The organism is Chitinophagaceae bacterium, from assembly GCA_016717285.1.
In the GTDB taxonomy this organism is placed as follows: Bacteria; Bacteroidota; Bacteroidia; order Chitinophagales; family UBA10324; genus JACCZZ01.
This window is the reverse complement of the sequence record JADKFU010000005.1, coordinates 751,543-809,213: the sequence shown is the minus strand read 5'-3', so window position 1 is coordinate 809,213 and position 57,671 is coordinate 751,543. Positions and strand designations below refer to the sequence as shown.

Here is a 57,671-nt window from a genome sequence, read left to right as displayed (position 1 = left end):
CTTGAAGGTGCCGATAAAAACGCGACCATAGAGGCTTCAGATGCCACCGGCGCTTACTTCAATTATTATTATGCGCCTGTTAAAACAAACCGTATCGAACGGGTGAAGGCATTCAATACCATCACTTATCACAATATTTATCCGGGTATTGATCTCATATTCACCGCTCCAAACGATGAAAAAGATACACCACTTCATTACGATTTTGTGCTACAGCCAGGGGCAGATCCAAATATGATTGACCTGAAATACAGTGGCAATCATGCATTAACCATCAATGATAAAGGTGCCGTTCAGCTTAATACAGCCATAGGTTATGTAGAAGAGGGTAAGCCTGTTTCCTTTTTAAAAACCGGGGGGAAAGAAGTTTATTCTGCGTATGCAATCGAAAAAAATCATGTGAAATACACGATTGGCGAATATGATAAAACTCAAACGCTGATCATTGATCCGACTCTGATGTGGGGAACTTATTATGGAGGTGAAAAAATTGAAGATGCCGCTAAAGTTGTGCTGGATAAAAAGAAGTCGCCCATCATCAGTGGTAATACTACCAGTATTTCCAATATCGCATCGGCAGGCGCGTTTCAAACGGTTTATGGTGGAGACCCTTCTGATCTTTTCGTAGCCAAATTTAAAACCAATGGCAAATTGGAGTGGGCATCTTACTTCGGTGGCAATTCAAAGGATTTAGGATATGGAGCTTGCACGGATAAATCTAATAATGTCATTTTATATGGAAAAGCAGTAAGCGATGGACTCGCTACTATAGGGCAAATGGACAGCAAAGGTTCTGGCGACGGGATTATAGCGAAGTTTACTTCGGCAGGTATCTTTCTTTGGAGCACCTACAAAGGATCTGCGAATGACGACCACTACCGGAATGTTATTACCGACAACAAAGGGAATTTGTATTGCGCTGGTTATACAGAAAGCAAAGTGGGTATTGCAACACCTGGAGCTTACCAGGAAGTATTCGGAGGCTCGGGGGATTGTCTTTTTTCCAAATTTACGCCAGACGGAGTTGAACTCTGGACAACTTATTTCGGAGCGCTGGGTTCTGACCGTTTTCATGCTATCAATTTCGATATCTATAACCGCGTTTTGTTAGAGGGTACTACAGGGAGCACTACAGATATGACAACAACCGGTGTTCACCAAACCACTTTTGGAGGAGGAGATGAGGATGTATTGCTTGCAGTATTTGATACAAGTGGTCAGCGCATCTGGAGCACCTATTTCGGTGGAGAATATTCTGATCGTGGCAGAGGTGTGGAATCAGATATTGAGGGTAATATTTATATCACCGGGCTTACAGAAAGTACAATGGGTATTGCAACACCGGGTGCTCACCAGGAGACCTGGACACCCGCTTATGATGGCACCACCAGATTAGAAGATGGATACTTAGCCAAATTCACAACAACAGGCCAGCGAGTATGGGGAACTTATTACGGTGGAAGTGATTACGATCGCATCTGGGGAATGACTCTTGACAGAAATGCTCATGCTATTTATGTAGCGGGCGGAACAAAAAGTCTTGATTCTATTGCCTCGCCTAATGCCTGGCAACAGAACAAGGTATCGGGTGCAGATGGTTTTTTTGCGCGTTGGGATTATAACGGGAAACTGATTTGGGGCAGTTACATTGGCAGTAACTCCGAAGAGCATATTCAGGATATAGAGCAGGATGCAGATGGCTTTATTTATTTACTTGGAGTTACAAGTAATAACCGGATGCCGGTTACGACGGGTGTTTATCAAACCGAAAGCAATGGTAATGATGAGGTCATTCTATACCGATTTTATGCAGGACTCGATTGTTACGATTACAATGAACCCAATAATACATTTTCCACCGCAAAACAAGTCCAGGGCTGGCTTCCTGCTGATACCATTTTTTATGGTTTCACCGGAGGCATTGTAAATGGAGTTGATCAGGATTTTTTTAAAACAAAACCAAAAGATTTAGGATCGAATTTTATGTTTATACTTTCTGATAAGCCAGCCAGTTACAATCTGAAACTTTACAACTCACAGCAGGTATTGCTGCAAAGTTCCAATAATCCTGTTGGCGTTAATGATACCATTGTTTACAATAATGCCCCAGGTAGCTTTTGCTATATTAAAATCGGTCATAATAATTCGACGTTTGACTCACTCAATTGCTACCGGCTTAAGATTTATCAAAGCACGAATATGTTTCCAAAGCTCTCAGGAAACTACTTTGAAACCGACAAGCCGGAACTGTTAACACTCACCGTTTTTCCTAATCCTGCTGATGCGCAACTTTCATTCAGTTTGACCTCACCTTCTTCCGGAAACAGTACGCTAATCATTTATGACCTGCTTGGACGTATAATGAGTACAAAAGAAATTGCACTCACAGAAGGCTACCAATCACTTCAAATTCCTTTAGCCGGTCTGCCCAAAGGAAGTTACAAATTGCTTCTTAAATCAAATGAAAAAAATTGGGTTGCAGGTTTCATAAAACAATAAAAGCAATCGCCTCATAGCCTGTATTTAATAAACTAACAATAATGTATGGTAGCGGCCTGCCAGTAGCTATCATTGATTTTTAATGATGAGGGCGTAAATACGAAAGGTTTACCCTATCATTATTTAAATGTCAGGTACAATTGCAAAAGAGGAAGAGCTATAAGCCAACAATTTCGATCCATTAATAAGTGTAATTTTAGCGTAATATCTTGTAGGGATATTTCAAAAAGCAAGATTTTAATACAGAAAAAACTACTGCAATGACAAAAACAACTGCACTAATTTTCATTTTCATTTTCAGCTATCTTGGAGTAACAGCCCAGGAAACATGGCTGGCATCCACTCAACAACTGTTGAATTTTGTAGAGAATAAAGGTCAGGTAGTAGATCAAAAAGGAAATTCCAACAGCAGTGTCCGGTTTATTTTTGCCGACAGGTACTTTAATCTCCAGCTTAAAGAAAGTGGATTCAGCTACGAGCTCTTCGAAGAAAAATTGCCGCAAAACCTGACAGAATCAGGTTTAAAAAATACATTGCCGATGGAGTCAGAGGACTTTGAACAAAAAGAAGGCAACCTGCAATCAAACCGCATCGACGTAAAAGTTGTTGGAGCAAATGCTCACCCTCAAATCCTCGGAGAGTCATCAACAGGAACAGTGCTTAATTTTTACACTTCGAACTGTACTTCTGAAGGAATAACCGGAGTTCAAAGTTTTGAGAAAGTAAGATATAAAAACATCTATCCTGGGGTCGACCTCGTTTTTTCTGCCCCGGACAAAAGCACAGGCACAACTTTGAAATATGAATGGATCGTTAGTCCGGGTGCGGATGCCTCGAAAATCAGCTTGCTATATGAAGGTGCTACTGCAATGATTCCGGTTCCCGGAGAGGGTTTTAAGTTATTAACCCGATCCGGCATAATTGAAGAAAGCAAAGTAATTGCTTTCACTGCTGCAAATGAATTACCGGTGCCTGCTGCATACCATTTCGATAAAAATAAAATAAGCTATAAAATAGAGCGCGATTACACCAATACGATCGTAATTGATCCCAATATTTTATGGACTTCTTATTTTGGAGGCAACCTTTCAGAAGACATTAACAATGGAGAACTCGCAGTAGATAAGCAATCAAAAGTGATTGTTGCGGGCAGTACGCTCAGCACGCTTCAGGTTGCAAGCACTGGCGCTTACCAGACCACTTATGGTGGAGGCTATCACGATGCTTTTGTTGCCAAATTCACTACCGTGGGCAAATTATCATGGGCAACTTATTACGGTTCGTCAGGTAAAGATGAAGGGCATGCAGTAGCTACTGATGCGGATAACAATATTTACCTCGGCGGACTAACAACCAGCCAAAATGGTATCAGTACGCCTGGTACTTACCAGGCTTCATTAGCCGGAGGACAGGATGCTTTTTTGGTAAAATTTAATGATTCCGGTATCAGGCAATGGGCCACCTACTTTGGTGGTTCTATCCAGGATGAAATACTTGATTTGGATTGCGATAAAAAGGGCAATATTTATTTTTCAGGATACACGGTAAGTCCGGATAAAATCGCAACTCCGGGTGCACACCAGGCAGCAATGAATAATCCGGGTGGAAACAATGGAGATGCTTTTTTAGGAAAGTTTACATCTGCAGGTGTCCTAAAATGGGCTTCTTATTTCAGCGGGCCTGCGCAGGACCGTGCACATGGAATTTGCGTTGGAAAAAATGGTGATTTATATATAGAAGGAACCTGCGAAAGTGAAACAGAATTTGCAACTGCCGGCGTTCATCAATCCGTGTATGGTGGTGGTGGAACTGATGTTTTTATTGCAAAGTGGGATACCTCCGGAAATTTTTATTGGTGCAGTTATCTGGGTGGAATAAATGAAGACCATGGACGTGGTGTTAAAACAGATAATGCCGGTAATGCCTATATAATCGGATGGTCGGCAAGCCCGTCAGGAATGGCTTCAACGGGTGCTTTGCAGGAACATTGGTATGAGGCTTATGATAATGACGGTGCCCTGAAGTATGATGGATTTCTTGCAAAATTTCACCCTGATGGCAGCAGAGAGTGGGGAACTTATTACGGAGGAAATGGAAAAGACCAGTTATTTACACTGGCAGTAGATGATGATAATGATTTCGTTTATTGCGGTGGTTTAACTTCAAGCCTTAATAATATCAGCACAACCGGCTCCTATCAGCCAGCTTATGGTGGCACCACAGATGGCTTTATAGGAAAATTTTCATTTACCGGTGCCAGAATCTGGGGCAGCTATTTTGGAGTAGAAGACAATGAAGAATTGCATGGAATGGGACTTGATAAAAATGGATTCCTTGACCTTTTATTATCTACCACAGGAAATAATTTTTCTGCGACCCCGGGTGTTTATCAGACAACAAACAATGGCGCTAACGAAACGATTGTGACCCGTTTGAATGTTGCTGATGCATGCTATGATAAGTATGAACCAAATAACACTAATGCAACTGCGATGCTGATCAAGACATTTGATGATGCAAATCTTTGGGGTTATACCGCCGCTATTTCATCCGCTGCAGATTTCGATTGGTATAAATTAAAGCTGTCATCACCTACCAATTTAAAATTGGTGCTTACCGACCTAATGGCTGACTACGATCTGAAATTATATAAGTCGAATGGCCAGTTACTTTTTTCATCAGTGAATGCCGGAACGGTGGATGAAACAATAATTTATAACAGCGCGCCTAAAGGAAATTATGTTTTGGAAATTTCTCATACTGCTGCATCATTCGATGCGAATAACTGCTATAGAATTCTTCCCATAACCAACGCTTCACCGTGGTTTATGAAAGAAGGTCAGGAATTATTGCAAGCGCCGGTTTCGCTGCAGGCAATGGTTTATCCAAATCCTGCAGCCGGTCAAATTTCTCTTAAGCTCTCCACCGTAACACCAACAGAAGTAAAAATTACTGTTTACAATTTATTACATCAGCCGGTTTATTCCACTCAATTGGAGGTAAATGAAACTACACAGCCATTACAAATTCCTGCAGAGCACTTTGTTCCTGGGTTGTATTTGGTGGAAATTCTGGAGGGTGATTCGAAAACAATGCTGAAGGTGATGCTTCAATAGGGGTTGTTGTTGCTGCATTAATTAATTTATATTCCTATCGCAGGAGGAAATCCTTAATTGAGTGGATACAAACGATTGTGCCTGTTTAGATAATAACGCATCGAAGGACCAGCGATAAGTATCGTTACAAAGGTCATCACGACCAAACCAACAAACACCTTTTCATTTATGATTCCTGCCTGAAGTGCAAGGATTCCGAGCACAATTTCCATTGAGCCCCGGGCATTCATTGCGAAGCCTACCGCAATCGCTTTATTTGTTTTGAACCCGCTTAAGCGTGCTCCGATAAACCCGCCAATCAACTTACCCAAACATGCAATCGACAGCACAAAAATGCAAATGAAAACATCGAAATCTTTAATGAAATTAACGCGCAATCCAATGGAAACAAAAAACAGCGGGGCTAAAAGATTAGAAACAAATTCATGTAACATATCTTTTGCTTTACGACTGAAATTCCGGGAATCACCCACTGCTACACCAGTTAAAAAAGCGCCGAATATTGCATGAATTCCTACCCATTCTGTAAAGATGGCACCGAGCAGGCATAACATAATGGCTAAAGCCAATGAAGCCCCGGGACCTTTAAGTTCTCGTGAAGCAAATTCAAAAAGTTTGTCAATTGCCCTTCGTCCTTCTGTTAATAGAATAATGGTAAAAATCATCACCAATAAAATGGTCTGCCATAAGCCCATGCCTTCCTCTTGTAAATCACCCAGGCTTATTACTACCGTGAATAACATCCAACCTGCAAAATCATTGATCATGGCAGCCGTTAACAAGAGACTTCCGAATCGTGACCTTCCTAACTCAAGATCAAACAGAATTTTTGCCAGCACAGATAAAGCTGTTATTGATAACGCAGTTCCCATAAACATAGCAGGCACCAACTTGTCAGCATGACCATTACTTAAAAAATGATCAAAGAAAATCCAGGTGCCTGCAAATCCGGCAGCAAAGGGAAATACAATGCTTGATAAGCTGATCTTAGCTGCTGCTTTCCCTCTTTTCAATACATCATGTAAGTGCACTTCCATTCCCGCAACAAAAAGAAACAAAATGATAGCGATACGGGAAATGCCATCAAATGCAAATTGTGCATTTGCAGATGAAAAAAATAGCTCATGAAAAAAGGAAGGAAACAAATTACCTAAGACGGAGGGACCCACTAATAAACCTGCAATCAATTCCCCCATTACAGCCGGTTGTTTCCATTTCCTGAATAACTCACCAAATCCTCTGCCGAGTAATAATAAAGTGGTGATAATAATAAGATAGGATAAAAAATCATGCGTTGAATTGGAAGCCATAACCTGAATCTTAAAATTTCAGCGGGGAGTGAAGCGATCCATTAAAAGGTAAACGGCGGACAAGGTAATTTTCTTTCTTAGAATTGTAATCTGAACTCATGATTCTTCGATGATTTTTCAGCTTAGAAATTCCTTTAGGTCGAATAACGAAAGCCATTTTTTTGTCCCTGAAAAAGAAAAGGTGGCATTGCGCCACCTTTTCAGACTTAAAATAATGAATTTGTTATTTCACTACAATCATCTTCTTAGTTGAAAATTGCTTTTCATTGTTTGCAATCACCACTTCATAAATGCCCGGAATGAGGGAAAGATTTTTTACAATCACCTGTTGTGAGGCAACACTCAATTCTTTTGCATAAACCTGTTTGCCCAGCAGATCAAAAATCTTTAAAGTGGCATCTTCGGAAATCCGGTAAGTCATAGAAAAACTGCCCTGGTTAGGATTCGGATAAATTTCCATGCCATTGCTTGCCTGGGGTTCGTTTGCCGAAACTTCCACTCCTACCTGTATCTTAAGCAAAAAACCATCGTCAAACCCACCAAATATTTCCTGTGCAACACCAGGTGTGCTGATACCTTCACTTTCTGCTGTTCCAACCAAAAACATGTTTACATCTTCATTGTCCACAGCAAGGGCAAGGGTACTTTCTCTTTCCGGACCGCCGTAATAGCTGCCCCAGATCCGGTTACCCGCAGAATCAAACTTTTCTATAAACATATCATCTTTACCGCCATACGTAGGTTGAAAACCATCTGGTGTTCCTACAATGGTAGGAGAATTTGTAGTACCTGCGAGATAAGGATCATTTCCGATCATGGTAACGGCACGGCCGCGGTCTTCAGCACCATCGCCCACATATGTTGACCAGACCGGATAACCATTCGTACTCCATTTCATTATTACTGCGTCATGAGAAGGCTCGCCTTGTCCATCATATCCCTGGCTCCATTCAGGTTGAAAAGTACCCGGTGTGGAAACACCGGTGTCACTCGCGCTATATCCAATAAAATAGACAAACTCACCTAATGGATCAACTCTCACGCCCCTTCCACGATCTTCAAATTCACCGCCCCAATAAGAGCACCATTTTAATCCACCGGTTGGGCTGTATTTAGCCAATAAATAATCCTGTCCCCCAGAATTATGATCGCGATACGCATTTTTCTTTATACCAAACTTGCTTCCTGTGCTTCCATTGATGTATATATTACCACTTGGATCAGCATCCACACTTCTGCCATGATCTTCGCTCTCGCCACCTAAAAATGTTCCCCATAACAATTGGCCGTCAAATGTCCATTTACTCAAACACAAATCGGAATTGCCATTATTTAAGGGCTGCCATGCATCAATTGTAGCAATACCACTATCACTGTTTGAATAACCCACCATAATAATATTTCCATCATGGTCCATCTTCAGTCTCCGGATAATATCCTCGTCCTCTCCCCCATAATAAGTAGCCCAAACCCTGTGTCCCGAAGGATCAAAATAGGCGAGAAGACCATCTTCCACACCTGCAAAAATTTCCTGGTGCATGCCATTTCCAAGTGTCACAATTCCATCAGGACTTGTAGTATGCGCGCCTAAATAAATATACTCCTCGTCATTTACAATACATGCTCTTGCCCTGTCGAGGCCTGAACCTCCATAGTAAGTTCCCCAGATACGCACTCCATTCGGATCATATTTTTCAATGTAAATATCAATATCCCCGATTTTTTCTGTTTGATAAGCTCCAGTAGTTGCAATATTATCAGAGCTATAGGTACGGCCTGTAATGATTACATGATCCTCACTGTCAACTGCCAAACCGCGGGCTTCATCGCTTTCCAACCCTCCGGCATAAGTAGCCCATACAAGCGTAGGGTCAATTACAAGGGACTGCTTCACATCATAATGCGGGACATTAAAGCTGATAAAATCATTTTCCTTTTTAAAAGACACACTTACCGGTAATACTTTCATACCCTGTGCATTTTGAAGGTAAGATTCCGGAATCATTTCAAAAATACGTCCCCGTTCATTGGAGGTTTCCAATGTGCCGTTGTCGTATATTTCCTGATTGTTTGCACCTTGATAACGGTAGCGGATTTCATTTACATTTCCGCCCGGATGCACCACAAAGTCATAGGCAAGCGCCCGAACAGGATATTGATCCGGGCTTGCAATCATTACCAGGTCAATGTTGTCATAAAGATTTTTATAAGTGATTTTATTGTATTGCTTTACATCTGTCAAGCCACTTTGTGGTGTATAAGACAGATAGTAATTAAGATAGTCAGGCAACATTTCTTCGGCAACAATTTCAGGATGCTCATTGGCTCCGGAAAATTGCAGATCTATTCTGCTGCTTTTGTAATGAAAATCAGGAAGCGGTGCATCTTCAGGATCAAGATTATGTGATGCAGCATAACCCTGAGCTTCAGATATGCTCTGTGGGTCAGCTTCAATGGTAAATAAGTCGAAGCTGATGGTATTCGGCTTCAACTGCACCTTGATGCCCGGACGGATATACATATACAGCAGGTCTTCTCTTTCTTTGCCATTTTGATCATGAAACTGTCCTTTGTTTTCAATAAATCCCAGCGTTCCATTTAACGGAGTCTTTTGTGGTGTTTGCGCGGCTACGACATTTAATCCGAGAAAGAAAACTATCAGAATGTGGAGCGTAACGTACTGTTTTTGTATTCCCTTTTTCATTGGTAAAAATGATTTTGAATTAAGAAAAAATAAAAATTTAATGATTTGGAACAGGAAATTTCTCTTTGATCAACAATTATTTGATAACTATGAAATTTCTGCTCGCAAGTTCCTTGCCATTCACAGTTATCCTGCAAGTATAAATTCCCGGCACAGCGTTAATATCTGTAACCGCTATTTTTTCATCTGCAACATTTAACGGTTTTGAGTAAATCATAGCCCCCTTGATATTATAGATGCTGAGAGTGCCTTGTTCCGTCAAATGATATTTCATTGAGAAAGATCCATTATTCGGATCAGGGTAAATATTTAAAGCTGTTTCACTTGCAGGTGTTGTCAGACCAGTGACTGTGTCAACTTGTATTTTAACGAGATACGCGTCTTCGTAACCGCCATACACCACTTGCGCGACTCCGGGTGTTGCAATATCAATACTGGACGTTGTTCCCACCTGATAAATATGTGTATGAGATTTATCCACCGCCAATGCAAGTGTACTCTCACTGCCTTCTTCCCCAATATAGGAACCCCAGACTCTGTTACCATTCGGATCAAAGTGTTCAATAAACATATCATCATTTCCACCGAAAACAGGTTGAAAACCATTTGGAGTTGACATTACCGTAGCATTCGAAGTAGTACCCGCAATATAAACTTCATGTCCAATCATGGTAATGGCACGTCCGCGGTCATCCTTGGGTCCTCCAATGAAGGTTGACCAGATCGGATAACCATTCGTACTCCATTTCATTAATACCGCATCATGGAAAGGTTCACCTGTATTATCATATCCCTCACTCCAATCCGGTTGAAACGCACCCGGTAAGGTTACTCCATCAGCGCTGGCGCTGTATCCGGTAAAATATACGAATTCACCATCCTTGTCAACATATACTCCTCTGCCACGGTCTTCCACTTCACCACCCCAATACGTGCTCCATTTACAGTTACCATCTTTAGTAAATTTGGCCAGCAGATAATCCTGACCACCTGCACTGGAATCCTTGAATGCGTTTTTCTTAATACCAAATTTACTTCCGGTGCTTCCGTTAACATAAATATTATCTGCATCATCAGAAGCAACACTTCTTCCATGATCTTCGTTTTCGCCACCGAGATAAGTGCCCCAGATACGGTGCCCTGTAGTGTCCCATTTAATAAGTATCAGATCAGAGTTCCCGTGCCAATCCGGCTGATAGACACCTGAAGTTGTAATGCCGGAATCACTTTCTGAATAACCAACGAGGATGATATTTCCATCAATATCGAATTTCAGACGTCGTACTACTTCTGTTCCGGTACCACCAAAATACGTAGCCCACTTTCTAAATCCATCTTTAGTAAAGTAACCAAGCACACCATCATCACCATCGCCGCCTGCAAACTGATCTCTGAAAATATAATTCCCATTGTCAGGATCGCCTGCTGCAATACCGTCCGGACTGTCTGTATGACTTCCAAAATAGAGATTATCGTATTTGTCTGCAATTACACCGCGGATATGGTCTGTTTTTGAACCGCCCCAATAAGTGCCCCACAACCGAACGCAATCAGTGGTATATTTTTCGATCTGCATATCTACATCCCCCAGCAATTCTGTTTGAAATGCACCATCAGTGGAAATGCCATCTGAACTATAAGTACGACCTACCAGGATCACATTATCCTCACTATCAACACATACTCCTCGTCCTTCCTCACTATATAAACCGCCCGAATAGGTTCCCCAAATAACGACAGGATCTATCACAAGAGATTGCTTTTTATCATAAGCGCCTACTTCAAAAGAGATTATGTCTTTATGCTTTGCAAATGAAACTTCAACCGGCATCAATTTGATACCGTTTTTATTCTGCAAAAATGATTCAGGTATCATCTCAAACATGCGGCCTGTCGCATTAGCGGTAGCCATCGTACCATTATCATAAAATACACGATCATCAGCACCCTGGTAACGATAGCGGATATCTTTTACATTGCCGCCCGGATGAACAACAAAATCGTATGCCAGCGCCTGGTCAGGGTACTGATCAGGACTGGCAATCATCACCAGGTCAATGTTATTGTATAAATTTTTATAAGTAACCTTGTTATAAAGTTTAACATCCTTTATGCCTTCTTTCGGTGTAAATGCCAGGTAGTAATTGAGATAATCTGATTTCATCTCTTCAGCCACCACCTGCGGGTTTGGATTAGCGCCGATGAATTCAACATCAATACGATTGCTTTTATACCGGATGTTTGGAATGGGGCGATCTTCGGGATCCAGTGAATGATCCAGCGTATATGCATCAGATTCCTTTACACTTTGAGGATCTTCCTCCATCGTGTACATTTCAAAACTGATGGAAGAAGGAAGTAGTTGCACCTTCATGCCTTTGTTAATATACATGTAAAGCAAATCCTCGCGAACCTTACCATCCTGGTTGCGGAATTGTCCTTTGTTTTCAATAAATCCAATGGCACCTTTAAGCGGCAAACGTTCTGCCTTTTGTGCGCTGATATTTAAGGCAGCCAATAAAAGAAATACAACAGCAATAACTGATTTAGTGAGTGTAGTTACACGTATTTTCATACCTACTTTTTATTGGTTTAAGTTTGCGAAGTTATTGTATTCAGCTAAATTGATTATTTAAAGTTTCTTAACAAGCTGTTAATAAACGACGCAAAAGTAAGCCATTTGTTGTAGAGAACAATACACGTATATAACAGGTAAAATGGAATATTTTGAAGTGTTATTTTACTTTAGAAATTAAATGATAAATAAATGTGCGTTATCCATATAATGAAGGAAAGTTAATTTTGCGGCTGCAAGATAAATTTCACGGAGGTGTTGTTACTCAACTCAACTTACATTTAACTGAATTGAAAAGCTTGGTGTATTTTCGTAGCCATTTCAGCGTATTCAATAACAAAACAAGGCCACTTTAAAAAAATCAGCAAATGAAGTTTTTGTTCAATAAAATTCATAGCCGGGGTATGTTTTTACCCGTGTCATTCATCTTCGCGATTTCTATTTTCCTGGTAAATATTTGCAGGGCACAGGCACCTGATATCACCTGGTCTAAAACATTTGGCGGTCCGGGCAATGATGTAATGCAGGATATTTATCCCACTTCCGATGGAAATTTTATCATGTTGGGTCTGACTGATTCAACCGGCGGTGACGTAACCTGCACTATCAAAGGAAAGCATGACTCCTGGGTGATCAAGATGGCACCTGACAGCACCATCATCTGGCAAAAATGTTTTGGCGGATCATTAGAAGAAGGGAATCCCAATTCAAAAATTATTCAGACCAGTGATGGCGGTTATCTTTTTCAGACAGAAAGCTGGTCTGATGATTTTGATGTGACAGGACACCATAACGACAGCGATGCCTGGACCGTAAAACTTGATGAAAACGGCAACAAAGTCTGGGCTCATTCCTTTGGCGGTACCGATTTCGACACGCCGCGTTTTATGCTCGAACTTCCGGGGCACAAATACCTGCTCATGTCGCGTACCACTTCACACAATGGAGATGTTCCGGCTAATAGCTATCCTGATTTTTTCAACTCATGGGTATTTGTGGTGGATAAAGATGGCAACATCATACGAAACAACATCTATGGCGGCTCAGGCGATGATGATTTATATAAGGCCATACTCCGGCCCGATGGCACACTGGCGATGTTCGGCCTTACCAGCTCCACGGATGGAGATCTTGCAGGCCTGAATACACAAGGTATTGACGGTTGGATGCTGACAACTGATACGATGGGCAATGTGATTTCAAGCAAAGTTTACGGCCATCAAAATGAAGAAGATATTCTGGATGTTTTTCCAACTGCTGATGGAGGCTTCATTACATTTGGTGATACAGAAGATCCTACTGTTGCGGTAGAAAATGGTTTTTGGCATGGTGACTTTGATTATTGGGCCATGAAGCTGGACGGCAGCGGCAATGTTCAGTGGCAAGGCATTTATGGTGGATTGAAAAGAGAACAATTGCATAGGGGTGCGATATCATCTTACGATGGCGGCTATTTTCTGAGCGGATCAACCCTTTCTACAGATGGTGACATTTTGAATGAAGATAATAAGGCCAGGGAATATTGCCTGATGCGAATCAGTGCTGAAGGCGCCTTTTTATGGAGTGTGGCCATTGGCGGAAGTCAGCCTGAATATTGCTATTCAATGCTCGATGGTGGCATTGTGGTAGGTGGAGCGTATTCAAATGACGGCGATGTTACCGGCCTTCAGGGCGATGCTGATGGATGGGTTGTAAAATTCGATATTCAGACCGTAATAGATGAAATGGAATCACCAAAAGGACTTACCATTTTTCCAAACCCTTCCGGCAACTTTATTCATGTTGATTTATCTGCCATTGCCAATCCGTCAACCATCGAAATAAAAAATAATTTTGGACAAACTGTTTATTCGGTGAATGCAGTCCGTCAGGAATTGGATATAGATGTACACAACTGGAATTCCGGTAACTATTATGTGGTGATTACCACTTCCTCAGGAAAAATCCGCCAATATGTAAAGTCATTTGAAGTGGCTAAATAATTAGCGGACAAACGACTTTGCAATACTTGATTATAAATGCCTGCAGTCAGAAAATAATATTGCGATATACTAATTGCAGGTATAAAACATTTTAAGGCTAAATAAATTAACTCCTGTATGAAAAAGGTAATTATTTCTGTTTTAATTATAGTTGTATTAGTGGTAATTGCCGCTTTCACGATTCCCATTTTATTTAAAGACAAGATTATAGCAAAGGTTAAAAGCACGATTAACAAACAGATCAATGCAAAAGTCAATTTCGGAACTTTTAATGTTTCTATTCTTTCCGGGTTTCCCAACCTGACGCTGTGCTTAAATGACCTCACAATTATTGGCATCAATGAATTTGAAGGCGACACACTCACTTCCATAAAAGAACTGAAATTGAACCTCGATCTGATGAGTGCCATTAAAGGCGAAGAATTAAGAATCAAGTCGGTTACTGTCAACAATGCACTCCTCAATTTATTGGTATTGAAAGACGGAAAAGCAAATTGGGACATTTCAAAACCGGCCCCCACAACTGCAGCAAATGCTTCGTCTGATTATAAAATTGAATTGAAATCCTATCAACTGCTTCACTCAGAAGTGCGGTATAACGATCAGTCAGCAGGAATGAAATTATTGCTGAAGGATGTAAATCACTCCGGAAGCGGTGACTTCACGCAGGATCTTTTTACTCTTTCTACCAAAACAAATATTGCAAGTGTATTTGCCATTTACGGAGGTGTTAGTTATTTGAACGGAGTTAAAACCGACCTGAAAGCTGATCTTGAAATGGACATGAAAAACAGCAAATACACTTTCAGGGAAAATGAATTGGCTCTCAACGATCTTACAATTGGCTTTGATGGATTTGTAGCAATGCCAACAGATGATATTAAAATGGATATAAAGTTTACAACTAAAAAGGCGGCCTTCGGTTCCTTTGTTTCGTTAATTCCTGCCATCTATACAAACGATTTTAAAAATCTCAAATCATCAGGCACACTTACTTTCGATGGTTTTGTGAAAGGAACTTACAGTGGTAAATCGCTTCCTGCTTATGGAATCACGCTCGCCATTCAAGATGGAATGTTTCAATATCCTTCATTGCCAACCGCTGTAAAAAATGTGCAGGTTGATCTGAAAGTGAATAATCCCGATGGTGTAACAGATCATACCATCATTAACCTGAAACGATTGCATGTTGAAATGGGAAGTGATCCTTTTGATGCGCGCATGTATGTTAGCACACCTGTTTCTGATCCCAACATTGATGCAACAGTAAAAGGTAAAATCAATCTCGGAAATATTAAAAATATAGTGCCGCTGGAAAAAGGTACCAACCTATCGGGAATGCTGATAGCTGATGTAACAGCAAAAGGAAGAATGTCATCCATTGAAAATAAGCAGTATGAAAATTTTGACGCGCACGGTAATGTTTCAGTAACGGGCATGAATTATAAAAGTGAAACGTATCCGGAAGGAATTGCCGTCAACCAATTTATGCTCACCTTCAATCCAAAAAATGTGACGCTGAATAATTGCGATCTGAAAATGGGCAACAGCGACCTGAAAGCGAATGGCGCTTTCGACAATTTCCTCTCCTATTATTTTAAAAATGAAACGCTGAAAGGATCACTCAACATCCATTCAAATTTGATTGATCTGAATCAACTCGTGGCTTCTTCCGCATCAACCACCACTGCAACAGTTCCTGACACGGCTGCGATGACCGTGATTGAAATTCCTTCCAACATTGATTTCAGTTTGAATACCTCTGTTGCAAGAATGCTTTACGAGGATATTATAATACAAAACCTGAAAGGAAATGTGGCGATGAAAAATGCTACGCTGGATATGAATGGTATAACATTCAATACATTGGATGGACTGGTGCAGATGAGTGGAAATTATAGTACCGCAGATATCAAACAACCGGCTATCAATTTGAATCTTGCAGTTACTGATTTGGATATTCCTAAAACTGCCAAAGCATTTATTACCGTTCAAAAAATGGCGCCGATTGCTGAAAGATGTACCGGTAAAGTATCCTCTTCATTCAATGTAGTGGGTAAACTCGATCAGCACATGCAACCGCAACTCAATTCACTCACCGGTAGCGGAACATTAAAAACCGGAAATGTGGTTCTTTCCAATTATGAACCATTGAGCAAAATGGCCGATGCATTGAAGATGCCGCAGTATAAGCAGCTCGCACTCGACAATGTGAACCTTTCCTTCAAATTCAAAAATGGAAGAGTAAATGTGGAGCCTTTTGAAACAAATCTTGCCGGAACCAAAGCAACGATTGAAGGTTCCAATGGCTTTGATCAGACCATTGATTACAATGTAAATCTTGCCATACCAAAAGCGAAACTGGGAACACAGGCAACAGGTGTAATGGACAACCTGCTGGCAAGTGCGAATAAATCCGTGGGCACTAATTATTCGATGCCTGATCCCATAAATGTGAAAGTAAATATTGGTGGAACGGTAACTCATCCTGTAATCAAAACAGGATTGAAAGATGCAGCCATGTCGCTTACTGAATCAGTAGAAGAAGAAGTGAAAGCTGTGGTGGCAGAAAAAATAGACGAAGGAAAGGCAGCAGCAAAAGAACAGGCCGACAAGCTGATCAAAGACGCTGAAATCAAAGCAAAAGAATTACATGATGCCGCAGTGATTACCTCAGACAAGGCTAAAAAAGAAGGCTATGCCCAGGCGGATAAGCTGGTGGCACAAGCCAAAGATCCAATCTCCAAAGCCGCTGCTAAAGTGGCCGCCGACCAATTGAAAAAAGAAACCGATGCCCAATCGGCAAAAATCATCAAAGCTGCAGATGAGGAAGGCAGGAAGCTGATTGAGGAAGCGAAGAAGCAAGCGGATGCTTTGTTGAAATAAAAGCCGGTTACCTATCTCCTGATATTATCATTTGGATAAAATATTTATCCGGAAATACATTTGCGCTTCCTGGGCTCGATTGTCATCATGTATTTTATCTACAATAATGTCGCCCCTGTTTTTTTTTTTTTTTCCCCTCCTTCCCCCCCCCCCCCCCGGGGTTTCTTTTTTTTTTTTTTTTTTCCCCTTCCTCCCCCCCCTCTTTTTTTTTTTTTTTTTTTTTTTTTTTTTTTTTTCCCTTTTTTTTTTTTTTTTTTTCTTTTTTTCTTTCGCAAAAAAAAAAACCAAAACGAAGGGAAAAAAAAAAACCCAAGGAAACCCAGGAGGGGGCGGCCGCGGGGAAAAAAAAAAACACAACCACGCGAGCCCAACCCCCCGCCGGGGGGAGGCCATTATTTTAAAAAAAAAAAAAAAAAATTATTGATTATAAAAAAAAAATCAGATTAAGAGAAATTGTTGCTCCTTAAAAAATCACAACCATTTTTTTTCAAAAATTTTACTCAATACACGTCCAGTTTGCTGTTTATCCACAAAATATTTCACTTTTTTCCACATTTTATTATGATTTCATAACCACACTTCATTTTTTTTCAAATAAATTAAAAACCCACTTACATTTGCCGGTAAATCCTCCCACATGTCAAATCTTCGCTTAAAATCCATTGATCGTGTATCGGAACCCAGGCACATCGATAACAGAAATCAGGGTAAAAAAATCTCCGACTACTTTGCTGAAAACGTCTTCACCGAATCGGTAATGAAGAGTTACCTCAGCGAAGATGCTTACCTGAGCGTAATGAGCGCCACCAAAAGCGGTAACAAAATCGACCGCAAAATAGCGGACCAGGTAGCCTCCGCCATGAAATCGTGGGCCATCTCTAAAGGTGCCACCCATTACACGCATTGGTTTCAACCGCTCACCGGTGCCACTGCGGAAAAGCACGATTCGTTTTTCCAGATCAACAGTTCCGGAAAGGGAATGGAGGTTTTTGACAGCAATGCGTTAGTACAGCAAGAGCCGGATGCCAGCAGCTTTCCAAGCGGAGGATTGAGAAATACTTTCGAAGCACGCGGCTATTCCGCCTGGGATCCTTCTTCGCCTGCCTTCATCATGGAGATTGGCAATGGAAAAACATTGTGCATTCCCACGATTTTTGTTTCGTACAATGGAGAAGCACTTGATTACAAAGCACCATTGCTGAAATCGTTGAATGCTTTGGAAAATGCAGCCGTTGAGGTTTGTCATTACTTTGATAAAAATGTTACCAAGGTCGTTCCCACACTCGGCTGGGAACAGGAATATTTTGTGATTGATGAAGCGTTGTTCGAAGCGCGGCCTGATCTTGTTTTTAGCGGACGTACCTTATTTGGTCATGCACCGGCAAAAGGTCAGCAGCTGGAAGATCATTACTTCGGATCTATTCCTGAAAGAGTATATGCATTCATGCTCGACTTTGAATCGGAATCTTTCAAATTAGGGATTCCATTAAAAACAAGGCACAATGAAGTAGCGCCAGCGCAATTTGAAGTAGCACCTATTTTTGAAGAAGTGAATGTGGCTGTGGACCACAATCAATTATTGATGGATGTGATGCAACGGGTTGCCCGCCGTCATAAGCTGCGCGTGATTTTGCATGAAAAACCATTTGCCGGCATCAACGGCAGTGGGAAACATAACAACTGGAGCATGGCAACCGACACCGGAAAAAATCTTTTATCTCCGGGACGCACGCCAAAAACAAACCTGCAGTTCCTTACCTTTTTCATCAATGTAATTAAAGCAGTAAGTGAAGGTGATGATCTGTTACGCGCCTCTATCGCTTCCGCCGCCAATGATTTTCGTCTGGGTGCTAACGAAGCGCCTCCGGCCATCATCAGCGTGTTCATCGGTTCGTATATGACGGACATCCTGAATGAGATTGAATCGAAAGTAGAAAGTGGAAAATTTACAGAAGAGCGCGAGCAGGAGCTCAGGCTTGAAATCCACAACAAGATTCCATCGCTGATGCAGGACAATACAGATCGTAACCGTACTTCACCATTTGCCTTCACCGGAAATAAATTTGAGGTGCGCGCCGTGGGTTCCTCACAAAATTGTTCGTCAACCATGACAGTGTTGAATACGATAGTTGCTGACCAGTTGATCAACTTTAAAAACGAAGTGGATGGTTTGATTTCCAAAGGCAAGAATCGCGAAGTGGCGCTGATGGAAGTACTGAAGCGATACATTACCGAAAGCAAAAAAATTTGTTTTGAAGGAAACAATTATTCAAAAGAATGGGAAGAAGAAGCAGCGCGTCGTGGTTTAAGCAATGTAAAGAATACGCCGCGTGCTTTGGATTTCATGATCACAAAAAAAGGTATCGATCTTTTTGTACGCAACCAGGTTTTTACCAAAGAAGAAATTCATGCACGCCATGAAATTGAGCTGGAGAAATACATTAAGATTGTGCAGATTGATGGCCGGATGATTGGAGAGCTGGCTGTAAATCAAATCATCCCTGCAGCCATTCAATATCAAAACGAGCTGATCAATAACATCAAAGGATTTAAAGAAATTGGTTTAGATACAAAACATACCGAAGCACAGAAAAACCTGGTGACTGAAATCAGTGAACATGTAAATGCTATTCTGAAAATGGTGAATGAGATGACGGAAGCGCGAAAGTCAGCCAACAACACAGAAGACATTCGTGATCGTGCTATTGCGTATTGCGATAAGGTTAAACCATTCTTTGATGAAATACGCTACCGCACCGACAAGCTGGAACTCATTGTTGATGATAAATTGTGGCCATTGCCTAAATACCGCGAACTCCTGTTTATGAGGTAATAAATTTATTGCCGTTTAGTTAATTGTTTTTTTTAAAGAAAAGCCGCACCGGCATATCAGGTGCGGCTTTTTATTTCCCGAACTATGCGTTAAATAAGAGTTGCAAAAAAATAAACGTCCTTTTCGAAAAGGCTTTCAATACTTCTCAAATTTTTTTGTCACCGTCCCTTCATCAAAAATAAATTTCAGGAAATAACTTCCTGATGAAAATTGCCGGATCGGAATGGTTAAAAGACTTCCTGCAGCATAAGCAGGCGGATTTTCCGTATAGATTCTCTTACCCACTACATCATATATTTCAATCATCCTGCACCCTTCAGTCTGCAAGCGATAACCCAATGCATCATTTGCAGGATTTGGAAATATACTTACCGAATTGTTCAATGGCAGTTCAGCAACACCAACCATCCAAAAAGAAAAAATTCCGGCAGTGTCTACACAATTAGTGTTGTCAGTAATCTCCACAGTATAAATTCCGCTTGCAGTTGGTGTGTATTGTTGCGAAGTGGCTCCTGTAATTGGAGCTAACGATGTAACAGTAATTCCATACAACCATTGATAGGAAACATTACTCACACTACAATTTAAAGAAACTCCATTTGAAGAAATTTCAGGATGTTCAGGGCTCACCGTAACTGTAATGCTGTTAGAAAGATGTGCCATCGCACCGTTGTAACTCTCTTCCAATTGATAAACTCCGGAGGTGGTAACAACAATCGAAGTAGCGGTTGCACCTTCAATGGATTGGTTGTTCTTTTTCCATTGATAGGTATGACAATCATAGTTTGTGTTTCCTGATAAGGTAACCTGACCGCCGTTACAAAAGCTGGTAGCGCCGGTTGCATTCACCACCGGCGATTGTGTAATAGCACTCACACGTGCCCACACAGAATAACTTCTCGCAGGAAGATCAATGTACATTTGATTGCTTCCACTCACGATTGCAAACGGATACGATGAACGGCCAAGCACATCAATCAATGTATCGCCCGCATGAAGGTGATAAGGATTTCCGGTATTCAATCCAACGTCCACTTTCAAAGGTGACCCTGAAAAATTAATGGCAACAACAACATCTCTGTCGGGAAGACAGGTATTCGTCATGTTCGACAATTGATAGACGAGTGTGGTAGATGCACCTCCACTGATATAATTTACTGCATACGGAGTGTTGAAACGCGTGAGGTAATCAACATCCGATGCACTCTGAATAAACTTCAGATTGGTGCTGATTAACTTATTGATATCGCTCGTATAAGCAGGATGATCGGCATCATAATAATCAGCCCAATACACGCAAGGAATTCCTGCTGAAGGATTGGTGAGTATATAGGCATAGGCAAGTATAGGATCACTGTCTGTTGATTGTGGCTCTTCCCTGAAATCGTGATTGTTGACAAACGTTACAATGTTCTTTCGATAGATCTGCTGATTGCCATGCATGCCGCTGTTAAAAATATTTCTGACATCATAGCCAAATGCATCACAGGCATCCCGGAGACTTGCCTGCAGATTAAAATCAAACAAGCTGAAATACATGGCTTCTTTTGTATCCTGATCCATGTAACTGTACACATCATCCAGCCTTGTTTTTAGTGTGGCAGCATCATAATCATAACTTTCGCCCACAATAATTTCAGGATCATCGCCCTTATCATGTAAATAATCCAACAGATCTCCGGTAAACTCAGGTGTAAAATTCTTGATTGCATCAATGCGCAGTCCTTTCACGCCAACATCTTCCATCATCCATTTTGTCCAGACCTGCAAAGTATCCTTTGTAGCAGGATAATACTGATCAAGATCGTTGTAAAAAAGCATGGCATCCCAATCGCCGCAAAGACAGGTTGGATTTCCATTGGGTTTAAAATTCAGGTAATTCATATCACCCCGCTGGCTCGGTGTAGCAGTGAAGTTGGTGTACGTTTGATAACGGAGCTGGCTTTGCACGTCCATAGCATCTGCAGCATCCCAAATGCCGTAGATAAACTGATCAGCATAGTTTCCATCATCGTTAGTGACAGAAATAAAAAGGGTATCGCTCGCATGAAAATAATCACCACCTGCAAGTGTCAGTTCAAATTCATCTGTTCCACATCCTCCTGCATCCACTTTCGCTTTCATATTTCTTCCCAAAGAAATGTTATCATTCAACTGGCCGCAATCACCACCTCCGTTGTTTAATGTTTCCGCCAGGTCAGGCAGATTGGCCCATCCTTTTTTCTTGGTATAAACATAAACTGTATAAGGCTTGTTGTAATAATCAGGACTGGTGGAAGCAGAATGTACTTTGAGATAATAAATGCCTGAATCCAAACCGGTGGTTCCTCCTATCGGAAGAATACATTTGAAACGATCTGACGGATAACAACTTTCGCCGTTATTGTGCTTCGTAAGATTATAGTTTTCGATCCAGCCTTCTACCGCATCATTGTTTTGAAGCTTGCCATTAGCACGATGATTATAAATCATGTCGGCTATGGGAGTTACATTATAGAGTGCGAAAGAATCCATCATCTTATCAACTCTTATCCGGTTTCCGAAAGCTGTATTTGCACCATAGGTTCCACCAAGGTTAAACAAATCATAAATATCATAACCGTTGCTGTAAGAACCATTTCCGGCCAGACTCATCGGTGGAATCCAAATGGAATTGTATCCGGCTTCAGACAGCTTCTGTACCCGTTGCGCAATCGTATCCACCCACCATTTTCCCTGACCGGTTTTGGGATAATCCCAATACCAACCCTGCAGCATGATGTCTTGCGCGTGGACATTCATCATGCAACCAGAGAAAAGTAATACAGTGAGTAATTTTTTTTTCATAACTCAATAAGAGAAGTTTGAAATGTCTGAAATGTTCAGAGTTGTTTAGATTGTTGTTGGTGCAGTTACATTTCGGCTTCGCCGCAACCATTTAGCAATTTAGCAATCATCGTGTCTGAAGTCTTTGAAATGTTTGAATTGTCTGAAATGTTTAAAATTGTTTAGATTGTTGTTGGTGCAGTTACATTTCGGCTTCGCCGCAACCATTTAGCAATTTAGCAATCATCGTGTCTGCAGTCTTTGAAATGTTTGAATTGTCTGAAATGTTTAAAATTGTTTAGATTGTTGTTGGTGCAGTTACATTTCGGCTTCGCCGCAACCATTTAGCCATTTAACCATTTAATCATTTAACCATTTACCTACCATACAATCGTGATTCTTTCATTGTTGTTTTTAACCATCAAAACCGGCAACTGCTTTTCCACTTGATCAAACTCCGATGCAAGCGATGCATCACGCCGGTAGATAGTAGCACGATTACCATTTAGCTGCACTTCATTATTCATTCCGTCAAATCCATGCAGCACGATCATGACATTGTTGAAATGCGATGCATAGCTTCCTTCTACTTTATCTAAAACAATTTGCTTTGCAGCAGGATCAATCATCATCGTTCTTTTATAATAGCCATTCTTTTCATAGGCATATCCATCACCTTCATCTTCGTAGTATACATACTGATTAGAAACTGAACTGTTGTAAACATGCAACACAAGTGTATCCGTTGGTTGCTGTGCAGTTGTTTGAACGAGTGATTGCGTTGGAATGAAACTTCCTTCTTTCACAAATACCGGTAATTTTTCAAGTGGCGCATCACTCAAAAATTCTGCATGGCCACTCCATTTTTTTCCGGAGTACAAATCGTACCAGTTTCCTTCAGGCAAATAAACCTTTGTAGCCCGCATGGTGCTTTTGCAGGAGCAACCAGTATGGAAGGTCCGCACAGAAATTCATTTTCAAATTCCCCTGAATAAATTTTTTCATCAAGCGGATAATTAATTGCAAGTGTTCTTTGTACCGGCAAACCAGTCTGTGATGCAGCATAAAAAGAACTATAGAGGTAAGGCAGTAACCTGTAGCGTAAGTCAACATATTTTCTGACAGTGGCTTCCATATCTTCTCCGTAGCTCCACGGTTCTGAATCGCGCAAGCCGAACATTTTATGGCTGCGGTAGAAAGGACTGAATGCGGCAACAGACATCCATCGTGCATACAATTCAGGTGTTGCTTCCGTAGTAAAGCCGCTCACATCCGCACCGGCGAATGCAATTCCACTTACTCCCAGTGAACTCACCATTCGTACTGCAAGCAACATATGATCATCGCTGCCTACATTGTCGCCTGTCCAGATGGCTGTGTATCGTTGCAGGCCTGAAAAACCTGCACGAGTGAGCACAAAAGGTCGTTTTCCATTCAGTAAATTTTTACTGCCTTCAAAAGTGGCGCGTGCCATTTCCAATGCAAAAATATTATGCGCCATCTTGTGTGTGATCGGATGACCATCTCCTTCAAATTGAATATTGTCAGGTACTTTTGTCCCCATGTAGCAAATTCATTCATGTCGCACCAGAAGCCATCAATGCCCTGTTCAATATTTGGCTGAAATAATTTACCCCACCAGATTCTTGCTGCAGGACTCGTATAATCAGTGAATGCGCACCAACCTGGCCAGACCTGTCCATGATAAACTGTTCCGTCAGGATATTTTACAAAGTGATCATTCTTCAACCCATCATCGTAAGCAGCATAATTCTTTTCCACTTTTATTCCCGGATCAACAATCACCACATTCTTAAATCCAAGCTGATCCATTTTTGACAGCATTCCTTTCGGGTCCGGAAAACGGTTGTTGTCCCATGTAAACACTTTGTACTGATCCATGTAATGAATATCGAACCAGATCACATCACAGGGAATTTTTTTGTCGCGGAATGTTTGCGCAAGGGTCAGCACTTCGCTTTGCGGAAAATAACTCCACCGGCATTGCTGAAAACCAAGTGACCAAACAGGAGGCAATGGCATTCTGCCGGTAAGCCAGGTGTAGGATTCAATAATCTTTGCAACAGAAGAATGATAGATCAGGTAATAATTGAGATCACCTTGTTCGCAGGTGAAATAAGAGTTGCGTTCCTGTGATGCGCCAAAATTGAAATGTGTTTTAGAAGAGTTGTCGAGGAAGATTCCATAGAACAACGAATCATGAATCCCAATATAAAACGGAATGGTGGAATACAACGGATCCGCTGAAAGAATGTAACCCGGCACATCAGCATTCCAGTGCGAATAACCGTTTCCTCTCCGGTTTAAACCGCCCGTTTTTTCACCAAGGCCGATAAATTTCTCGTCCGGGAAAAGTTTTTTTAAGCTGTTATTTCATCTCCGATCCATGAAGTGCCGAATACTTCATCATCACCATTCACCAATTTGCCTTCTTTATTGTACAATGAAACACGCACAGGTTTTTTTAGTGATTATCAATACTATGGAATCTGTTACAATGCTGATTTTATCTCTTTCATCTTTCACCTCAAATTTTACTGCAGCTTCAGGCACTGCTGTTACAGCATAAGAAAAATCATTGAATGAATTGTTTTCGGTGATGTCAATCTTGATAATGCTTGCGGAGTAAACACTCGCTTTTAAATTTCCAAAATCTGTTTGAATGGTGAAACCATGAGCGGTCCGTTTCATTGTTTTCAGATTACCTAAACTGCGACTCAGTGGTTGAGCCGACAATTGAATAATAAAAGGAAAGAGGAGTAACAGCAGGAAGTTTTTTTTCATAGGAAAGTTGTGGTTTAGTCTCTCACTCGGACTTGACAAACCTACCTATTTGAACCCACATTTTCCAGTTCAACACAGAATGGGCTTACCATTGCGCATAAATCGGAATAGTAGTGCTTACAGAAAGGTAAATCAATTCACCTTTTAAAAATCATGTGTAAACCTTTAGCAGTACCGGGTTGCAGCGAACTGCAATTTTTGAAATGAAAAATCAATGTTGAAAATAATTATCAAACGCCGCAAAAAAGAATCAACTACTGAGTGTGATCCAATCAAAAGAATATAATGATGAATTGCATTATCTGGTAAAAAGAGCGGCAATCGAATTAGTAATTATCTTCATTTATAATTATTCAAAGAAGTCCAAACATCATTTATATGATAGAAATCATGTTTACAGAAAGACATTTGTTACTATTATTGCGACACTAACAAATGTTAACCTCTCCACTTCTGATTTTACATTGATTTTTGTAGCAGATGATAAGGATTCATTTCATTAAATGTTTATTATTGTGCTCGACTAAAAAATAAATCCAACCCGCTCATGAAAAAAACATTTACAAGCATTCCTTTACTTGTTGCCTTTTTTTTGTGTTTCAGCACCGTTGCGGTGTTTGCACAAAATGGCTCTGTTAAAGGAAAGGTGATCGATGAGAAATCGGAGCCAGTTTCCTTCGCAACAGTAGTGCTTAAGGGCACGTCGTATGGTGCAAACACTGACGATGACGGAATCTATGAGATCTCCAATGTTCCCATAGGCTCATATACGCTGGAAATCAGTTATGTGGGTTATGGAACTTACAGTCAGGCCGTATCAGTCACCGCAGGAAGTACTCCCATCAACATTCAATTAAAAACAGATTATCTCGCCTTAAACGAAGTGGTGGTAGTCGGTTATGGAACCAAGCAGGTTAAAGACCTTACCGGTTCCGTAACTTCAGTTTCCGCTAAAGATTTTGACAAAGGCGCTGTTGCCTCACCGGAACAACTGATAACCGGAAAAGTCGCAGGTATCCAGGTTACTTCCAGTGGTGGTGCACCGGGCGCAAGCAGCACCATCAAAGTAAGAGGAGGTTCCTCATTGAATGCCAGTAACGATCCGTTGATTGTTATTGATGGTGTTCCGGTTGATAACGCCGGCGTTTCAGGTTCGGCCAACGCATTGAATCTTATCAACCCTAATGATATCGAAAACATCACCGTTTTAAAGGATGCTTCTGCTGCTGCCATATACGGATCAAGAGCCGCAAATGGTGTAATCATTATCACCACTAAAAGAGGAACGAACAGTGCAAAATTAGGCGTGGAATATACTTCCAACATTGCATTGTCATCGATCTCTGAATACGTTCCTGCGGTGAGTGCTGATGACTTGCGTGCACTGATTGATGATGTTGGTAATGCCAAACAAAAATCTTTGGTAGGACCTTACTCTACTAATTGGCAAAAGAAATTTACCGATCACCGGTTAGTTTCGATCAGAACCTTTCCTTTTCAGGCGGGATCAAAAATCTTCCTTATCGCTTTACCGTGGGCTATCTCAATGATCAGGGAATTTTGAAACGTTCAGAATTAGAGAGAACCAGTCTTGGATTAAACATGACGCCGTCTTTTTTAGATGATAACCTGAAAGTTGAACTGAACGGTAAGTTTGCATATACCTACAATTTCTTTACAGATCAGGGTGCCATTGGTTCCGCCGTTACATTTGATCCGACACAAACAATTTATTCCGGCAATGATAAATACGGAGGTTATTTTGAATGGCTCGATATTGCAGGCAAACCCAACACACTCGCTCCTAAAAAATCCTTTAGGTTTGATCTATCAAAAAGATGACAAAAGCAATGTCTATCGTTTTCTCGGAAATGCAAGGCTGGAATATAAAATGCCTTTCCTTCCTGAATTAAAAGCCAGTCTTAATCTCGGTACCGATATATCGCGAAGTAATGGAACAGTATTTATTCCTTATGAGGCTGCATCCAACTTTAACCGTAAAGGGGTAAATACCCAGTATGATCAAAAGAAAAATAACAAGCTGCTGGAATTCTATCTGAACTACAATAAAGACCTGGAAAGCATTCACAGCAAAATTGATTTAACAGCAGGTTACTCTTATCAGGATTGGTTAAGGGCCAGCCCGATCACTCCATTTGTGGATTCGGCAGGCAATGAATTCGGTTATCCTGATGTAAATGCCGTGGGTGACACCATATCTGCGGGCGGTATTCCTTTCAAAACTCAAAACACGCTGATCTCTTTTTACGGCCGGTTGAATTATACTTTTTTTGACCGCTATCTCTTAACCGCGACCCTTCGCGATGATGGATCTTCCCGTTTCGGACCTGATAACCGCTGGGGATTGTTTCCTTCCATTGCACTTGCATGGCGTATCAGTGATGAATCATTCCTTAAAAACTGGGATGCCCTTTCCAATTTAAAACTGCGTTTAGGTTATGGTGTTACCGGTCAGCAGGATCTTCCTTCCACGCTTTCTGATTATCCATACATCGCCAATTATCAACCCGGTGAAAGTACAGCCCAATACCAGTTTGGAAATGAGTTTTTCCCTGTATTACGTCCGGATGGTTATGATGCAAATATCAAGTGGGAAGAAACAGCCACCTATAACATTGGACTGGACTTTGGATTTGCGAATGGACGAATCAGTGGTAGTGTAGATGTGTATAAGAAACTCACCACTGATCTGTTAGCAGTAATACCTGTTGCCGCAGGTACCAACTTCACCAATAACATTCTTACAAATGTGGGCAGTCTTGAAAACAAGGGCATAGAAGGCACTTTGAACTTTGTTCTGGTTGACAATGATAACTTCACCTGGGAATTGGGCGGCAATGTCACCTACAACCATAATGAAATTACCAAACTTACCAAGGTTCAGGATCCGGATGATGTTGGAATTCTTGTGGGTTCAATTTCAGGCGGTGTAGGTAATACTATTCAGGTACACACTGTTGGTTATGCAACCAACACTTTTTATGTGTACCAACAGAACTACGACGAAACCGGAAAACCGATTGAAGGTGACTATGCTGACTTGAACGAAGATGGGGTAATTACTCCTGATGATCTGCTACCGTTACGAGAATCCTGCACCCGATGTATTTGCGGGATTGTACACTAATTTCAGTTGGAAGAATTGGTTTGCCGGCACTTCCATCCGTGGCAGCTTCGGTAATTATATGTACAATAACGTGAATTCATCACTGGCTAACTTTACAAATATTGATGGATCGAAAATTACATGGGCAACATCACAGAAGATTATTTCAACACGGAATTTGTGAAGCCCCAATATCTTTCTGATTACTATGTTACTGATGCATCCTTCGTGAGAATGGACAATCTCAACATAGGCTACAATTTCAAAGACATCATCAATGGCAAAACTTCACTTAAAGTAGCTGCCATTGTTCAAAAATGTTTTTGTAATTTCGAATTACTCAGGACTGGATCCTGAAATCGCCACTGGAATCGACAACAACATTTATCCGCGCCCAAGGATTTTCTCCATTAATTTAAGCCTCAACCTCTAAAAACTGAAGTGATGAAAACAACAATTTTAAAATCATCGATCGTCTTTCCATAATTGTGCTTTCACTTACTTCATGTCTGAAGGATTTAGATCGCACACCTTTTTATGGACTGAATACGGAATCGGTTTATTCCGACCCCGATAATTATATTGAAGTGCTTGCAAAACTCTATGCTGGATTTACTACTACAGGAAATCAGGGTCCTGCAGGTAAGCCCGACATCAGCGGTATTGATGAGGGTTTTTCCAATTACATCCGTGTATTCTGGAATCTTCAGGAATTACCAACCGACGAATCTGTTTGCGGATGGAATGATCCCGGGATCCCTGAATTACATGAAATGTCATGGTCCTCAGACAATGCATGGATAAAGGGGATGTATTACCGTCTCTATTTTCAGATTCCATTGTGCAATGAATTTATTCGTGAATCATCTGATGATAAATTGAACAGCCATGGATTTACAACGGAGCAGGTGAATACAATCAAGTCATATCGCTACGAAGCACGCTTTCTGAGAGCACTTACTTATTATCATGCGATGGATTTATTTGCGAATGTTCCATTTGTAACGGAAGATGATGCAACCGGCTCTTACTTTCCGGAACAAATTTCACGAGGTGATTTATTCAATTATATTGAAAGTGAATTGAAAGATATCGAAAACCTTCTGCAAGAGCCTGATCAGGCTGAGTATGCTCATGCAAATAAGGCAGCTGCATGGACTTTTACTTGCTAAAATGTATTTGAACGCAGAAGTCTATACAGGTCAACCTAGATACAATGATTGCATTACTTATTGCAACAAGGTTTTAAAATGCCGGCTACACATTGCAACCTAAGTATACTGATTTGTTCCTCGCAGATAACAACCTCTCCAATGAGGTCATCTTCCCGATTACCAGCGATGGAAAGTTTACGACTTCTTATGGTATAACTACTTTTCTGGTGCATGCACCTGTAGGTGGTAAAAATGAAACCGCTTGAGTTTGGTATCAGTGGTGGCTGGGGAGGTTATCGTACCACTTCTGCTTTCGTAGCACAGTTTCCTGATACGCTTGATGGACGGAACTTGTTTTTTACAGATGGACAAAGTCTTGATATCGCCGATATTAAGGTATTCACAGACGGATATGCCATTGCAAAATGGAGAAACATTACTTCTACCGGTGTTGTCGGCTCCGACCCAACCGGTACTTTTGTTGATACTGATTATCCGATGTTTCGTTTGGGTGATGTTTACCTGATGTATGCTGAAGCAGTGGTACGCGGCGGAGCCGGCGATCAATCAACGGCACTTAATCTTATTAATCAATTGCGTGAACGTGCTTATGGTAACAGTGATCATAATGTTTCATCGCTTGACCTTGATTTCATTTTTGGAGAACGTTCAAGAGAAATGTATTGGGAAGGTACACGCCGTACTGACCTGGTCCGGTTTGGAAAATACAGTGGTGGAAGTTACATCTGGCCCTGGAAAGGCGGAGTGCCTGCTGGTCAGTCTGTAGCTGATTTTCTTGATGTGTTCCCTATTCCCGCTGCGGATATCGTTGCAAATACCAACCTGAAACAAAATGAAGGTTATTAGTTTTCATTAATAGCAATCCTAAAAAGAGCCGGCTGATTCAGTTGGCTCTTTTTTTTACATCCCAAGTGCGATTAAAATTATTGCCTGGCGGGAAGTTGGAATTCACCATCAACATAGCTGATCAGGATAATGGAGACCAACCATTTACATTACCTGAGCTTGAGCTTACACAGTAACTTTACTTCGTCCTAAAAAAATCAACATGGTTGTATTCTCGCTTACACAAATGATTTTTTCAGCGGGCCTGCTGATCACTTCTTTGTTGCCTGCAACAGTTCAGCAGCCAGCCCCGGCTTTGCCATCCGGCAAAACAGAAAAAATAATTGGAGCTGATATTTCCTTTCTTCCGCAACTGGAAGCAGACGGAATAAAATTTTCAGTGGATGGCAAACAGCAGGATGCAATATTGATTTTGAAAAAGCACGGTTTCAACTATTTCCGCCTGCGCTTATTTGTGAACCCGGAAGCAGACAGCGGCTATTCAAAAAAAGGTTATTGCGGATTGCCACAGACAATAACGATGGCCAAAAGATTTAAGGAAGCAAATATGAAGTGGTTGCTGGACTTTCATTACAGTGATAACTGGGCTGATCCGGGTAAGCAATTCAAACCTATAGATTGGCAGCATCTTCCATTTCCTCAACTGGTTCAAACCGTTCACGATTACACAAAAAATGTGATGTCTGAATTAAAAGAACAAGGCGTATTACCGGACATGGTGCAGGTTGGCAATGAAATTAATGCAGGCATGCTCTGGCCCGAAGGAAATAGCTCTCATCCTGATAGTCTCGCACAATTAATCAAAGCAGGAATTTCCGGCGTAAAAGAAATAGCGCCTGATATTAAAATAATGCTGCACATTGCCTTGGGTGGACAGAATAAAGAATCCCGGGAATGGCTGGATGCAATGATTGCACGTGGCGTTGATTTCGATATAATTGGCGAATCATATTATCCGCAGTGGCATGGTACCATTCCTGAACTTCAATACAATCTTACAGATCTTTCCACTCACTATAAGCAGGAAGTAATAGTTGCTGAATATACCCGGCACAAAGTGGAAGTGAACGATATCGCATTCAATCTACCGGATGGAAATTTGAAAGGAACCTTTATCTGGGAGCCGTTGAACACCTGGGAATTTATTTTTGACAAGCAGGGCAATGCCATTGATTCCTTGTTAAATATTTATCCCGCACTTTCAAAAAAATACAAAGTAAAGTGACCGTATTTTTTTAATTAAGCTTCACTATCTTTTTTTCCAAATAAAAAATCAGGAAGTAACTATGAAAAAATGTTCCACTTTATTGCTGCTTCTTGTTCTATTCATTTTTAAAACCAATGCCCAGCAAAGTTTGCGGTCGCGTGAAAATTTCTGCAATGACTGGAAATTCTTTTTAGGTGATAATGCCTCTGCAAACCTCAACACCTACGATGATGCTTCGTGGAGGTTATTAAACCTTCCACATGACTGGAGCATTGAAGGAAAGTTTGATGAAAAAAATCCGGCCGGTATTGGTGGCGGTGCATTGCCGGGTGGTGTTGCATGGTACCGTAAATCATTTCAGGTAACTGCTGAGTTCAAAAATAAAAATGTCTTCATTGACTTTGATGGCGTATATCGCCTCAGTGAAGTCTGGATCAATGGACATTCGCTAGGCATACGTCCTAACGGTTACATTTCATTTCGCTACGATCTTACCCCTTATCTTAATTACGGGGACGACAACAATAATGTGATTGCTGTAAGAGTAGACAATTCACAACAACCTAATTCACGTTGGTATTCAGGCTCCGGAATTTACAGGAATGTGTGGATGGAGACTACAAATAAAATTGCTGTTGATCAATGGGGAACAGTCATCACTACGCCGCAGGTAAGTGAACAATCAGCAAAAGTACTGATCACCATTTCAGTTAAAAATTCAGACAATAAAAAAAACGAAGTCACGGTAAAAACTTCTCTGATGGGTGAAGAGGGCAAACTCATTTCCGCCACTTCTTCCAAAATGGATTTAAATGTGGATTCAAAAAAAAAAAACAACACAGACCTTTGAAGTGTCAAAACCATCGTTGTGGTCTATCGAATCTCCCTATTTGTACACAGCGCTAACACAAATTATCATCGATGGAAAAGTTGCAGATGAATACACTACACCATTTGGCATCCGCTATTTCAACTTTGATCCTGATAAGGGATTTTTTCTGAATGGAAAACATGTAAAAATAAATGGAGTATGCCAACATCATGACCTCGGTGCTTTAGGTGCTGCGCTCAATACACGCGCCTTACAACGACAACTTGAAATACTGAAAGCGATGGGCTGCAATGCCATCCGCACTTCACACAATCCTCCTGCTCCGGAATTGCTCGATCTCTGCGATCAAATGGGATTTATTGTGATGGATGAAGCATTTGATATGTGGAAGCGGGAAAAAACCCCGTTTGATTATCACCTGTACTGGGACGAATGGCATGGAAAGATTTAACGGACCAGATTCTCCGCGATAGAAATCATCCATCGGTAATAATGTGGAGTGTAGGAAATGAAATTCCTGAACAATCTGCTTATGACTGGAAACCGGATACACCTAAAGAACAACTAAAAAAAAAGACAGTACCGGAATTACGATCTCACGAGAACTTACAGCAATTGTCAGATCACTTGATCCAACCCGACCTGTTACTTCAGCGAATGATCACACAGACACTTCCAATTTATTGCTGCAATCAGGTGCTTACGATTTAATCTGTTATAATTATCGTCATGCGCAATGGTCCACAGCGCAGGAACGCTGGGGTAAAAAATCTTTATTGCCACAGAATCTGCTTCTGCATTTGAAACACGCGGTTATTACGAAATGCCTGCTGACAGTATTCGCCGATGGCCCGAAGACTGGAGCAAACCATTTACCGGCGGCAATGAAGAACACACCTGTTCTTCTTATGATAATTGTTGCGCTTCTTGGGGTTCTACGCATGAAGAATCATTAAAAGAATATCTGAAATATGATTTCATTGCCGGCATGTTTTTATGGACGGGCTTTGATTATATCGGCGAACCAACACCTTACTTATGGCCATCGCGCAGTTCTTATTTCGGTGTGATTGATCTGGCAGGATTTCCAAAAGATGCGTATTACCTCTATCAGAGTTTATGGACCAACAAACCTGTTTTGCACTTATTGCCACACTGGAACTGGAAGCCGGGTGAAGTGATTGAAGTGTGGGCCTACTATAATGAAGCCGATGAAGTTGAATTGTTTCTGAATGGAAAATCTATGGGTGTGCGAAGCAAAACCGGAGATGCATTACATGTGGAATGGAAGGTTCCATTTGAAGCAGGAACATTAAAAGCAGTTTCAAGAAAAAATAGCCATGTTGTTTTAACGGAAGAAATAAAAACTGCCGGTGCTCCTGCTAAAATAATATTGACAGCCGACAGAAATAAAATTGCTGCCGACGGAAAAGATCTTTCTTTTATTACCGTCACTATCCAGGATGCGAATGGTAATATGGTTCCGGATGCGGATAATGAAATTCAGTTTAAAATAAATGGTGAAGGTTTTATCGCAGGCGTTGACAATGGAAGTGAAACGAGCTTGGAATCTTTTAAAGCGGATCACCGAAAAGCCAATCATGGATTGTGTCTTGCAATCATTCAGTCGAAGCTAAATGCCGGAACGATTCAGCTTACCGCTTCCTCACCCGGATTGCAAAATGCATCGATAACGATTCAATCAAAATAAACACCGTTGGAAAGAATAGTTATTCCGGCAATGTAAAAAACCCGAAAACAGTTTCTGCCCGATAAGTAGCTCCCGGTTTTAAAATAGCACTTGCGAAATTGGGATGATTTGGTGCATCTGGAAATGCCTGCGTCTCCAGCGCTATAGCTCCATGTTTTTCTAATCGTTTTCCATTTGCATGTACGAATGAACCGTCCCACCAATTGGCTGTATATACGTGAATGCCCGGTTGATTTGTAAATACTTTCATCAACCTTCCGGAAACAGGGCCAGATAATTCAGCAACCTCGTTTGTTAAATTGTTTCGATCATTAATCACAAAAGTATGATCGTATCCATTTTCAGTTGCCAATGCGGTCAAGCCATCACCAATTTCTCTTGCTTCAGAAAAATCCATGGCAGTATTTTTCACCGTCGCTAATTCACCGGTAGGAATCTGACTGGCATTCTGTAACAAATAAAAAACCGCATTCAGCTTCAGCAGTTGATGATGGATGGTTGGTGATTCAAAAGCGGAGAGGTTGAAGTAAGAATGATTCGTCAGATTGACAATCGTAGATTTATCCGTAACTGCTGAGAATTGAACCTGCACTTCATTTGCAGCGGTAAGCAAAATGGTAGTTGTGGCGCGCAATGTTCCGGGATATCCTTCTTCTCCGTCAGGAGAAATATAGCTCAACTCAATGCCAATCCTTTTTTCTTCTTCAATGATTTTCTTTACTGACCACACTTTTTTTTCAAATCCTGAAAAACCCCCGTGTAAATGATTGGGCGGATCATTGATTGAAAGTGCATACGGGGTTCCATCGATATTAAATTTTCCGTCCGCAATTCTGTTCGCGAAACGTCCGATGGTACCACCTACATACGGATGTGTTTGCACATATTTCTCCAGGTTGTCAAAACCCGCGACTATATTTTTCTTACGCCAAATTTATCAGGAACTTCTATAGCTAAAATCGTAGCTCCATAGCTCATCAATTCAAGCTGCATCCAGCCATTGGAAAGTTGAAATTTAAATACGGACTGGTCATTGATGTTGCCTATCTCCTGCTTCCTGATATGAAATAAAAACGGTTGGATACAGCGTTGGATTTAATTGTACCTGAAAGCATTAAGTGAAACGAGCGTATGACCATCGAAATCAAACAAGGTAGTATTCGACACCACATTGGGTGCGCCTAACTGCCATCCAACACCCGGAACTGCAATCATCACAGGATCCCAGTAAAGAGCACCAATTACTTTTCCATGCTCAGCAGTCTTGATACCGTTGAATAATTCTAACAAAAAATTCTTTTGACCTTCTGGAGAGGATGGATAAATATTCTGGTAAGGACCATTGTTTCCCAACTGTCCTCCGGAACCATCCGGCAATGTAGGATTCCAGTTGTAACCGGTTTCCATAATCAGAATTTCTTTTCCGAGCTTGGCACTTTCGTAATTCGCCCAAGCCTGCATTTGCGCAACAGTTCGTTCCGACCAGAATGGATAATAGGAAGCTCCCACAATATCATAGTTTCCTCCGGCTGCACTAAGTGAACTGAAAAACCAATCATATAATGAAGTGTTACCTGCATCATCTAAATGTATAATCACTTTTGAAGTTTGTGACACTGTTTTCACAGCATTATATCCCTCATTAAACAATGCAGCCATCTGACTGAAGTGATTGTAATCACCATCAGGAAATAAAAACCACCCGGCGTTTCATTTCCAAGTGAAACATATTCAGGAATGGTGCCCTGGTCTTTCATTTGATTCATGAAGCTGAAAGTGAAATCATATACTGCCGTCTTAAGATCTTCATAGCTCAGATTTATCCATTCATGTGGTTTATTCTGTGTAGTTCCGTTTGTCCAGTAATCGCTGTAATGAAAAGTCAATTCAATCTGAAGGCCTGCAGCTTTTGCGCGTAGCGCGAGGTGAAGTATGTCCTCAGGATTCTGAAATCCCGCGGGAAGGTATTTGGATGGCGTGTAGTTTATATTGCCTGGATCATTGTAAAGTCTTAAACGCGCGATGTTAAATCCGTTGTTTTTCAATATTTCAAAACAATCCTTTTCTACCCCATTTTCATAAAATTTTCCTCCTTTCGATTCAATATAACTCAACTCCGAAACATCTCCGCCCTTCAGAAAATTATAAGCCAGTCCGTCTTCTTTAAAAACAACAGCATCAATCAGGCACCAGTTATCTGCTTTTGCATCTGAATAAATACTTATCGTGCATTTACCATCTGTAACATGAATGCCGCGTACCATTACCAACGTCCATAAATCAGAAACGGGCAGACTCGTCATGCGTTCAACACCATCACCACCCTTTCCGCTCAGATAACATGCATTTTGCCCGCCGCCATTTTGAACGAAAGCCGTCAATTGATAATAGCCGTTTTTGAGACCGGTTAATTCCTGGTAAGTATTCACTTTATAAGCCGTAGATTTTTTATGGCTTAAAGAATAACTACCCTCATATCCACCGGAAACAACATGATCGGCATCAGCATCAGTGCCGGAAGTGAGCCAGCCTGATGCATTAGTCACTTCTTTTTGATCTGCTTCAAAACCGTTGTTTACAATCGAATCCTGAACAGTTGGTGTCACCACAACTTCTTCTTCGGGCTTTTTACAGGATACCATCACCATAAGTAGTACAGTTGCTATGTAAAATGTTCTTTTCATGATAAAAGTAAATCTACAAATTCCGATAGAACTTCGAAAGATTATTGAATTGATTGCCACGCAGACACAGACAGGCACGAATTATTTTGAGTGTCGTTCCGTGCTTCCGTGACAATAATACCTTTTCAACCTGACCACCCATCAGCAATTTCTAATCATCCTGACATTCATTCAACTCTAAAAACAAGGTTCAATTATCCCAAAGAAATTGGATGCAGATTGTAATAGTTTTCATTTATCTTGAACTCCAATTCCTTTAAGAAAGCATTCATCATCATTTTTTGAAAAAAGGAATTAAAGTTTTCTGTTGAAATTTTCCTTCATGTCCATCTTTCCAAAAGAATTAAAGGATTTTATTTTTGAAGATTCACTGGTTGTTTTTTCTCCTGGAAGAATCAACCTGATTGGAGAAATTTACCGATTACAACCAGGGATTTGTGTTGCCTGCTGCGATAGATAAAGGAATCTATTTTGTGATCACACCACGCAGCGATCAAACGATTCATTTGTACTCCGCAGATTTTCGCGAGAGATATGAAACAACAGTTGACACACTCGTACCTTCCGCAACATCGTCCTGGCCGAATTATATCCTTGGAGTCGTCGAACAATTCAAATTAGCTGGCATTTCAGTGAATGGTTTTGATGCTGCAGTTTCCGGCAATCTTCCCATTGGCGCCGGATTGTCCTCTTCTGCTGCCGTCGAATGTGCTGTCGCTATGTCACTGAATGAAACGACTCAATCCGCATTGGAAAAAATTGCTGCTGGTTCAAATGGCGCAGCGTGCGGAAAATTACTACGTAGGTGTTCAGTGCGGTATTATGGATCAGTTTGCGAGCATGTTCGGCAAGCCCGGACATGCGATAAAACTGGATTGCCGTTCATTGCAATTTGAATACGTTCCGTTGAGCATGAACGGACTGCGCATCTTATTACTTGATTCGAATGTGAAACATTCTCATGGTTCCCTCAGAATACAATGTACGACGAAAGCAATGTGAAACAGGAGTGGCGATGATTCAGCAGCATCATAAAACAATTGAAAGTTTACGCGATGCAAATATTGAAATGCTGGATCAATACATTTTACCTTTCGATGCCCTGATCTATAAACGCTGCAAATTTATTCTTGAAGAAAATGAAAGAGTGGTGACTGCAGGGGAAAATTTAAAAAACGGTGATCTGAAATCTTTCGGCGAAAAAATGTTTGCTTCCCATGCAGGTCTGCAATACCAGTACGAAGCAAGTTGCGCAGAAATGGATTTCCTGGTGGATAGTGTAAGAAATAAGGAGGCTGTTTTCGGGTCGAGAATGATGGGCGGAGGTTTTGGAGGCTGCACTATTAACCTGGTGAGGGAAGAAAAAGTGGACGAAATAATTCAATCGACTTCCATAGCTTATAAAAAATCTATGAATCGTGAACTGACTCCTTATGTTGCTAAAATTGAAGCCGGCACCACTGTCTTAAAACGGGCAACGGAATTAAAAAATATATCTGAGTAAGAGCGCATGAATAAGATGACCATCGACTTTACAAAGCATCCGCACAGGCGAAAAAATATTCTCACAGGCGAATGGTTGTTGATTTCTCCCCAGCGCACCAATCGTCCCTGGCAGGGGAAAGTGGAAGCAGCAGCCATCGAAAACAGAGCTTCCTATGATGCAACGTGCTATTTATGTCCGGGCAATAAAAGAGCAGGTGATCAAACAAATCCTGATTACAAGTCATGCTTCGCATTTACCAATGATTACTCCTCTTTGGTATTGGAAACACCGGAAGGAGATTTAAACATTGATGATTTGCTGATTGCAAAGAGTCAAAGCGGCATTTGCAGGGTTATTTGCTTTTCTCCGCGGCATGATCTTACGTTGCCGCATCTTGAAATTGACAATATTTTAGAACTGGTGAATCTATGGTGTGATGAATTCAATACCTTATCGCAAAACACGCAACTTAAATACATACTGATATTCGAAAATAAGGGTGAAATTATGGGTTGCAGCAATCCGCATCCGCACGGACAAATCTGGTGCTCCAGCGATGTGCCGGTGGAGCCGGATAAAGAAACCATTCATCAAAAAAAATACTTTGATGCAAAAGGAAAAAGCCTGCTTGGCGACTACCTGATGCTGGAATTAGAAAAGAAGGAACGGATCGTTACTGCCAATGATCACTTTGTTGCACTGGTGCCATTTTGGGCTGTATGGCCTTTTGAAATCATGATTGTTTCAAGAAGACAGGTTCAAACAATACTTCAGTTTACTGACAATGAAAAACATGCGCTTGCCGCCATTTTAAAAAATGTAACCACCCGATACGATAACATTTTCAAGACTTCTTTTCCCTACTCAGCAGGTATGCACCAGTCTCCTGTAAATGATGGCGAACATCCTGAGTGGCACTGGCACATGCATTTCCTGCCACCATTGCTGCGATCAGCTACCGTAAAAAAATTTATGGTGGGTTATGAAATGCTTGGCAATCCGCAACGCGATGTGACCGCGGAATGGGCTGCTGAGATTTTAAGGTCGCAATCTGAAATTCATTTCTCGGCTACTCAAACAAAATAATGATTGCATCGAAAAACAGTGCAATAAAAAATTGAAATAAAAAAGGTGTTTGCACATGTTACAAACGATTACATTTAGCAAATCAACACCATCCAATTCTTCTTACAGCTTAAAAAGAAAAACACATGAATCACGCCATGCAACCGATTGACTATGCAGTATTCTTTATTTATTTCGCCATTGTATCACTCTATGGATATTGGGTATATCAGAAAAAGAAAACACGCACAACGACTCAAAAGATTTCTTTCTCGCGGAAGGATCGCTGACATGGTGGGCCATCGGAGCTTCCTTAATTGCCTCCAATATTTCGGCCGAACAGTTTATTGGAATGGGCGGTTCCGGATTCGCGCTCGGTCTCGGTATTGCTTCTTATGAATGGATGGCCGCCATCACACTCATTATTGTAGCTGTTTTTTTCATGCCGCTCTACCTGAAAAATAAAATATATACCATGCCGCAGTTTCTCAGAGTAAGGTACGATGAACGCGTGGCCACCATCATGGCGGTTTTCTGGCTGATGATTTATGTTTTTGTGAATCTGACTTCGATCATCTATCTCGGCGCACTCACTATTCAACACATGCTCGATCTTCCTTTTATTGCCTGTGCTGCGGGATTATCGTTGTTTGCCATCTTCATTACACTGGGTGGCATGCGCGTGATTGGTTATACAGATGTGATCCAGGTTTTCTTTTTAATACTCGGCGGATTGATCACTACTTATTTGGCATTAGATCTTGTTTCTACAAGTCTTGGTTCAGGAGCAGGCGCGATGGAAGGATTAAGTTTATTATATCAGAAGGCACCCGATCATTTTCACATGATTTTCCCGAAAGGAAAGTATGAAGTGATTAACGGACAAGGCGGCTTACAGGATCCATGGGAACAATTACCCGGACTATCAGTACTGATTGGTGGTATGTGGATCGCTAATTTAAGTTACTGGGGCTGCAATCAATACATCACGCAACGCGCGCTCGGTGCCAGTTTACCAACAGCTCGTGCAGGGTTGCTATTTGCTTCATTCCTGAAATTGTTGATGCCGCTGATTGTTGTGGTTCCCGGAATTGCATGCTTTGTTTTATTCAAGAATAATGCTGATCAGAATATTATTGCAGGCATGACAGAAAATGGAATCGTGAAACCCGATAACTCTTATTCCACTTTGCTTGAATTGCTCCCGAATGGATTGAGAGGTGTTTCCTTAGCGGCCTTAACTGCGGCAATTGTGGCTTCTCTTGCCGGCAAAGCCAATAGCATCTCTACCATTTTTTCACTCGACATTTATAAACGCTACATTAATAAAGATGCGGAAGACAAAAAAGTGGTTTCTATCGGACGCTGGGCCATATTTGTTGCTTTTGCAATTGCGCTTATTATTTCTCCCGCATTAAAAAACCTGGGACAAGGATTCACTTATATCCAGGAATTCACCGGATTTATTTCACCGGGCATTCTTGCCATGTTCCTGATGGGATTTTTCTGGAAACGATCCAATTCAGCCGGTGCATTGGCAGCAACATTGTGCAGCATTCCGTTTTCCGCAGTTTTAAAATACACCATGCCGGGCCTTCCATTTATGAACAGGATGTCGGTTGTATTCCTTGCCTGCGTGGCACTGATCGTAGTGTTCGGCTTGTTGGATCCTGCTTCTAAAAACAATCCCAAGGCGCTTGAAATTGACAAATCAACCTTTAAGATTTCGATGCCATTTCTCATTGGACTGCTGATCGTTGTTGGAACAACTGCTGCGCTTTACATTGTTTTCTGGTGAGAAAATAAATTAGCCGGAAAAATGATATCAATGAAATGGAAGTTACAGTCTGTAACCTGTTTCATTGATATCAATTCAACATAACTTAGACCAACAGTTGTTAAACAGGTTTTTTAAAAATGCTTCCGGGTTTGAAATGATTGTTTTTGAAGCCGCATACGACGTCGATGTTGTTGGCTGTTTCTTCACCAATTTCAACGACCACGCTCAACTGATAAAATGATTCTAAAAAAAACTATTAATGATTGTGAAAAATATTTTGTTGGCATTTTTATTTATGTTTCCCAATATGGCTGCTGCGCAAATTGATCGACCCGGTGCTCAGGTAATTTCTGCCGAAGAAAAAGTGCAGCGTGATCTGAATCACCGTGTCTTCTATGAAATTTTTATCCGTTCATTTTATGATTCCAACAATGACGGAATTGGTGATCTGAATGGTATTACCGCAAAACTCGATTACCTGGCCAATCTTGGCATCACAGGGCTTTGGATCACTCCTTTTCATCCTTCACCATCTTATCATAAGTATGATGTGCTTGATTACTTAGCAGTGGATCCAACCTGTGGCACACTTGATGATTTCAGAAATCTATTATCAGAGGCACATAAAAGAAACATCATCGTGCTGATGGATCTTGTGGTAAATCACACCGCCTATGATCATCCATGGTTTCAGGCTGCATTGAAAAATGATCCTGTTTATAAAAATTATTATTGGTGGGAATCAAAATCAAATGCAAAAGATAAAAACTGGCACCAACCCCGCGGAACAGATGCAGGCTATACCGGAGAAAAATATTTTGGTTTCTTTTCACCTGCAATGCCTGACCTGAATTTTGATAATCCTGCTGTCCGTGAAGCGGTGATTGATATCGGAAAATGGTGGCTGAAAGAAACTGCTGTCGATGGATTCCGGCTGGATGCGGCCCAACACATTTATGAAGCAGAAGATACTGCAGCAAATAATAAGTGGTGGAAAGAATTTTCAGATGCTTTAAAAAAAGTTAAGCCCGATGTAATTACAATCGGCGAAGTCTGGAACAAAAAAGAATTGGTAGCTACCTACAACAATTCTTTAACAGGCGCTTTTAACTTCGAACTTTCCTGGGACATTTTAAAAATTTTGCAGGATGAAAAAAATGATCAGTTGATTGAAAAGCTGATTGCCACAAAAACGCTGTATGCAAGTCATACTCCTTTTTACAGCGATCCGGTTTTTTTGAGTAATCATGATGCCAACCGTATCATGAGTGACCTCAAAAACAACATCGAAAAAGCAAAGCTTGCTGCGGCTATTTATCTCACGCTGCCGGGTACACCCTTTATTTATTATGGTGAAGAGCTGGGCATGCGCGGCATGAAACCGGATGAATGGATTCGTGAACCATTTCTCTGGGATAAAAAACATCGGGATAATGGACAAACAAGCTGGGAAAAGCCCAAATACAGTACAGATAAAAATGTTGGATCACTTGCGAAGCAGCTAAAAAATTCCGGCTCTGTTTATCAAACGTATGCAACATTGATCGCAGCGCGAACAACCTATCATTCACTTTCATCGCAAGAAATAAAAGTTGTTGGAGGTGCACCTGCGACCGCCCTGGTTTATGAACGTGGAGGAACTGCAAACACTATCCTGGTGATTCATAATCTGAGCAGCCTTCCGTTGGAATATGTGATTCCGGAAGCCTATCTCAATTTTAAAAATGCAGTGTACATCTCGTCACCAAAAATTTCCCTTTCCAACACTGCTGTTACGTTGCCTGCCTATTCAAGCATACTGCTAAGTGTAAAATAAAATCCGCTAACTTCGCCGGCATCATTTGTAAAAAATGGCTCTTTAGTTCAACGGATAGAATGTGAGTTTCCGAAACTCAAGATACAGGTTCGATTCCTGTAGGAGCTACCATTAATTTTATATATAATGTGAATATCAGGCAGTTATCACCCACTCAAATAATGAGAGCACACACTGCAGGGGACAGAAAACCAAGTACCTCCCGGAATTGCCCCATAAATCCTATATCAACTTCTTTCCTGCTTTTTAATGTGAGGAATATAAATTTCACCATAGTGGAGCAGGCAGGCAAATCTGATATCAATACAATCACAAAGTTAATATCACGGAAAAGTCATTGTCATACCCAAAAGGATGATTTATGCAGGCGGTTGGAATATTTGCGTCATTCGCATATTTCAGCATCAAAATAACAAGTTGTTAATTTTCAATATATTAACAACAAAATAGAATAGTAAAAATAAACGTCAGTGTGAGGCAAACACAAACGTCATAGGCAATGCTACCGATCCGAATAGAGGACATTTTTCCCTTATCTTTGATCTATGAAAAAATCAAGACACAAACCTCTTGAATTTGTAATTGACAAGATCACAAACTCCATTGAAAACACCCTTACTGGTGAAGTGTTTGATACTGAAGTTGTGCGACTGACCGTTAAGGATGTAAACCAAATAAAGAAAGGTGATTGGCAGTTTCAATGGGCACTAGAAATTAAAGACAAGACCAAAGAAGTGTACAAGCTTACAACCACAAACAATCCCACCATTATCCAAGGTCTCATTAGCATTGAGGATAAGCAGGATCACATTTTTATGCATCTTATTGAAAGTGCAAAATTCAATAAGAATAAAAACAAGGTTTATTTAGGTGTTCCAGGGAATCTTGTTGCTTATGCTTGCAAGATTTCCGTTGAGAAAGGCTATGAAGGTTTTCTTGCATTCGATGCAAAGACGACATTGATCCAACGCTATCAGGAATCACTTTACGCAACACATTTTCGTGGACTACGAATGTTTATTGAAACAAGGGCTGCACAAAGATTAATTTCTCAATACTTTAAATCGTAAACAAAATGGGGCTAATCAGGGAACCAAAGGATGTTGACTTCACTGTTCAATCAAAACCTTGGACAGAAGCTGAACTTCGTGACTTCAGAAAGTTGATGACTAAACTGAAAGCGAAAAATGCTGCAAGGAAACTTCGTCAGAAGACGGTAAGAAAAAAAGCTACTATATAACATAACCGATGCTTCCTTGAGGATTCAAACTAAAAGCTTTTTCCTGAGATCTATAAAAAATATGTTGTACAATCGGACAACTTAATTTATCTTTGCGGCAATTGAATGATGAAAAAGTAAGAACCGTAACATTATTTAGAAATTACTTTACTGACTTCTATGAAAAACAGAAGCAAAAGGTAAAGAATAAAATACTCTGGACTTTTCGTCTCATTCAAACTCAAAAACATGTGCCAGACGATTACTTAAAACACATGGAGGGTACCAATGGCCTTTACGAAATCAGAGTTCAACAGGGAATCGACATTTTCCGAATTTTCTGTTTTTTTGACGAAGGCAAACTAATAGTTCTGGCCAATGGTTTCCAGAAAAAAACACAGAAGACACCAAGCTCCGAAATCGAAAAAGCGTTAAAAATTAAAAAGGAATATGAAACAGAAAAGCAACTTAAAAACTCTTGACCAGTTCATTGACGAACAATATGGCAAAAAAGGCACTTCAAAACGTAACAAGTTTGAGAAAAGGTATGTAGCTTTTAAGCTTGGTTTCCTTATTCAACAGGCTCGACTTAAAAAAGGAATGACACAGGAAGAACTTGCTGAAAAGTGTGGAACCAACAAAGGTTACATTTCTAAAATCGAAAACAACATTAAGGAAGTTAGAATTTCTACTCTGCAAAAAATTGTTGAACTAGGATTGGGTGGACATCTGGAACTTTCAATCAGGCTTTGACTTCTGTACCGAAGAAATCAAAATCTCTTATAATCGAGTAGGCGGCAGAAGAACCGCAGGATGAAGCATGTTGTCCAGTTTATTTAGTAATAAACTGGACAAATATCTTATCTTTGGCACCGAATGAAAACCGCAGAATACATAGCAGAAACCATCAATCGCCTGCCTAAGGGCTATGTGTTCACCTATGCTGACCTTATTAAAGAGGTGAATAAGAAGGAAGCCATCATCAAAGCCCTTAACCGTATGGCTGTATCAGGCAAAATAGTGAAGCTGTCAAAAGGGAAATTCTATAAACCTGAAAATTCCTCATTTGGTAAGCTGCCACCCAACCAAAACCAAATGGTGAAAGACCTTTTGGAAAGCGATGGCAAACTGATTGGCTACCTTACGGGCTACAGCATTTACAACCAGCTGGGCTTAACTACACAAGTAAGCAGCACAATTCAGATTGGCAAAAACGAAATGCGACCATCATTGAAACGGGAACGCTACACCATTTCATTCATCCGACAAAAAAACACCATCACGAAAGACAATATTCCGTTGCTGCAAATTTTAGATGCAATCCGCTACAACAAAAAAATTCCTGACAGCAATCCTTCATCAACTTGCAAACGATTTTTGGCAATCATAAAAGAGTTGACAGAAAAAGACAAAAGCACATTGGTCCGGCTGGCATTAAAATATCCGCCTGCAACCAGAGCATTGCTGGGAGCATTACTTGAAACATCAGGAAATAAATCGTTAACCGAACCGCTTTACAAATCGCTGAATCATTTCAGCACTTACAAATTATCGGGAGTAAATAAAGTTTTACCTGCTGCCGGAAAATGGAATATAGTATGAACCTGCACAACGACGTAAAATTATTTGGCGAAACTATTCGTGCTGCTTCACATCAGACAGGCATTAATGATGAGTTTGTGGAAAAAGATTACTGGATAACATTGGTATTGCAACAGCTTTCAAAAAGTAAATATGCAGAACAAACAGTTTTTAAAGGTGGCACTTCTTTGTCTAAAGGTTACGGATTAATCAACCGCTTTTCGGAAGATGTGGACATTGCTATCATTAACGACAACAACAAATCAGGCAATGAAATAAAAACCATTATTAGAACAGTAGAAAAAGAAATGACACAGCAAATGAAAGAGTTGCAGGTGGAAGGTGTTACCAGCAAAGGTTCACGGTTTCGTAAATCAGTATTTGAATACGAAAGCGAAAACAAAAGCAACAAACTGATTGTGGAAGTAAATTCATTTGCCAATCCGTTTCCGTTTCAGAAGATGCTTATCAGAAGTTTTGTGTTTGATTTTTTTACCGCAACAGGAAATGAAAAATTCATTGAGCAATTCAACTTGCAGCCATTTGAAATAAATGTGCTGAGCAAAGAGCAAACACTGATGGAGAAACTGATTTCGCTGATTCGTTTTTCATTTTCTGAAAATACAGTAGAAAGCATCTCACAAAAAATCAGACACTTTTACGATTTGTATTTTCTGATGAATGATAAAGAATGTGGTGCATTTGTTCAGTCAGCTAAATTTAAAAAACAGTTTAACGAAATACTGAAACACGACAGAGAAATGTTTGATGAACCCGAAGGCTGGCAGAAAAAATCAATCGTAGAATCACCATTAATAAACAACTTTGAAAACATCTGGAAACAAGTGAAAGGAAAATATCAAAGTGAACTTTCGGCATTGGCTTATACACCAATTCCTGATGAAGGCCTGATTGCAAAACAGTTTCAAATACTAATTGACATATTGAAATAATATCAGAACTGCAATGGCAGATGTTCACAATAGGCAGACGAGAAGTTACAACATGAGCCGGATCAAAGATGTGGACATGAAAAAGGTAATTATTTTCAAATTCTGGAAACCTGTTCTATATTGTGAAAAGAAAGAAATAGTATAGTTAGAAAATATTCAAATGGCAATTCCGAAAAACATTACCGAAGAAAATTTGTTAGACGCAATTAGTAAAATTGACCTTGAAGGTATTCCCAATGAGGCTGATTCGCAATATTACGATGTCGTTTATAATGGTAAAAAATATCCGCCCAAACTCGTTGTTGCGTACGCGAACATTTTTGCAAATGGGAAAGAACTTAATAGGAATTCTTTTTCAGGAGGAATGGAAACACAGTGTTTTAAACTACTTAGAAGGTATGGGTTTATTATTCAAAAAAAATCAGTTTCTTATTATGTTTTAGGTGCTTCATGGCAAGGTAAAGAAGAAAACCCTGATCAATCAGAGAGATTCATGATAAATGGAATTTGGGAAAATGGCTATGCGGATCAATTTTTAGATGTTGTCAATGGAGTAAATGTGGGGGATAGAGTTGCAATTAAATCTTCTTACGCAACCAGGGATCGTAAAAGTATGTTACGAATTAAAGCAACTGGAACTGTATACAAAAATATTGGTGATGGGAGAAACCTTAAAATCAAATGGGATAAAAAGTTTGAACCATTCGATTTAGAGGGATATGGCGGTTATAGAAATACAATTCAAAAAGTTGCCGAGGAAGATATAGCTGAGATTTTTAAATCCCAAAATTTTATGGGCTATTATAGTGAATTAGTAAAATTCTTAAGACTAGCAAATGAACAAACTACTGGACAAGGAACAAAGGAAGTTAAGGCGTTCAATAAAAATCGAATCAAAGAATATGAAAGCTTAAAGGTGAAGGTATCATTTGGACAAGGCCGGGCAACGGCAATTTCGTGGATAGCTTTTCTAAATGATGTTGATAACGTTCAGCAGGGGATCTATCCAGTTTATCTTTATTATAAAGAGAAAAAGCGCTTGATTCTAGCTTATGGTGTAAGTGAAACACATGCATCAAATAGAAGATGGAATATTTCAAATGAAAAAAGTATTGAAGATTATTTTAAAGACAACAATTTAGGAAAACCTGAAAAATATGCTAATTCCTTTGTTTTCAGAAGTTATGATCTGAATAAAGAAATTCTTGAGAAAGAAATAAATACTGATTTGGACAAACTGATTTCGATTTACAAAGCAACTTCAAGTAATTCAAAACCTGATTTAGAATCAGCTAGAAAATTTCAACATTCAGATTTATCTAAAGCTATTATTAAGGCGGGATTGTTTTTTGCCGAGCGAACACTTTTACGGTTGACAGCTTCTCTGCTTACCAAGCCGTTCGTAGTACTCACTGGGCTTTCGGGTTCTGGCAAAACTAAACTTGCTCAGGCATTTGCTATGTGGATTTGCGAAGACAATAAACAGTATTGTATTGTGCCAGTAGGAGCCGACTGGACAAACAGAGAGCCCCTTCTCGGTTTTCCGAATGCGCTTGAGCCGAAAAAATATGTAAAGCCAGACAACAAAGTATTAGACCTAATAATTGAGGCAAATAAAAATGTGAGCAAACCTTATTTTCTCATTCTTGATGAAATGAATCTGAGCCATGTAGAAAGATACTTTGCCGATTTCCTGAGCGTGATGGAATCAAAAAATAAAATTGCCTTGCATTCGGGAGATAGTGAGTGGAATGATGTTCCGGCACAAATTGGTTTTCCAAAAAACCTCTTCATAATTGGTACCGTCAACATTGATGAAACCACCTACATGTTCAGCCCGAAAGTTCTGGACAGAGCCAGTGTGATTGAGTTCAGAGTAACAGCAGCAGAGATGGAAATTTATTTACAAAGCAGTACAGAGATCAATCTGGATAATTTGAAAGGTGAAGGAAAAAATATGGCAGAAAGTTTTGTTGAGTTTGCAAAGAATACGAGCCTTGAAGCAGCAGACGAAGAAAGGTTGAATAAAACACTGATGCGTTTCTTTGCTGAGTTAAAGAAAACCGGAGCAGAGTTTGGTTACCGCAGTGCTTCTGAAATTATTCGCTTTGCAGCAGTGGCAAATAGATTAGATGCAGATTGGAAACAGGATGAAATAACTGATGCAGCCATTATGCAAAAGTTGTTGCCGAAAGTTCACGGCTCCAGAAAAAGACTGACTCCTGTGCTTGAAGTTTTAGGAAGCTTGTGCATGACTGAAAAACCAAAGGATGGAGAAAAGATGGAACATTTTCTTAACCCACCGGATGAAAAAGATTTTTCTTCCAGAATAAAATACCCATTGTCGTTTGAGAAAATTGCAAGAATGTACAGAGCACTTCTTCACAATGGATTTACAAGTTATGCAGAAGCCTGACAATAAATGATAAAGGAAATTTTAGATATAAATGTACAGCTGATAAACGGAGGAATTATTTCTCTTAAAATCAGAAGTAAAACTCCGCAGTCAATGTTTTTGATGGAAGGAACAGAGCTGGAGGAAAGTGAAGCTCCGTATCAGATAGTTGAGGGAAAATTCTATGACTATAAAATTGATAATGGTTATTTCTTAAAAGATTCTTTCGGAATTGTTTCGGGAAATGACTTTGATAAATCTGTTGGCAGGATTGCACCAAACATTTATGTTGGCACTCTTACGCTTGATGTGTGCCACACAAAGACAGCAGACAAATTAGGTTCTGTGAAACTGGAAGTGCAGTCGGTTAAAACTGAATACAGAAGGGATTATCGGAAAATGCTTTCGGATATAACAGATGAGTGCATTGAACTTGTTTTTCAACATAGCTCCCCAATAACGCAGGTTGTAGAAACAGATTATGAAAATGATAATAAGACATGGCATCAGCGTTTCGCATTTATTAAATCGGTAATTGACACAGAAGAATTTAATGAAGCTGTGAATAAAATAATTTCAGCACCTGTTACAAAGTGGAAGGCAACAGAAACCTATAAAGACATAAGAAGTGTAAGGCGATTTAATAACAAAGCACTTTATCAGATTGCCAGTGCTCCAAATAGAATTGTTTTACCCGATGGTCATCCTTTGAAGTCAGATAAAATCAAATCAATACCGGCAAAAATCAGAGTTGCCGATAAAACAGAAACAACCGATACTCCTGAAAACCGTTTTGTAAAACATGCATTGCAAACATTCTTATTTTTTGTCAGTGATTTCAAATCAAAATTAAAATCGGAGAATAAAATAAAACTTGAAGCTGAAAAAATTGAGAGCAGATTGGAACAGTTTCTTAGTCATTCGGTGTTCAAAGAAATTTCAAACCCGACATCAATAATTTTAAGCAGTCCGGTACTTCAAAGAAAGGAAGGTTATAGGGAAATATTGCGTGTGTGGGTCATGTATAATCTTGCGGCACAACTTGCATGGAAAGGAGGAGAGGATGTTTATGATATTGAAAAAAGAAATGTTGCTGCTCTTTATGAATACTGGCTTTTCTTTCAGCTACTGAAAATTGTATCAAAGGTTTTTGGAATCAAACCAGGTAAGGATTTAATTGTTGATACAAATGATAAACTTGGTTTACAATTAAAGCAGGGGGAACATTTTCCGGTAAGTGGTGTTTGTGAAAAATACAATCGTAAACTTAAGATTCAGTTTAGTTATAACAGAACATTTGCAGGCAGTTCAGAAGAATACAGTTACCCTGAATCGGGAAGCTGGACAAGAAGAATGCGACCGGATTATACTTTATCAATATGGCCGGCTGGCATAAATGAAACAGAAGCAGAGAAACAAGAACTTATTACCCACATTCATTTTGATGCGAAATATAAAATTGAAAAAATAATTGAAACTCTTGGTGACGAAGAAGACCTTGATAAAGAAAAAGAGGAACAAAGTAAAGGAACATACAAACGGGCTGACCTTCTGAAAATGCACTCTTACAAAGATGCGATCAGAAGAACAGGCGGTGCATATATTTTATATCCGGGAAAAGAACAAACAAAATTCAGCCGGATGGGATTCAGAGAATTAATTCCCGGACTAGGAGCTTTTCAAATCCGTCCATCTGAAAATGGAGATACGGGTTCTAAAGAGCTTGAGAAGTTTTTTGAAGATGTTGTTTTTCATTTTGTAAACAGAACATCACAAAGAGAAAAAACTGCATACAGGATTTTTGATATTCACAAGTCTCCACCAAATGCGGATAACGAAGTAAGAGAAGCTTTACCAGAAACTTACGGTATTAACAGAAATTTATTGCCGGATGAAACTTTTGTGTTGGTAGGATTTTCAACCAAACCTGCAAAATTCAAATGGTATGAAGCAAACGGAAAGTATGTATTCAGAATGAATGAAGATAAAGGTTCGTTAGAATTAAATACAGAAGTTGTAAATGCTAAATATCTTCTGCTAAGAAAAAGTGGAGCAGAAAAAGCATCCGACATATTTGAAATAAAAAGTAAATGCCCGAAAGTTTTTTCTGTTTCTCAATTAGCTAAACTTAACTATCCACTTTCTCAAAACCCGAAAGAATATTATCTGGTTATTGAAATAGAAAAAGTAACTGATAAAGAATTTGAAAATGTAAGCTGGAAATTTAAGGAGCTCAAGAAATATAAATCCATAATGGAAGCAGGCGGAAGTCCACGGACAAAATCAGGATTGCCGTTTACAGTTTCGTTGACAGAATTAATGAATGCACTTGCAAAAGAATGATGAAACGAAAAAGCCACCCATACAAAAAAAACTCTTAAAAAACGCACAAGCCAACGCTGCAAGCAATTCTTTTAAGACAGTATTTTTTTCTCCACCCCAAAAATCTACCCCCTTTTTTTACAAATCTATTTTTATCAACGCACGGGTTAACTCCAACCACGACAAGTTGTGGTTCTAATGTAAATCTCTTCGGACAAAGTGTGAGTAAACTTGACGCGACAATACTTCGGACGGACAGAAGAGCTACAGATACTGGTAGCTACATATCGCAAGTGGTGTTTGCTATATAGCCCCGGTTGAGCTACACTTTCCGGCTTGCAATATAAAACCAGAACAAATCCGGCCACTTATTTAAAGATTTTCCCCACTCAATTCCTCAACGAAGCATTGCTCCTGATAAAACTGATGGTCTGGTCAAAACCTGCTTTATTCACCGGAGCGCTGCGATAGTCTTTGTATTTTTTTCGCATGTTGTCGGCGAGGTCCACATCTTCTGAGGCTGTTTTCATATCTTCAAAATACTGGCGGAAATAAGTGATCAGGTCTTCGTTGCCCATTTCACCATGACCCGGAACAACAGTAGTAACATCATACATCTTCAGCATATGATCCATAGCAGTTATATAATCATCCACATTGGCACCAACACTTTCTTCGAGATAAGGATGGTAACCGTTTAATACGACATCACCGGTAAATAATGTTTTCCTGTTTCTCAGGTAAACAATCACATCATCAAAAGTATGTGCCTGGCCTATATTTTCAATGGTCACAATTTCTCCTCCCACATCTAACTGCATCGTATCTACCAGCCAGTGATTGGGCATGTCCTCACGTGCGTTGTTCTGCAACCAAAACTGGTTTCCATAGTCACCGGAAACAATCTCTGCGTTCTCATAATAATGATTGCCACCTGTGTGATCTTTATGAATATGTGTATTCACCACTACAATCCGCTTGCCTTTCGCACGGTCCATCACCCAACGGTTAAAGCGCTCGGCACCTTGCTTCATTTTGGTATCAATCACCACAATCACAGAGTCTCCAATCAGCACGCCGCTGTTTCCACCTTCGCCAGGCAAAACATAGAAATCCGGATCCACTTTTATCACATCAAGTCCATAATTGGAACATCCTGATAAGGCGAAAAAAAGGAACAACACTGTCACAATGCTTCCTGAACGTATTAAATCCATCACACAAATGATTTTCCGCAAAGGTATCCAAACACGAACAAATTATTTCATACCCACCATGCCTTACAAAATGGGTGATTGCAGAGACCCAGTTGGCGTCTTTGTTCAAGACGCAATGATTAGTGTCTGCGTTTGGGACGCAATGTTGGCGTGTATATACGGGACTCCATGTGGACGCTATATCCGGGACGCAATGCATTGCGTCTCAATGACGATCATTTTCAATATTTCAGATTCTCGGTTTCGTCGTTATCTTTGCCCATCTGAAAAAATTCTTCCCATGAAAAAACTCTGGTTCGCTGTTGGATGCATCCTTCTTTTTATTGTTGCTATGACCTTTGCATTTTGCTACCTCAATTACAATCATAGCTGATCATTTTGCGCTTTCCCTTCTTTTAAACGCACCGGCTTAAACACCGGTTTTAATTTTTTTGCATGACCCCAATTATAGTTGCCATTGGCGGCGGAAGTATGGCGGAAGGTGCCACTGCTTCCATCGACCGTGAGATTGTTCGCCTGGTGGGAAAGAAAAAACCTGCTGCCTTGTTTATTCCCACTGCGTCCGGCGATGATTCTGTCTATGTTGAAAATTTCCAAAAAATATATGGCAAAAAACTGGGCTGTAAAACACAATCCTTGTTGCTGCTGAAGCATCCGCCATCACCCGGCGATGTAAAAAAAATGATCAATGATGCTGATATTATTTATGTGGGCGGTGGAAATACTTTAATGATGATGCGCAGGTGGAGGTTTCTTGGAGTTGATAAATTATTGATGAAAGCCTGCAAAGACGGTAAAGTGATGGCGGGTACAAGCGCCGGCGCTATTTGCTGGTTTCAATATGGCCACAGTGATTCTGAATTCTATTATCATCCTGATAACTGGGAATGGATACGCGTGAAGTGTCTCGGAATTGCACCCTTCACTGCCTGTCCTCACTGCTTAAAGGAAGGCCGTCTTTCGCATTTTATAAAGATGATAAAGAAGCACGGTGGAACAGGAATCGCTTTAGATGATTGCACTGCAATGGAGATAACTGGTAGTCAATTCCGGATCCTGCGTTCAAAAGAAGGCGCCCAGGCATTCAGAATTGACCGAATAAACGGGCAGATGATTACAACGCCATTTGCTGTTTCAGATAAGTTTAAGGAATTGAGAATTGAGAATTAGGAATTAGGAATTGAGAATTATCGCGGATTACCCACATGCGGTTTAAAATGATCTGCATACGAAAAAATGACCAATGACTCATACCCAATGACAACCCTCTAACGACTTCCGACTTCCGACTCTTTACTCGCTCCTCCCCTCACCACTCATCCTTCTTCACCTTCACACTCGGCTCCTTCATCGATTCTTTAAGATTATTAATCAGCTCCAGGAAACTTTTATTTGCTTCATTCAGCGTATTGTAGTTATCCTCAATATTAGGATCACTTTCGTTGAATAACTTTTCAATCGGTTCGTAACTGGCGGCTTTCAGATTTACATCTTTGATCTCATAGCGGTATCTGCCATCTTTAAAGCCAATCACCAATGTGTATTTTACGATGGCAGACTGTGCTTTTACGCCGTTTTTCAGGATGCGGTAAGTAGCAAACTGTGGCTTCATCACCAGGGTCCCATTTACAGAGTCGGCAGTTTCCAGAAAGCCCGTTGGATTTTTGTAATAAGCCTTCATCCAGTTTTGCGAACGCTTGAACAGCTCCGTTTTATCAATTTCATCCATAGAAATTACTTCCATGTAATAGACCTGGTTATTTTCATCATTTCTGGGAAGATCCGGAGCAAGGGGCTTTTCCTTTTGCGCATGGACAGTTAATCCTGCCAGCAGCAGGCAAATGCACCAAAAATTCCGCTTTGAAGAAAGTATTCCGAAAGGGCTAAAGGTGGAAATAATCGTGTTTGGAAGTTTATTGCTTAGTAAGGTCATCTAATTAGAGAAAGTTAAAATGCAGTTAAAAAATGAAAGGCGAAAAATAGTTAAAAATGATGCCACGTTTCTATCACCGCTATGCGTTTTGTTTTCAGAAAAAAACCATTGGATTTTGAACAAATTTTTGTTCATAAAAACTTGCGGAAATCATTGGATTCCGTAAGGTTTCACCACATTAAAAATGTACCTTCGCGAAGTTATTTTTTCATAGTAATAATCCCCCTGAAAAGTGATCACAGAAGACGTAAAAGATGAGGTAAAATCCAGCCGGAAAAAGAGTGATTATACAGCCGATAATATCCAGGTACTGGAAGGCCTCGAAGCTGTACGCAAGCGTCCCGCCATGTATATTGGCGATATCAGTACCCGCGGACTCCATCATTTGGTGTATGAAGTAGTGGATAACTCGATTGATGAAGCACTGGCCGGTTACTGCAAAAACATTGATGTTTTTATTAATGAAGACAATTCCATCACTGTGGCCGATGATGGTCGTGGCATTCCTACGGAAATTATGAAAAAGGAAGGCCGGTCGGCACTGGAAGTGGTCATGACGGTGCTGCATGCTGGTGGCAAATTCAATAAAGACACTTATAAGGTTTCGGGTGGTTTGCATGGCGTGGGTGTTTCCTGCGTGAATGCGTTGTCGACCCATCTTACCGTTGTGGTAAACCGCGATGGAAAGTCTTATATGCAGGAATACGAGCGCGGAAAACCAATGTATGCTGTAAAACAAACCGGCAAAAGTGATCTCACGGGTACTGAGGTTACTTTTCTTCCTGATTCAACCATTTTCAAAACCACAGAATACAAATACGATACTATTGAAGCGCGGTTGAAAGAACTGAGTTTCCTGAATCGCGGAATTAAACTCTCCCTCACCGACCGTCGGGAAAAAGATGAGAACGGCAACCATCCGTCCGAAATATTTCTGTCAAAAGGAGGATTGAAAGAATTTGTACAATATCTCGATGGAACACGTGTACCGCTGATTCCTGAACCGATTGTAGTGGAAGGTTCGCGCGATCAGGTGATGGTGGAAATCGCTTTGCAATACAATACGGCTTACAACGAAAACGTGCACTCTTATGTGAACAATATCAACACACTGGAAGGTGGCACACACGTATCCGGTTTCAGAAGAGCAATTACACGGGTATTTAAAGCTTACGCTGAAAAGAATAATCTCTTTAGTAAGATTGATTTTGAAATTACCGGTGATGACTTCCGGGAAGGATTAACCGCAGTAATTTCTGTGAAGGTTCCGGAACCACAATTCGAAGGTCAAACAAAAACCAAACTCGGTAACTCAGAAGTTTTAGGAGTTGTAGACACAAGCGTGGGCGAAATGCTCACCAACTACCTCGAAGAACATCCGCGCGAAGCCAAAGTGATCATCAGCAAGGTGGTGCTCACAGCCACAGCACGTAATGCAGCACGCAAAGCCCGTGAGTTGGTGCAACGTAAGAATGGATTAACAGGATCCGGATTGCCGGGTAAACTGGCTGATTGCTCCGACAGCGATCCTGAAGCATGCGAATTATACCTGGTAGAGGGAGACTCGGCGGGCGGCACAGCAAAACAAGGACGCAACAGAAGATTTCAGGCCATTCTGCCATTGAGAGGAAAAATTCTCAATGTAGAAAAAGCCATGGAGCACAAGATTTACGACAATGAGGAAATCAAAAATATGTTCACGGCCATGGGTGTGAGCATTGGAACAGTGGGAGATGATAAAGCTTTAAACGTGGAAAAACTCCGCTATCACAAAATCATCATCATGACGGATGCTGATGTGGATGGAAGCCACATCACTACACTGATCCTCACTTTCTTTTTCAGATATATGAAAGTACTGGTCGAAACCGGTAAAATTTATATTGCCGCGCCGCCATTATACCTTGTAAAAAAAGGCAAAGAGCAGGTTTACTGCTGGGATGATGAAGACCGGAAAGAAGCCGTTACAAAATTAGGTGGCGGGAAAGATGATTCCGTCAATATTCAACGGTATAAAGGTCTGGGTGAAATGAACGCGGAACAATTGTGGGAGACCACCATGAATCCTGATACACGCACACTCTGGCAGGTTACTATTGAAAGCGCGGCCGAAGCAGATCACATTTTCTCTATGTTGATGGGTGATGAAGTTCCACCACGTCGCGATTTTATTGAGAAGCATGCGAAGTACGCCAAGCTGGATATATAAAAGATCAATACTAAAATAAGGTCTGAAGTACCAACAAAGATTTCACTGCGTTTACTTCAGACTTTTTTTGTTTCAAACCTCACAAACTACTATTCGATGAAAAAAATTTTGGTGCTTGCATTACTGGTAAGTTTTGTCTCTTACGTTTCAGGGCAGACTATCAATGCAAGCCTGGTTCCGCAGGTGGTGAAAACTAAAATGCAGGAAAAATATCCTGAAGCGAAAGGTGTTTACTGGAAACAATCAGATGCAGGATTTGTAGAATCGAACTTCACCAATGACGGCAGAAAGTGTAACGCTATTTTCTTAACTACCGGCGGATGGGTAAGTACTGATTGCGAGATTACTGTCGAAGAATTTCCGGTTATCGGTGCGACATATCTTGCTGATCCTAAAAATGCGGATAAGGTGACAAAGTATTATCAGTCTGATACCAAAGCCAAAGGCAAGCAATTTTCTGCTGATGTAAAAAAAGATGGCAAGTCATTGCAATATATTTTTGACGCGGATGGCAATCTGATTATGAAGGGGCCAAAAAATTAATTCAGCTATTCGATAATTGAAGAAATTATCCGAAGGTGATTACGCAAACCCTATT

General features: G+C 40.5%; 32 protein-coding genes, 1 tRNA gene and 5 pseudogenes (1 of these 38 running past the window's edge). 24 read left to right on the top strand and 14 right to left on the bottom strand.

The window, feature by feature from the left end:
• Together IPO83_13170 and IPO83_13165 are read left to right on the top strand one after the other, a co-directional pair.
• Positions 1 to 2,499, top strand: partial view of an SBBP repeat-containing protein gene (locus IPO83_13170; GenBank protein MBK9732209.1) — the 3' portion only. Its footprint begins 261 nt before the window's first position; only the last 2,499 of its 2,760 coding nucleotides appear in the window; the start codon falls outside the window, past its left edge; the stop codon is at positions 2,497 to 2,499.
• A gap of 260 nt (positions 2,500 to 2,759) precedes the next feature.
• A complete protein-coding gene (locus IPO83_13165; protein ID MBK9732208.1) occupies positions 2,760 to 5,615 on the top strand; it encodes a T9SS type A sorting domain-containing protein in 2,856 nt (951 codons plus the stop codon).
• 53 nt (positions 5,616 to 5,668) lie between these two features.
• Here IPO83_13165 and IPO83_13160 read toward each other — a convergent pair whose 3' ends face one another.
• The 3 genes from IPO83_13160 to IPO83_13150 all read right to left on the bottom strand — a co-directional run bounded on the left by IPO83_13160 (position 5,669) and on the right by IPO83_13150 (position 12,204).
• Complete coding sequence (locus IPO83_13160) at positions 5,669 to 6,925, bottom strand: cation:proton antiporter (protein ID MBK9732207.1); 1,257 nt, start codon at positions 6,923 to 6,925, stop codon at positions 5,669 to 5,671.
• A gap of 223 nt (positions 6,926 to 7,148) precedes the next feature.
• A complete protein-coding gene (locus IPO83_13155; GenBank protein MBK9732206.1) occupies positions 7,149 to 9,629 on the bottom strand; it encodes a T9SS type A sorting domain-containing protein in 2,481 nt (826 codons plus the stop codon).
• A 76-nt stretch (positions 9,630 to 9,705) separates the two neighbouring features.
• Positions 9,706 to 12,204, bottom strand: coding sequence for a T9SS type A sorting domain-containing protein (locus IPO83_13150; GenBank protein MBK9732205.1), 2,499 nt, complete (start codon positions 12,202 to 12,204; stop codon positions 9,706 to 9,708).
• A 368-nt stretch (positions 12,205 to 12,572) separates the two neighbouring features.
• Between IPO83_13150 and IPO83_13145 the strand changes: the two genes are divergently transcribed.
• Both IPO83_13145 and IPO83_13140 read left to right on the top strand, forming a co-directional pair.
• On the top strand, positions 12,573 to 14,186 hold the full coding sequence (locus IPO83_13145; protein ID MBK9732204.1) for a T9SS type A sorting domain-containing protein: 1,614 nt from the start codon (positions 12,573 to 12,575) through the stop codon (positions 14,184 to 14,186).
• A 117-nt stretch (positions 14,187 to 14,303) separates the two neighbouring features.
• Positions 14,304 to 17,072: an AsmA family protein gene (locus IPO83_13140; GenBank protein MBK9732203.1), complete on the top strand. Its 2,769-nt coding sequence runs from the start codon at positions 14,304 to 14,306 to the stop codon at positions 17,070 to 17,072.
• Positions 17,073 to 17,170: 98 nt separating this feature from the next.
• Here IPO83_13140 and IPO83_13135 read toward each other — a convergent pair whose 3' ends face one another.
• On the bottom strand, positions 17,171 to 17,347 hold the full coding sequence (locus IPO83_13135; protein ID MBK9732202.1) for a hypothetical protein: 177 nt from the start codon (positions 17,345 to 17,347) through the stop codon (positions 17,171 to 17,173).
• Between the two features lie 362 nt (positions 17,348 to 17,709).
• Here IPO83_13135 and IPO83_13130 point away from each other — a divergent pair, with 362 nt between their 5' ends.
• Positions 17,710 to 19,905 carry a glutamine synthetase III gene (locus IPO83_13130; protein MBK9732201.1) on the top strand — a complete coding sequence of 732 codons (2,196 nt, stop codon included), beginning with the start codon at positions 17,710 to 17,712 and terminating at the stop codon, positions 19,903 to 19,905.
• Positions 19,906 to 20,040: 135 nt separating this feature from the next.
• On the opposite strand, the gene IPO83_13125 is transcribed toward IPO83_13130, so the two are convergent.
• The 5 genes from IPO83_13125 to IPO83_13105 form a co-directional block, all read right to left on the bottom strand.
• Positions 20,041 to 22,731 (bottom strand): T9SS type A sorting domain-containing protein, encoded by a 2,691-nt coding sequence (locus IPO83_13125; protein ID MBK9732200.1) that lies wholly within the window; start codon positions 22,729 to 22,731, stop codon positions 20,041 to 20,043.
• Between the two features lie 359 nt (positions 22,732 to 23,090).
• A complete protein-coding gene (locus IPO83_13120; protein MBK9732199.1) occupies positions 23,091 to 23,591 on the bottom strand; it encodes a DUF5110 domain-containing protein in 501 nt (166 codons plus the stop codon).
• Positions 23,549 to 24,211: a hypothetical protein gene (locus IPO83_13115; protein MBK9732198.1), complete on the bottom strand. Its 663-nt coding sequence runs from the start codon at positions 24,209 to 24,211 to the stop codon at positions 23,549 to 23,551. Before IPO83_13115 ends, IPO83_13120 begins: the two co-directional genes overlap by 43 nt.
• A complete protein-coding gene (locus IPO83_13110; GenBank protein ID MBK9732197.1) occupies positions 24,145 to 24,996 on the bottom strand; it encodes a hypothetical protein in 852 nt (283 codons plus the stop codon). Before IPO83_13110 ends, IPO83_13115 begins: the two co-directional genes overlap by 67 nt.
• A gap of 168 nt (positions 24,997 to 25,164) precedes the next feature.
• Positions 25,165 to 25,515, bottom strand: a complete 351-nt coding sequence (locus tag IPO83_13105) for a DUF4968 domain-containing protein (protein MBK9732196.1) — start codon at positions 25,513 to 25,515, stop codon at positions 25,165 to 25,167.
• A gap of 547 nt (positions 25,516 to 26,062) precedes the next feature.
• On the opposite strand from IPO83_13105, the pseudogene IPO83_13100 reads away from it, so the two are divergent.
• The 4 genes and pseudogenes from IPO83_13100 to IPO83_13085 all read left to right on the top strand — a co-directional run bounded on the left by IPO83_13100 (position 26,063) and on the right by IPO83_13085 (position 34,413).
• Positions 26,063 to 29,075, top strand: a pseudogene (locus IPO83_13100) (SusC/RagA family TonB-linked outer membrane protein).
• 31 nt (positions 29,076 to 29,106) lie between these two features.
• A pseudogene (locus IPO83_13095) lies at positions 29,107 to 30,663 on the top strand (RagB/SusD family nutrient uptake outer membrane protein).
• A gap of 202 nt (positions 30,664 to 30,865) precedes the next feature.
• Positions 30,866 to 31,888: a glycosyl hydrolase 53 family protein gene (locus IPO83_13090; GenBank protein MBK9732195.1), complete on the top strand. Its 1,023-nt coding sequence runs from the start codon at positions 30,866 to 30,868 to the stop codon at positions 31,886 to 31,888.
• 61 nt (positions 31,889 to 31,949) lie between these two features.
• Positions 31,950 to 34,413: pseudogene (locus IPO83_13085) on the top strand (DUF4982 domain-containing protein).
• Between the two features lie 19 nt (positions 34,414 to 34,432).
• On the opposite strand, the gene IPO83_13080 reads toward IPO83_13085, so the two are convergent.
• From IPO83_13080 to IPO83_13070, 3 genes are all read right to left on the bottom strand, one after another.
• The gene (locus IPO83_13080) at positions 34,433 to 35,296 is read right to left on the bottom strand and encodes a galactose mutarotase (GenBank protein MBK9732194.1); all 864 of its coding nucleotides are present in this window, start codon (positions 35,294 to 35,296) and stop codon (positions 34,433 to 34,435) included.
• Positions 35,297 to 35,508: 212 nt separating this feature from the next.
• Positions 35,509 to 36,072: a glycosyl hydrolase 53 family protein gene (locus tag IPO83_13075; protein ID MBK9732193.1), complete on the bottom strand. Its 564-nt coding sequence runs from the start codon at positions 36,070 to 36,072 to the stop codon at positions 35,509 to 35,511.
• A complete protein-coding gene (locus IPO83_13070) occupies positions 36,036 to 37,097 on the bottom strand; it encodes a glycosyl hydrolase 53 family protein (GenBank protein ID MBK9732192.1) in 1,062 nt (353 codons plus the stop codon). The genes IPO83_13075 and IPO83_13070 overlap by 37 nt, the downstream gene beginning before the upstream one ends.
• Before the next feature lie 322 nt (positions 37,098 to 37,419).
• Between IPO83_13070 and galK the strand changes: the two are divergent.
• The 12 genes and pseudogenes from galK to IPO83_13010 all read left to right on the top strand — a co-directional run bounded on the left by galK (position 37,420) and on the right by IPO83_13010 (position 51,735).
• A pseudogene (gene galK / locus IPO83_13065) lies at positions 37,420 to 38,601 on the top strand (galactokinase).
• A 6-nt stretch (positions 38,602 to 38,607) separates the two neighbouring features.
• Positions 38,608 to 39,669, top strand: a complete 1,062-nt coding sequence (locus IPO83_13060) for a UDP-glucose--hexose-1-phosphate uridylyltransferase (protein ID MBK9732191.1) — start codon at positions 38,608 to 38,610, stop codon at positions 39,667 to 39,669.
• A gap of 125 nt (positions 39,670 to 39,794) precedes the next feature.
• Positions 39,795 to 41,446 (top strand): annotated as a pseudogene (locus IPO83_13055) (sodium/sugar symporter).
• 247 nt (positions 41,447 to 41,693) lie between these two features.
• Positions 41,694 to 43,244, top strand: coding sequence for an alpha-amylase (locus IPO83_13050; protein ID MBK9732190.1), 1,551 nt, complete (start codon positions 41,694 to 41,696; stop codon positions 43,242 to 43,244).
• 36 nt (positions 43,245 to 43,280) lie between these two features.
• Positions 43,281 to 43,355, top strand: a tRNA-Arg gene (locus IPO83_13045).
• A 434-nt stretch (positions 43,356 to 43,789) separates the two neighbouring features.
• The gene (locus tag IPO83_13040) at positions 43,790 to 44,314 is read left to right on the top strand and encodes a hypothetical protein (GenBank protein ID MBK9732189.1); all 525 of its coding nucleotides are present in this window, start codon (positions 43,790 to 43,792) and stop codon (positions 44,312 to 44,314) included.
• 271 nt (positions 44,315 to 44,585) lie between these two features.
• Positions 44,586 to 44,945, top strand: a complete 360-nt coding sequence (locus IPO83_13035) for a type II toxin-antitoxin system RelE/ParE family toxin (GenBank protein ID MBK9732188.1) — start codon at positions 44,586 to 44,588, stop codon at positions 44,943 to 44,945.
• The gene (locus IPO83_13030; protein MBK9732187.1) at positions 44,914 to 45,216 is read left to right on the top strand and encodes a helix-turn-helix transcriptional regulator; all 303 of its coding nucleotides are present in this window, start codon (positions 44,914 to 44,916) and stop codon (positions 45,214 to 45,216) included. Before IPO83_13035 ends, IPO83_13030 begins: the two co-directional genes overlap by 32 nt.
• A 123-nt stretch (positions 45,217 to 45,339) precedes the next feature.
• Complete coding sequence (locus IPO83_13025) at positions 45,340 to 46,065, top strand: hypothetical protein (GenBank protein MBK9732186.1); 726 nt, start codon at positions 45,340 to 45,342, stop codon at positions 46,063 to 46,065.
• Complete coding sequence (locus IPO83_13020) at positions 46,062 to 46,997, top strand: nucleotidyl transferase AbiEii/AbiGii toxin family protein (protein MBK9732185.1); 936 nt, start codon at positions 46,062 to 46,064, stop codon at positions 46,995 to 46,997. Before IPO83_13025 ends, IPO83_13020 begins: the two co-directional genes overlap by 4 nt.
• A gap of 160 nt (positions 46,998 to 47,157) precedes the next feature.
• Positions 47,158 to 49,413 (top strand): DUF3578 domain-containing protein, encoded by a 2,256-nt coding sequence (locus tag IPO83_13015; protein MBK9732184.1) that lies wholly within the window; start codon positions 47,158 to 47,160, stop codon positions 49,411 to 49,413.
• Positions 49,414 to 49,506: 93 nt separating this feature from the next.
• Positions 49,507 to 51,735 carry a DUF2357 domain-containing protein gene (locus tag IPO83_13010; protein ID MBK9732183.1) on the top strand — a complete coding sequence of 743 codons (2,229 nt, stop codon included), beginning with the start codon at positions 49,507 to 49,509 and terminating at the stop codon, positions 51,733 to 51,735.
• Between the two features lie 368 nt (positions 51,736 to 52,103).
• Here the strand turns inward: IPO83_13010 and IPO83_13005 are convergent, their stop codons facing one another.
• Positions 52,104 to 52,931: an MBL fold metallo-hydrolase gene (locus tag IPO83_13005; protein ID MBK9732182.1), complete on the bottom strand. Its 828-nt coding sequence runs from the start codon at positions 52,929 to 52,931 to the stop codon at positions 52,104 to 52,106.
• A 435-nt stretch (positions 52,932 to 53,366) separates the two neighbouring features.
• Here IPO83_13005 and IPO83_13000 point away from each other — a divergent pair, with 435 nt between their 5' ends.
• Positions 53,367 to 54,101: a peptidase E gene (locus IPO83_13000; GenBank protein MBK9732181.1), complete on the top strand. Its 735-nt coding sequence runs from the start codon at positions 53,367 to 53,369 to the stop codon at positions 54,099 to 54,101.
• A gap of 139 nt (positions 54,102 to 54,240) precedes the next feature.
• Here the strand turns inward: IPO83_13000 and IPO83_12995 are convergent, their stop codons facing one another.
• Positions 54,241 to 54,864, bottom strand: coding sequence for a DUF4468 domain-containing protein (locus IPO83_12995; protein MBK9732180.1), 624 nt, complete (start codon positions 54,862 to 54,864; stop codon positions 54,241 to 54,243).
• Positions 54,865 to 55,099: 235 nt separating this feature from the next.
• Here IPO83_12995 and gyrB point away from each other — a divergent pair, with 235 nt between their 5' ends.
• Together gyrB and IPO83_12985 are read left to right on the top strand one after the other, a co-directional pair.
• On the top strand, positions 55,100 to 57,073 hold the full coding sequence (gene gyrB / locus IPO83_12990; protein MBK9732179.1) for a DNA topoisomerase (ATP-hydrolyzing) subunit B: 1,974 nt from the start codon (positions 55,100 to 55,102) through the stop codon (positions 57,071 to 57,073).
• Between the two features lie 96 nt (positions 57,074 to 57,169).
• Positions 57,170 to 57,616 carry a hypothetical protein gene (locus IPO83_12985; GenBank protein MBK9732178.1) on the top strand — a complete coding sequence of 149 codons (447 nt, stop codon included), beginning with the start codon at positions 57,170 to 57,172 and terminating at the stop codon, positions 57,614 to 57,616.
• Positions 57,617 to 57,671: the final 55 nt, after the last annotated feature.

Excerpts from the sequence above, each read along its gene's own strand:
- IPO83_13165 (MBK9732208.1), top strand. The coding sequence starts at position 2,760 with ATGACAAAAACAACTGCACTAATTTTCATTTTCATTTTCAGCTATCTT.
- IPO83_13160 (MBK9732207.1), bottom strand. The coding sequence starts at position 6,925 with ATGGCTTCCAATTCAACGCATGATTTTTTATCCTATCTTATTATTATC.
- IPO83_13155 (MBK9732206.1), bottom strand. The coding sequence starts at position 9,629 with ATGAAAAAGGGAATACAAAAACAGTACGTTACGCTCCACATTCTGATA.
- IPO83_13150 (MBK9732205.1), bottom strand. The coding sequence starts at position 12,204 with ATGAAAATACGTGTAACTACACTCACTAAATCAGTTATTGCTGTTGTA.
- IPO83_13145 (MBK9732204.1), top strand. The coding sequence starts at position 12,573 with ATGAAGTTTTTGTTCAATAAAATTCATAGCCGGGGTATGTTTTTACCC.
- IPO83_13140 (MBK9732203.1), top strand. The coding sequence starts at position 14,304 with ATGAAAAAGGTAATTATTTCTGTTTTAATTATAGTTGTATTAGTGGTA.
- IPO83_13130 (MBK9732201.1), top strand. The coding sequence starts at position 17,710 with ATGTCAAATCTTCGCTTAAAATCCATTGATCGTGTATCGGAACCCAGG.
- IPO83_13125 (MBK9732200.1), bottom strand. The coding sequence starts at position 22,731 with ATGAAAAAAAAATTACTCACTGTATTACTTTTCTCTGGTTGCATGATG.
- IPO83_13115 (MBK9732198.1), bottom strand. The coding sequence starts at position 24,211 with ATGGCGCATAATATTTTTGCATTGGAAATGGCACGCGCCACTTTTGAA.
- IPO83_13105 (MBK9732196.1), bottom strand. The coding sequence starts at position 25,515 with ATGAAAAAAAACTTCCTGCTGTTACTCCTCTTTCCTTTTATTATTCAA.
- IPO83_13090 (MBK9732195.1), top strand. The coding sequence starts at position 30,866 with ATGGTTGTATTCTCGCTTACACAAATGATTTTTTCAGCGGGCCTGCTG.
- IPO83_13075 (MBK9732193.1), bottom strand. The coding sequence starts at position 36,072 with ATGGCTGCATTGTTTAATGAGGGATATAATGCTGTGAAAACAGTGTCA.
- IPO83_13070 (MBK9732192.1), bottom strand. The coding sequence starts at position 37,097 with ATGAAAAGAACATTTTACATAGCAACTGTACTACTTATGGTGATGGTA.
- IPO83_13060 (MBK9732191.1), top strand. The coding sequence starts at position 38,608 with ATGAATAAGATGACCATCGACTTTACAAAGCATCCGCACAGGCGAAAA.
- IPO83_13040 (MBK9732189.1), top strand. The coding sequence starts at position 43,790 with ATGAAAAAATCAAGACACAAACCTCTTGAATTTGTAATTGACAAGATC.
- IPO83_13030 (MBK9732187.1), top strand. The coding sequence starts at position 44,914 with ATGAAACAGAAAAGCAACTTAAAAACTCTTGACCAGTTCATTGACGAA.
- IPO83_13025 (MBK9732186.1), top strand. The coding sequence starts at position 45,340 with ATGAAAACCGCAGAATACATAGCAGAAACCATCAATCGCCTGCCTAAG.
- IPO83_13020 (MBK9732185.1), top strand. The coding sequence starts at position 46,062 with ATGAACCTGCACAACGACGTAAAATTATTTGGCGAAACTATTCGTGCT.
- IPO83_13015 (MBK9732184.1), top strand. The coding sequence starts at position 47,158 with ATGGCAATTCCGAAAAACATTACCGAAGAAAATTTGTTAGACGCAATT.
- IPO83_13010 (MBK9732183.1), top strand. The coding sequence starts at position 49,507 with ATGTTTTTGATGGAAGGAACAGAGCTGGAGGAAAGTGAAGCTCCGTAT.
- IPO83_13005 (MBK9732182.1), bottom strand. The coding sequence starts at position 52,931 with ATGGATTTAATACGTTCAGGAAGCATTGTGACAGTGTTGTTCCTTTTT.
- IPO83_13000 (MBK9732181.1), top strand. The coding sequence starts at position 53,367 with ATGACCCCAATTATAGTTGCCATTGGCGGCGGAAGTATGGCGGAAGGT.
- IPO83_12995 (MBK9732180.1), bottom strand. The coding sequence starts at position 54,864 with ATGACCTTACTAAGCAATAAACTTCCAAACACGATTATTTCCACCTTT.
- IPO83_12985 (MBK9732178.1), top strand. The coding sequence starts at position 57,170 with ATGAAAAAAATTTTGGTGCTTGCATTACTGGTAAGTTTTGTCTCTTAC.